Here is a 57,671-nt window from a genome sequence, read left to right on the forward strand (position 1 = left end):
TTTCTTCACCTCACATTTTAAATGTATACATTAAATTTTAACGGATGGACGCTTTGACTTTTATCACCTAATGTTTGCTTTCTGCCAATTCAAAGTTGCGCTCCGCACAAAATATAAATAATCTCCATTACAAATTCTAATTTATCGACTTGTTTCTAAGCCCCAATTATGGCACTATTTCGTGGTACAGTTATTTTTCCGGTACTTCATTAGCTCATGCTTTATCAAGTAGTTAAGCATTACTTCCCAACTTATTAAACTAGACTGCTCCGTTAGCTCTATAGGGAATTAAACAACTTTATTATTTCTTAAAGGACTTTATTGTAAATTAAACTACTTTATTATCACTCTACAAGAAGACCCTGCTATGACAACAAATGTTGTCCAAATCAGCGTTATAGTGACTATGAGTAAATTAATAGACCTCAAAACATTACTCATTGTACCCCGCTGTATATTTTTGGTCTGTAAGAATACAAGAATAATTGATGTAATGGTACAGGCATATGTTAAGCCTACTCTACTCCAATCCAAAACCATGCGATACTGAATGTACCTACTACTCTTGTTTCATTTCGCTCCCAATACGCCATATCTTGAAATTTTAGGCTGAATATAAATCCAATAATTTCCATAATAAATGGAGCAATATTCCAAGCATTTATTCTCACCATAATCGAATCCCCTTCCATTACACAGCAAATCCCTCTCGTTTGGAGAAAGGGGTTATCGGTTCTTACAATTTGTTTTTTTTAAGTAAGTAAAGCCCCGTTAAATTGGCTCCGAATCCAATGATAATTGCAACAATAAAGATTTTCGAGGAAACAACATGATTCGGAATCAACTTAGCAGTATTTGCCACGATTATTGCGAGGGTTCCTAATGATAATAAACCAATGAGATAGGTCCAACCTGTTTTCTTTACCATGCTACATGCACCTCCATTTTCCTAATTATACCATTCGGAAGAGGTAATTTGTTGGGGGTATTTGTTTGTATATCCTATACATGCTCGGTTAACATAACGTCTCATTATCGGTAGCAAGTTTTTCATAGCATCCTTGTTTTTACTAAATTTTTTGTCTCTATGTCTATCTTTCTCTTATACAAGATTTTATACATCATTGATATAGCGGGGATTCTAGGGATCTTCGCTATTCCTTTTTGCATAAAATCTTGTATGAAAAAGTAGTTAGACTAGTGTGTTTTACTCCGGTTCATTTCAAAATATAATTGAAAATGCATCTTTAAATTAAAAAAAGAAGGTGTTACCTTTATATATTAATACCTTCGAAATATTGTATAACAGATAATTTTATGCATTATTGATTAGCATTGCTTATTGTGCTAACGAATCAGGATAGTGTGGCGACCGACTAAATAGTTGCTTATCCTCAATTATTAGAAGGGAAGTTCTATCATTTCGCGAATTGATTAGACATAGACGAGTGCTATAATTTTCTATATCTACATAAAGAGGTGACTACGCATGAATCAAAGACCGTCAGAAGAAGAATACGCCGGGAACTCCGGCGAGTATATCCGTTTGGTGCCGGACGGTAACATCATCGACATTCTGCTTGCCCAGGAAAAGCAAATGATTGAGCTACTGGCATCGTTGACCGAAAGCCAGGCCGCATATCGGTATGCGGAAGGAAAATGGACGCTGAAAGAAGTCGTGGGCCACATTGCAGACGCGGAACGCGTCATGACCTACCGCCTGCTCCGGTTCGCAAGAGGGGACCAGACGTCTCTGACTGGTTTCGATCAGGAATTGTTCATGCCTCCTTTCGGAAGTTGGACAACCGAGCAATTGGCCGAAGACTACCGGGCCGTACGGCAATCAACGATCACATTGCTGCGCGGGCTACCGGCGGAGGCGTGGAACCGAAAGGGCACAGCCAACAACCTAAGCATTACGGTGCGCGCCCTCGCGTATGGCATCGCAGGACACGAACTTCATCACATGGGGGTCATCCGAAATCAGTACTTGAGTTAATCGTTTGCTGAGGCCTTTGGAATGGAACTAACACCTCTCATACAACTTTTAGATACCGTTCTTATTGGGGTTCCGCCCCACAACCATCAACTTAAGGATTTAGACTATTTTTGAAATTAAAAGCACGTTACTATTCTCTTATGTTAATGAGAAAGGGTGACGTGCTTTTTATGAATACGTACAAAAAACAAGAGTTATCTTTATTTGCCGAAGAGTTATATTGATTTTTCACATTTTGGGGTATTTGTTTTTCTTAGATTGATGGTGATGGGGGAATACTCTATAATGGTCAAATTAAAATTTAAAACAGTTATAGAGACTCCATTGCCGGGAAATATTATAACTATTAAGTTGTAAAAAGAACTGTAGTTTTTCATTGTTGAAAAAGTTATGGTCTTTTTTTATTGTAACAAAGATAGGATGCGAGGAAGTTTTTTTATATATCAAAAAAACTTGATGAAATAGTTGCATATAAAACTCAGCTGCGTATATACTATAAATATCAAAAAAACTTGATGAAGGGAGAGGAACCTACAGTGGCACAGGATTTTAAGTTATATGAGAAAAAGTTTAAAGCGTTGGCTGATCAAAAGCGTTTAGAGATTATGTATGAACTTTGCCAGCGAGGGCAGACGTGTGTATGTGATTTAACAGAGATTTTTGAAATGACGCAATCTAAGTTGTCATATCATTTAAAGATTTTATTAGATGCAGGTTTAATTATAAAAGAAACAAAAGGCACGTGGAGTTATTATGATTTAAATGATGCGGAAGTAAATAATTTATTATCAGAAGAATTGTGCTGTATTTTTAGAAAAACAGGTAAAGGTAGCTGTTGTTAAAATTTTAAACTATTAATCAAAAAAAATTGATTAATAACATATAAAGAGGAGGAATAAGCTATGAGATATGTTCACGTTGGTATAAATGTTACGGATTTAGAGAAGTCTATCGAATTCTACGAAAAGGTATTTGGTGTGTCACCAGTTAAGGTGAAAGTAGATTATGCAAAATTTTTATTAGAGACGCCCGGACTTAACTTCACGCTGAACGTAAGAGATGAAGTGAAGGGAAATCAGGTAAATCATTTCGGTTTCCAAGTGGATACTGCTGAAGAAATAACATTACATAAAGAAAGATTAGAAAAAGAAGGTTTCTTTGCGCGTGATGAGATGGATACGACTTGTTGCTATGCGGTCCAAGATAAGTTTTGGGTAACAGATCCTGATGGGAACGAGTGGGAATTCTTTTATACAAAAGCACAGAGTGATGTTCATAAAATTGAAGATCCATCTTGTTGCACGACTTCTAACGTAGTAGAAAAAAATTCTTGTTGTTAATAGGAGATGGAAAATAAAATGAACCGTTTATCTTTTCTAGATCGATATTTAACACTATGGATTTTTCTAGCGATGGCTGTTGGGATTGGTTTGGGGTTTGTGTTTCCTAGTGTAGTAGACGGACTAAATACATTACAAGTTGGAACAACGTCTATCCCGCTCGCTGTCGGTTTAATTGTCATGATGTATCCACCATTAGCGAAAGTTCGTTACGAGGAAATGGGCCGAGTATTTAAAGACGTAAAAGTGTTGGTTTTATCTTTAGTACAAAACTGGATTATTGGACCTGTACTTATGTTTGTTTTAGCAATTATTTTTCTTCCTGATAAGCCAGAATACATGGTTGGGCTCATTATGATTGGTTTAGCACGCTGCATTGCAATGGTGATTGTTTGGAACGATCTAGCAGATGGGGATAAAGAGTATGCAGCAGGTTTAGTGGCTTTTAACTCAGTATTCCAAATGTTATTCTTCTCCGTTTATGCATACGTGTTTGTAACAGTCATTCCAGAATGGTTAGGGATTGAAGGGGCTATTGTCGATATTACAATGGGAGAAGTAGCGAAATCAGTATTTATCTATTTGGGAATTCCTTTTATAGCAGGCATGTTGACACGTTTTGTACTCGTTAAGTTAAAAGGAAGACAGTGGTATGAAAAGGTGTTTATACCGAAGATTAGTCCACTTACATTACTTGCATTACTATTTACAATCATCGTTATGTTCTCTTTAAAAGGGGAAATGATTGTTAGCGTACCATTAGATGTAGTAAGAATAGCAATTCCGTTATTCATCTATTTTATTGTGATGTTTTTTGTTTCTTTCTTTATGGGAAGAAAAATTGGTGCAAACTATCCAGTGACAACAACGTTAGCATTTACAGCAGGTAGTAATAACTTTGAGTTAGCAATTGCTGTAGCAGTTGGTGTGTTTGGTATTCATTCAGGCGCAGCATTTGCAGCTGTTATCGGGCCATTAGTTGAAGTACCTGTCATGATTGCCCTTGTAAACGTCGCTTTTTGGTTTAAGCGTAAATATTTTAATAATCAACCAGTATAATTTAAAAACAAAGGCGGAAAACAACATGGAAAACAAAAAGACAATCTATTTCTTATGCACAGGAAATTCATGCCGAAGTCAAATGGCAGAAGCATGGGGCAAACAATATTTGGGAGATAAGTGGAATGTATATTCTGCAGGAATCGAAGCGCACGGAGTAAATCCAAATGCTATTAAAGCAATGAATGAAGTAAATATAGACATAACAAATCAAACATCGGATATAATTGATGCAAACATTTTAAATAGTGCTGATTTAGTCGTTACGCTTTGTAGTCATGCGGATTCTGTTTGTCCTTCGACACCTTCGCACGTTAACCGTATTCACTGGGGATTCGATGATCCAGCAGGAAAAGAGTGGTCTGAATTTCAACGTGTTCGCGATGAAATTGGAGAACGTATAAAGCGATTTTCTGAAACAGGGGAGTAAATAAAGGACAGGGCCAATCTTCTATTTTATAGAGGTTGGCTCTTTTTTATTATCTACTTCTTTGGTTGAAAACAACTATTAAAACGAATAGAGAATATTCTGTCATGGTGGTAAAGTTAGAATAGAGCAGTTTCAGGGGGGCATAAAATATGATTTCTGAATTAAACATGAATGATTTTTATAAATGTAACGGTTTAGTAAATGAAAAAGGTCAATTAGAAGTAAAGGCTGTAATTGCAGGGGTGAATCCTGGTCGTATATTTGTAGATAATATCTATTCTCCTAATTCAGGACTTATCTGGTTAGGGAATAACGATGGCTTCTTTTTTATAGGAAGTGCAGAAAATGAAAAGTTTAATAATGAAATGAATAGTTTTATTGATAATGTGATAGAACCTGAGGCCAGAAAGGCTGGACTAGATTGCTTTGAAGCAATTGGTAATCATTCAAAGTGGAATAAAGCAATCAAAAAAATATTTCAATATCGTAAATTAAAGAGTTGGAATCAAAGAGTGTATACGCTAAAGGAAGAGGATTATGAGGATAATCATGAACCTAAAATTGAACAAGGGTATACAGTGATAAAAATGAGTAAAGCTCTCTATGAAAATCAAGGGAATGTATTGAAGAATATTGAATTTTTACAATCAAAAATTTTAGAGTTTTGGTCCTCGCTTGATGAATTTTTTAACGAGGGAATAGGCTATTGTATAGTTTTTGACAACCTGATTGTAAGTGTATGTTTTTCAGGGTTCGTTTTTGAAAATATACATTGCATAGATATTGAAACGATAGAAGGTCACCAAGGTAGAAAATTAGCGCAAACGATAGCTCATAGTTTCGTAAAAGAGTGTTTGGAGAATAATATCATTCCATATTGGGACTGCATGGAATTAAATAAGCCTTCTGTGGCCGTTGTAGAAAATGTAGGTTTTACAAATGTGTTTAATTATGTAGGATATTATTTTCCTTTTGAGTAAATTAAGTGTATTTTACAAACCTATCATCAAAAGTTTTTACATGTAAGGAGAATAGGATGAAACAAATAATAAAAGACATATTAATAAACTACTTTAAAGAAATTCATTCACTAATAGTTGAAGAAAAATTACATAAGAACAGTTGGCATACAGATTTACACTATAAAATCATGGTGAATGGGAATCGGTATTCCGCAAGATTTATAAATAGCGATCGCACAATCAATCCAGCCTTTGGGACGTTATCAAATGAACAATTGAAAGAGCAAGTACGGTTTACGTATTATTTACGCGAACATGAAATTCCTTTTATGCAGATAAACAAGAATAGGGCAGGAGAGCCATTTACATTTGTCACTTGGAATGATGAACAGTATCGGTTTGTATTGTCTACTTGGATGGAAGGGGAACATGTTACTCATTGCACAGAAACGATGGCAGAAGTCTTTGGAAAGGAAGCAAGAAAGATACATGATATTTCTAGTACATTTCAAAGCTCGATTTTTCAAAAGAAATCTCATTTAGATGGATATGGTGAGTTTATAAAGTTGTTAGAAAATAAAGGTGGTACATGTAAGGAATTGCAGAGGTATATGAATCTAGCTAAGTATCATTTAGAATGCGCACATACGAATGGTTTGGAGTTTATTGTGCAAACAGATTTAAATCCTTTAAATGTCATATGGAACTCCAATCAATGTGTAAAAGGAATTATAGATTTAGAATCGATTGGATATGTAGATCGAATTGAAGGACTAGCCTTTTTAATAAAATGGTACTCTCGAACGAAAGGAATACAGTCGCATAAAGTATGTTCGAAAGTTGCTAGAGCATTTTTAAAAGGGTATCGAGCTAATAACATTTTAACTTCAAATGATTATAAAAGACTTTCTTCACTACTATGGTTATCCGGTAGTCTAAATTGGAACTTCGTTAAAAAGACGTTGAGTCTAATAGGTGACGAGAGTGCATTAGTAGAACATTTGAGAGTTTATAAAATAAGGGGAGAAAGACTGTTGTCATTGTTAATTTGTAGATAACATTTATTCTTCTAATTTGGGATTCAAAAAAGAAATCATGTGAGGTGTTTAAAAAATGAAAATACAAATTGTATTGTTTGACGGTTTTGGAGAGCTTGTCTCTTTTGCTCCTTTTGAAGTATTGAAAAGAGCGATAGAAGAAGGTGCTCCATTTACGGTTGAACTCGTATCAAGTGAACCAAAACAAGAAGTTACTACTTCATTTGGAGTTACGGTTAAACTACATGATTTTTTAAGGATGGATAATCGTCCAGATTTGTTAATTGTGCCTGGTGGTGGCTGGAATCATAAAGCTGAGCACGGGGCACGAAAGCAAGCTGAGCTTGGCACTTTAAATAAAATAATTAGAGAGATGCACAACGAAGGAACGATTGTTGCTGGAGTTTGTACTGGAGGTATGTTATTAGCTGCATCTGGTATATTGAATGATAAAAAGGCAACAATGCATCATTTGGCGCAGTGTGAAATTCGTACATATGGGGCAGAGCCTCTTCCATACAGAATTGTGGATCAAGGGAATGTTATTACTGCAAGAGGAGTTACTTCAGGACTTGATTTAGGACTTTGGATCACGGAAAGATTTGCAAGTCCCAAAATTGCAGCTGCTGTTGAATATAGAATGGAATATGAGCGGCGAGGTGTCGTTTGGAAGTGATTTGACTGTAATCATAGTTTTTTTACTGTAGAGTGTATTAGATATTGTAAAAGAGAAAGAGCTAACTCATACGAGCCGGCTCTTTCTTTTATGTATTCATTTTCTATGTTTAATAATTTGGCTGAATATAACCTAATTTTATTCCCTTCGTGACAGCTTCTAAAATGAGAGGAGTTCAACATAATGGACATAAACGTTGCTTATACATGTAAAGGAAGATGTCATAAAATGAATAAAGACTGCTAATTTTTGTGTACTTTTTTGATTATGTAGAAATAGGGGAGATGACATGAAAGACAATACGCCTAAGAAAATTTTATTTATTCAATCAGGCATTCCTTTTTATTATCCAATGATCGAAGAAGCAATTTTGAATAGTTTACAAAAGGTAAACAGTAATACAATTATGGTGAACCCAGAACGAGCGATAGAAACCGCATTAAAAATGAAACCGGATTTTATTTTGGTACTTGGTGGTTTAAACGAGGGAATTATTAGTGTCATGCCAGTACTAAAGAGTGCAGGTTTTACTACTGGACTTTGGCTGACAGATGATCCGTATTATACGGATGTAACACAACATCTTGTGCCGTACTATGATTACATATTTACGCAAGATTTAAATTGTATCAAGTTTTATAGAGGATTAGGATGTAAGAATGTATTTCATCTTCCGTTAGCAGCAAATCAAGATGTGTTTAAACCTTCTCAGGAAGAAGATACATATAAATATGATCTTAGTTTTATAGGTACAGCATTTGAAAATAGACTTACCTTTGTTGATTCTATTTCAGAGTATTTAGCAGAAAAAAATATAAAAATTGTGGGGTTCGGTTGGGAGAAGTTAAATAATTATGAAAGATTAAAGGATAAAATACAACTCTTGCCACTTGCGAAGTATGAGGATGCATTGCAATATTACGTAGCTACTAAAATTAATATAAATTTACACCGTTCACCAAATGATCAGGAATTGAATTGTAATGCAGCAAATATCCAAGCATATTCAGTAAATAATAGGACGTTTGAAATTAATGCTGTAGGCTCTTTTCAATTAACTGATATACGACCAGATGTAGCAAAGCATTACATACCAGGTGTTGAAATAGAAACTTTTTATAGTGCACCAGAGTTTATACAAAAAGCAGAGTATTATTTGGAACATGTACAAGAAAGAAAACAAATAGCAAGAAATGGACTGGATAGAACTTTGAAACATCACACATATGATAAACGTATATTACAACTATTAAACTATATTAATTTTATAGGCGTGAAGATGTAGTCTAATCATTAACTGAAATGATAAGTGTTTCGTGCTTTCAACTAGAGTTAACTCTCGTATTCTATAAAATCATTTACGAAAAAGGGATTTGGATAATTTTATTGAATCTATTTATACAGAAAAAATAATTTCGTATTCAAACTAATTTATATCTAATAATTAGAGGAGATTAAAAATGAATCACTTTTTTGTAGAATTTGGCGAATATAAAGCAAGTGTTTGTGAATGGGGAGATAAAAGTAATCCTCAAATCATTTGTTTTCATGGTTTAGGAAGTACAAAATTAAGTTTTATAGAAATAGCGGAACTTTTAAAAGAGAACTATCATATTGTATCGTTTGATCTACCTGGACATGGGAATACACCAAGTTTTGAGAAGGATGAAGATTACGGTGCATCTCATTTAACAAATTGGGTAGTAGCATTACTTGAGCAGATAGGAAAAGAAACATTTCATATATTAGCACATTCATGGGGAGCAAGCGTTGCGCTTCACTATGCAGCAGAATGTACAGAAAAAGTGAATAAAATGGTTTTGCTAGATGGTGGTTATCATCATGGTAAAATGAATGCAAATTATTTTGCGGAGCTATATAAAGGTGCGAAAGAAGGAGAGTGCCCACCGCGGTCATTAGAAGAAGAAATCACCCATTACGAAAAAGATTTTGATGAATATATTTTTGACAGTAAAGAAGCATTCATCCAATCAGAAAAAATGGTTTACAGTAGATGGTCACCATTAATAGAACGTGCGGTTTATGACTTAATGCGAGAAGAAGATAATAAAGTGAAATGGCATGCTAATGGCGATACCGCTAGAAGTATAATTAAGTTTCAATATACGGTGTATAAAACGTTGAAACTGCATAAAATTAAAAGCGATATTTTATTATTGTATTGTGATCTTCCAGATAATTATTTAGAAATAAGAGAATTACAGATTGCGGAATTTAAGAAGCATATTAATATTACGACTAAGCTTTATATAGATACAGGGCACCTAATGCATTGGGATAGACCAGAAGAGATTGCTGAGGATGTTTTAAATTGGTTCATATAAAGAAGGTCCGTTGTTCGAATTTAAGCAACGGATTTTCTTTTGAAAAACTTAATGTAGTTGTCATAGCCAGTTCCTTGTAAATAGAGATAATAAAGCTAGCTATAAGTTCAAACGGTTGTAAGCCTAATACCCAAAATTTCATGTATCTCAACTGTACCCCATATTAGAAAAAACGATATTTTGATGCAAAGTTATCGTGCGAGCAAGAACGATTTTTGGCTTTTTATTATCGGCAGGATTATTAATTAGTTATCTGTTTTAAATAAAAAATATTATTACGTGACTAAACCCCGATTTCTCAATTTTAATATGGAGAGATTGGGGTTTTATTTTTATAGCGTGTATTTTCCCTTTTAATCAAAAGCAAACTTTAAAAACAAATAAAAATATCAAGCATGTGAGCATCAAGAACGGAAGTGCATGGAATATACATTGTTAGCTTGATGGGGATGTGGCGCTACCCCTATGCCAATCAAGCTAACATTTTGAAATGCCTCAAAAACGAAAATTTCATCTTTTCATAGGTGTCCATGAGAGTTGAACTCATTTTTTCGTTTTGGGGTAATTTTGAATTCTTGAATTGATGGCAATATGGTGAGAACCTTTAATCGTAATCAGCATTATGATAATCGTTATTTAAGCTGGGCACTCTTCCATGGGGACGATATTCTATGTGAAAGGTATTATGTTATTACTTGTACTGAGGCTCTTCATGTTCAATTTGTTGAAGACGAGGATTTAAAGATTCAATAATTTCTTGAGTTTGTTGTGCTGCACCTGTATATAATTGTTTTGCTTGCTTGTTATCAGTATCAAGAACAAATCCTTCTAGGCATGCTTGAGCACTCTTTAATCCAGCGATAGTTTGTTTAAGTTTAGTACTTACTGTCATGTAGTATTCCTCCTTGTAAATGTACTTCAAAATATAGAGTGCCTATTTTGTTATCATCGTACGACTTCCAATTTTAGGGTTATGCGAATGAGAAATTTTATAGTTAATCATTCAAAGAAGGATTTTTTTAGCTAATAGATACATGGAATAGTTTTGTCCCAATAACAAAAACTAACAGAAATAAAACGATAATATATAAAGGAGATTAAATATGCTAAAAAAGATAGGAAGAATTTTCCGAGTATTCCTCTTTTTATTTATCGGTGGATGTTTAGTTCTGTTTGTTTGGGGTGAAATTGAAAGAACGATAGCCGAAAAAAATGGGATATTTAGCCAAAATTCTAGTCAATACCCTATGCGTCAAAGTGATATTACTTTGTATACAGATGGGAAACAGTTAAACAATCAACTATTCTCAGATATAGAGAAAGCAAAGCATTACGTGCATGTTAACTTTTTTTCTATTGCTGATGATAAAGTAAGCCATCAGTTTCTAGAGTTATTGCGGAAAAAAAGTCAAGAAGGTATAGAAGTATACTATGCTTTGGACAGGTTAGGTGGAATTTTACTAAAGAAAAAGGAAAGAGAATTATTAGTTAAAAAAGGAGTTCATTTTACATATTACAATAAACCTGCTTTCCCTTATCTTTTTTCTTCTTTGGATCATCGGAATCATCGTCGTATTTCAGTTATTGATGGAAAGGTTGGTTACATTGGTGGATTCAACATCGGAAAGAAGTATTTGGGAGAAAAAGAAAAACTTGGTTATTGGAGAGATTATCATCTTCAAATACGAGGAGAAGGAGTTCAAGATTTAGAACAACAATTTGTATTAGACTGGAAGAGAAACTCAGAGAAACCGATTCCGATACACAGTGCGGTAAAGGAAAAGGGAGCAACCTCGCAACGATTTACTACATATTATAGTGGAGAAAAACTTGGGCAAGATTATAAAATGCTGTTTCAACAAGCAAAAGAATCCATTATTATATTAACACCTTATTTTATACCAAAAGACAGAACTATTTGGAACGCATTAGTAGATGCAAGAAAGAGGGGAGTCCGTGTCAAAATTCTATTCTCACCTCATTCGGATGCACTATTAGTTAAAGAAGCAGCATATCCATATATCCGAAAAGCATTAAAACAGGGGATGGAAGTATATGGTTACAAAAATGGGGTGTTACACGGTAAAGTATTTTTGATTGATGAAAAAGTATTGATGGTTGGGACCGTGAATTTTGATTCACGCTCGTTTCATTTAAATGAAGAAATGAACTGTTATATTCATGACCCCATCTATATTTCGAGAATAAAACCAGTGATTAATGCAGACTTACAAAATTCAAAGCAAGTAACATCCTCTGACGTCAACCAATTATCTATAAAAGAAAAAATAAAAGAAAAGGTTGCAAAAATATTTGAGTATTATTTGTAAAGACAATGTATTTTTATACTTGGATAACAGGGGTTATATGCTTAGTGATTTTACGTATTCTCCATGGAATCAGCTGGGCAGTTGCTACAAGTTCGATAGAAAAGGCTGTGATTGATGTATCCCACGATCTCGTCGTGGAGAAGCAATGGCATGGCTTTAGGACCAGCATTAGATCTTTGGGTAATAAAATCATTTTCATTCCATTATCTATTTCTTCTATGTACAGGATTAGCACTTGTTGCATTCATACTTGTACTTGGTACAAAAATACCATCAATTCAACATGTATCAAAAAACGCTAAGCAAAAATACAATAAGCTGCCCATATGGACAGCTTATTTACATAATTTTCGTTACAGGTAGTTCATTATTTATAAGTTAAACTCATTTATTTTTTACTCTCTTTACTTGACTTTGTTATGGAAGAAAAAGTATAAATTACAAGGGCTAACCAAATAAAGGTAAAAGCTATAAAATGAGCTTTTGTTAACGTTTCATTATAAAGAAAAACACCGGCTATTAGTGACAGAGTTGGTGAAATATATTGGAGAATACCAAGCATAGATAATGAAACTTTTTTAGCACTCTTTGTAAATAATAAAAGTGGTAGAGCTGTTACTATGCCACTCCCTATTAATAATAAACTGGTTGAAACAGAATTGAAAAATTGTATTTGAGATTGAAACATCAAGTAAGTCAAATATACTAACGCAATAGGCGAAATTACCATCGTTTCAAGTGTTAATCCAATGACTGAATCTGTTTTAATCATTTTTTTGGCTAAACCATAAAATCCAAAGGTAAGCGCCAAACTAAGAGAAATCCAAGGAATCACACCATAATGGAACGTTAGTGTTAATACACCAATGCCTGCTAATATAAATGCAAGAATTTGAGAACCACTTAACTTTTCTTTTAATGCGATTACACCGATTAACATACTTGTTAAAGGATTAATGTATTGACCAAGACTTGCTTCTAATATTTTTCCATTAAGCACTGCCCACATAAAGATGCCCCAGTTTGAACTAATCAGTACAGAAGCAATAATAAGTGACCAAACTAATTTTGGATTTTTAACAATTTCTTTCATGAATTCAACATATGTAGACCATTTCTTCATGAAAAATAAAAGTACAAGCATAAAAATAAAGGACCAAAAGACTCGTTGTGCTAGAATTTCTCCTGAAGATACGTGTTGAATAAGCTTCCAGTAAATTGGAGTAATACCCCACATAATATAAGAAAGTACTGCAAACACAATGCCATCTTTTTCATTATTTAATTTCATTCTGAGCCTTTTTCCTAAATATTTAAGTGTTAAATTACCTAGTTTGTTTTAAATAACTATTAGTAGTAGGGTAGTAGGGAAAGTAGTGGTGTAATCCACTTTTTCTTTTTCTATAACTCTATTCATTTTTATACATTCCTATCCTGGCATGGTTTTTGGGTTACTGGATTAGCAGAAAAACTGTATAAAATCTAGTATACTCTTAGCCTGTTTTTTTCTGAAATGCTGGCGGTACCCTGGTTTTAAGTTAAAAAATCCCCGGAAATAAACCTTTTATAAATATGATTATTTTATTTCGAGGGGCTCCTTATAAATCTTAGCTATATATTTTACGAAATCAATGACGGGATAGTGTATGAGTGAACGGTGCTGTGTAAAACGGATCCCTTTTTTTTCCATTGATAGGAAGAACCGTGAAAAAAATTCTCTCCTTTTACCCTGTGACTAAATATAATTTCTATTTTTTCTCTACGTTGTTTTTCCTTCATATGCGCTTCCGTTGACTGCATGTTTATCGCCTCGTCCCTTTTTGTTGTATACTGTTTCACAAAATTTGGTCTAACTCATCATAGCCAATGTGCATTAAGCTTGTTGGGAATTGTCGTTTAAGGCTATCTCATCAACTGTATTTTTTTCAAGCGCTTAATCTAATATATTGGATTATAATCTTACGTCTAAATAAGTTGATAGTGTATATAAAACACTATCAATCTTTATTATAAAACGATTCTTTATAGGCATGCACCTTTTTACACTCACCAAAATTTACAACATGACGAGTATCTTTATCCATGAATGTTATTCTGTATTTACTGAGGTTAGTTTTTTATTTTGACTAACTAACATATTGTATGCCTCAATATCTATTTTATAAAAAAGAAAATAGATGTAACGGTCCCTCTTTTGATAAAAAAATTCTATGAAAATATAGCGCTCTTAAAGAGTTTTGTTACAAGTTTGTTATGTTTGATTTAAAAAAAGGAAAGTAATATTTATTTGTAGAAAATTTTTAAGGATAAAAATAAGATGAATATCCATGGTAAGAAAAGGGGGCACTTATATGCTAACAAATGATTTAGATTTCCGATTAGAACCACGTTTAAAAGAACTGTATGAACAACATAAAATAAGAGCGCAGAAGATAGACTGGGGTTATCATGAGTTTTTACCATGGGATAAGGGAATGGATTTTAAAAGAGTTCCTTGGGATGAAAGTCAAGTTACTCTCCCTTCTGGTGTAATTACGGCCATTGAAACAGCTTTATTAACAGAAGTGAATTTACCGTGGTTTACAACGTATTTATCTGCGACTTTTAAAGGTTCCCTTTCTGTTATTACAGACTTTATTCATACTTGGACCTCAGAAGAGGATCAACATTCGAATTTATTAGAGACATATTTACTACTCACTCGAAGTGTAAACCCTAAACGTATACATGAATTAAGAAAATCAGTCGTTGAGTGTGGATTTGAGCCTGATTTTCATACACCAATCGAAGCCATGACGTATACGACGCTACAAGAACTTGCAACAATGGTGTTTTACAGTAATGTAGCTAAGGTGGCAAGTAAGCATGATCCAGATCTTGCTACATTATTACGCCGTCTTGCAAAAGATGAAACACTTCATTATGCGTTTTATCGAGACGTTATTCGAACACATTTAGAATTGGAACCAAATTATTGCTACCATATTGCCAATGTGATTAGGAATTTTAAAATGCCAGGTGCCGTCATGCCTGATTTTGAAAATAGAATGGCTGTGATTGCAAAAGAAGCAAACTATGGACCACTACAATATTTTGATCAAGTACTTGATGTAGTGGTTGAGTATTGGGGGTTAAAAGACTTACGACCAATTGCCCCTCTAGCAGAAAAAGCAAGAATTGAGATTTTGGAGTATCATATAAGATTGAAAAAAATACGGGATCGATTTGGCCGTTTTCAAGGAAAAACTGATCTATGTTAATGAGTAGAGATTTCAGTATATACGCGTGGGAATTCCCTTTTCTTTTATTTGAAATCTAGAACGCTCTCTATTATTTTGCGGCTGTTTTACTTAATTTAACTTCCGAAGAAAAAAGTGATTGACACCAAAAAAAACTCATGATATTATTAAATATTTGATAAAAAATAACATATGTGTTAAGCTTGAGAAGGTTACCACATATGGAGGTGGGTTATATGTTTCAAATTGGCGATAACATTGTTTATCCAATGCACGGAGCAGGTATAATTGAAGCCATAGAAGAAAAAGAGTTCTCAGGGAAAAAGCAACTTTATTATGTCATAAAAATGTCCATTAGTAATATGCAAATCATGATTCCTAAGGGCAAAATATTGAGTTCGAATATACGCCCAGTTATTGATATACTTACATTAACGCGCATTATACACATTTTTCAGCATGGAGAATCAGGTGAATTAATGCCGTGGAAACAAAGGCATAAAGTAAACACAGATAAAATAAAAACGGGTGAAATACAAGAAGGTGCTGAAGTTATACGTGATTTAATCCGTATAAAGAAGGAAAAAGCACTGAATACAAGCGAAAAAAAATTGTTGGATGATGCATATAAATTTTTGGTCAGTGAGCTAGAATTAATTAAAGGAATCACTGAAAAACAAATAAAAAGTTTCTGTTGAGATTTATTATAAATACTGTATGACATCCCTTGGAAATATCCTGAATTTTCTGGGTATACGATGATTATTAAAAGGAAAGTATTTCAAAGATATTCAATTTCTTCAACTCACTTTTAGAGTAGATACCTCTTTTGTTATTACTTCAATCTAATCCATTTTTATTTTTAAATTTCTTTTACGAACGTTTGAAGTTTCATCAAATAACTCGATTAAATAGTCACTTGATTTTTACAATCCTGATTCACACTGGCACGGACAAGGAGCCGTAAGGATGAAAGAGAGGTAGGGCTTTCATTGTTTTAGGTAATATACTATCTAAGTCATTATTTCTAGAAGAAAAAACAATCAATCTCACCGCTATCTTTTAGAGTTCCTTACATCTACTGAGACAGTGAATAGTAATTGTTTATCTTCTTTACGTAAAATTGATAAACGAACTGGTAACACCATATGGTCAACTACAAAAAATTGGTTTCCAGACCAGGAAACCAATTTAAATTTTATTTACATACCAATAGTAAATTAAGCAGTAAGAAGGAGTACACACATGAAAAAAATGTTAACAAAAGAATTAAATAATGAATTAAAGAAGCGAGAAGGGATCATCTCTATTACAGTTGAGTCTTATGAAAAAATCGAAGTTGGTGGAATTCGTGTAGATGGACCAGCTATTATTCTAATTAATCAAGAATAGGTAAAAATAGTTGCATACAAGGAGAAAAGGATCGGCCTTTAAGAGAAAGGGGATCCTTTTTGCTTGTTGCAGCTAATATGGGATATACATAACTTTTATCTGATGTGTTGGGATTAGAAGGAAGGAGAGGGTCGGGATTATCATGGTGGAGAGCTTAGTATTGGTAGGATTTCTTTTTACGTTATATAAATTAGTTGATAAAAAACAAACTAATTATTTAAAACGATAGATTGTTTCCTTTTTAAGGGCTAGATTTATTTGAGAGTGAAATGGATTATTTAAAGGAGGAATTTAGATGGATGCAAGGAAAGAACGCATAAAATACGAGAAGATGTCAAAGAATTATGATCGTATTTATTTAGTTTCGTTTATCCTATTAATTGTACTTGTTTGTAGTAGTGTGATTATCATAGGAGCTACAGGGGGAAAATATGGAGTGTTTTTATTGTTAGCAATTTTACTTAACGCACGTATTACGAAAGAATCTCAAAAAAAGTATGAGTACTATTCTAATAAAGGGCGTATTTAAAATGATACATATCCTGAAAGGAACAACCTAGATGTACATTCAAAATATCCCTATATCATCACCTATTAACTAGTAAAAGTAACTTTATATAAATAATTTTTTAGCAATTTAGGAATAGGAACCGTATCTTATTAAAATGTTATTTCCGTTCATATAATGAATTATCCTTCTAGCATATTTATAAGATTTACATCATATATTAGGAGAAAGAATGCGAGTTAGAAAGGAGTCTTATAGAATGAGTTATTTGGAGGGAAATGACTTTAGTAAACAAAATATGGTAAGTGTGCCTAACCCCTATGTATATCAGACATTACAATCAGTAATTGGTAAACATGTGGTTATTGAAACTGTAAGAGGAAATATAAGAGGTAAATTAAAGGATGTGAAACCCGATCATTTGCTCATTGAAGATACGGCGCCATATATTGTACGCATTCAACAAATTGTATGGATTATGCCAAAACAATAATCAAATTACATGTGATTTGATTTATAACAGATTAGCGTCATAGAGCATCAAATAAAAACACAGGGTTTTATCTCTGTGTTTCTTCAAATTTTCGTTTTTGGATATATGCTTGAGCATGGATAATTTCTTTCTGAAGTTCTTTGAATTCTTTCGTAGATCCAGATTCAATCCTCATGTACGTAGTAACTAGACTAATCATCATATCCAACTTCTCTACTATATTTTGAATGACCTGTTCAGATTGCTCTTTTTTAGGGTGTTGTATTGCTATTAAAGCATTTTCTATATAATTGTTCTTTCGTTGCTGGATATCATAAATAAACTGTTTTGTGTTTGAGTTCATTTGTTATTCCTCCGTTTTGGATATACTTCTATTCTATCATATTTGAATGGAAAATATTAGATTACCTAAATTCACACCTGTCTCGGTGTTAAGGTATTCATAATGTGTTCTAAATCAACTTTGATGTACTGAGACTGTTTTTTTTACTGTTCCACTTCGAAAGTATTCAGGAAACTCATTTTTGATATACACCATATTATTTAGTTTAAGTCGCGATATATAATAAACGCCTCGTTGGTCCATTTGATCTAAATCTTCCAGTGAATAATAGCATAAATCCCGAATACATAAATCGCCAGGTCGTAATGTTGCTAAACATTCTGTTCCAAAGGTCTTATCATTGTTCTTACCTGATTCAACTTAAAAATTTAAAACCTGTCCACTATGTAAATCATATTCTAATTGAATCTTTATACCTGCTGTTTGTGCACAACCACCTGATCCAGGATACACACTAGCTAAATGTTTTGGTACTTGAAAAATCGTCGCATCTAAAATACGAATCCGTTGAAAATAGGTAATTGAAGAGCTTGGAATCACTGATGTTTCACAAATTTTATTTTTTAATAATATAGAGAAGATATGTTTTAAAAAGCAAACATCCTTATTATTGAAGCGTTTATTTAGTCCTTCTGGACTCATAAGAGTTCCTGTAACAGCATGAAGTTGACTACACAGTCGAACTAAGGAATCACTCGCTACACGTTGACTAATCCACACACAAATAATAGCTAAATCATGTCCTGAAAATTTACGCTTTCTTTGTACAAAAGCTAGTTCTCTAGCGAGTTTTTCTAAAAATGATGGGGTAAGATGTTGATGTAATTCTTCAGCAAATAATTGTAGCTCGCTTCGAATTGAAAGATTCATAAAAATCTCATCCTTTCTAATAATCAAGCTTGTTTAGAAAGAATAACGTTTTTTTATACCTGAGGATAGTGAAAACTTTGAGTTTTCCTTACAAATATCGTGAATTCATTTCGAATTCGCGCAGTTTTCTGTTAATTTAAAGAGATAAACTTGGATATATATGCTAATATCAGGGAGGGATTGTAAAGAAAACTAAAAAACTGGAGGTAATTATGAAAACTTTCATATATATGGTGAGACACGGGGATTCACCGAAATTCGGAAAAGAAGAGATAAGAGGATTAACTGAAAAAGGAAAATTAGATGTTCAACGAATAACAGATGTATTACAAGGTGAGGGAATCGACGTTGTTATCTCGAGTCCATACAATCGCTCAATTCTAACTGTTCAGCAGTTAGCGAAGCAAATAGGACAAGAAGTTATAGTATTTGAGGACTTAAAAGAGAGAATTTTTATTGCTGAAGAGGAACGAATGTCGGATAAAGAATTATTCCCTTTGATAGAAAAATCATTCATAGACCCCGACTTTGCTTTAACGGGAGGAGAGTCGAATGTCGACTGTCAGAAACGTGCTATAAAAGTTTTAAAAGAATTATTAAACACCTATCGAGGACAGAAAGTAGTATTAGGCACTCATGGAGCTGTAATGACTTTGATGATGGGGTATTATGACAGTAAGTATGATTTGAATTTTTTACTACAGACATCAAAACCAGATATATATAGAATGGAATTCAATGGGCAGGAATTGGTGGAAGTTAAAAGATTGTGGGAAATTTCATAGATTGACTTTATTCATCCATAGCTTACCTAAATGACGTGTATTATAAGAAAAAGGGTTACTGCGGTAACCCTTTTTCTTATGGCATTGATTTCAACAATATAAAAATTCGTTTTCTTAGCGTACAAAACTCACGTTTTGTTCTTGCTATCTCGAGGTGAAATGGGAGGGAATGTTTTTGGGCAGAATATTTTTAAAGTTATTTTTTAAATCAATCCTATTTGTTTTCTTATGCGGTATTGTTGTTTTTTCTATATTTCAGATTATTTTTGTCTGGAGTGTTTCGACAGGATTAGGGAGAGATGATATAGTCGGATTTTCTGATAATAAGTATGTAATTGGTCGTCCGCCTGTTAGCTATAATTTATATAAAAAAGATAGTGGGGAAACTATATTAGATAATGTTATTGGTTATAAAAAAGGGAAAACTAAAAGCTATATTCGGAATGAAATTGAATTTGTAGTGATAAATGAGACAAAGGGTAGCTATGAATTGTATAAAATAGAAAAGGCTTCAGAAAAAGATATAGAACGGCTGAAAGAAATGAAGAAATTAGAATAAAAGAGACTATCTGAAAGGTAAAAATGTACACTTGTTATTGTTAGATCTAAAAAATGGTTTAGACTGATAACTGGGTTTTATTTTATGAAAAGAATTATTATTAAAATAAAGCATTAGGGGTTCAGTCCCATACCCTCAAGCTAATATTTTGAAGTGTCCTCAAAACGAAAATTTTCTTCGTTTTGGGGAACTACCAATTTCTTAAGTTGGGCATGGGGTATCGCCAGCATTTGGGAAAAAATCAAGCTAAGCAAAAATAAAATAAGCCATCCGTTTGGACAGCTCATTTACATAATTCTCGTTAGCGGGAGTTATCAATAATTTATATATGATAAAACTCTTAATTTAGTAATTTGCGTAGTACAAGCCGTAACCAAATCTATTAATCTGACATACCATATGAAGGTAACTTTAAATCGATAAAAAAGTTGCAAAGGAGGTGAATATAAAGTGGCATCATTTGAAATTGGAGCAAGATCTCTTTTCAATTTTCGAAACCAACGTTTTTTCTTATTAGTTGAAGATGAAATTACAATTCCAGATAAAGGTGTAGAAATTGATCCAGTTAATATCTACGAAATTGACGAGCAAACTTTCAATCTTATTAGAGATGAAGGTGATACACCTGTAATTGTACCAAGTGATGAATTTCCAACTGTACCACCTGGATTTAAATTAGAACGAAAATGTATTTTTACAGTCGATAATGCATACTTTGTAATCTATGATTTAGAAGATGGAACTGATAACAACGTCCTATTAAGAATCAGTGCAGCTTTATTTAACTCATTGAAAAATTCCGGTGTTCGTGAATGTGTACCTCAAAATTTCATTTGAGAACATAATTTGATTAAACCTCAAATGGAATACCCTTTGAACTATTTAACCCTTAGTAGAAAACTACGAGGAATTAAATTGTTATGTAAAAAGTTTTTTTAATTATTAGCAGTTTTTGGCGGTTCGGCAGGTACAATTGCTAGTCCAAGTCGAGCAACCTAAGAAAAGCAAATACCCCAAAACGAGAAAATTAGCATATCCAGGTGAAAATGTACAATTTTTTTGTTTTGGGGGTATTATGAAATTCTTAAGTTGATGGGCATGCAACTGTACCCCATATTAGAAAAAACGATATTTTGATGCAAAGTTATCGTGCAAGCAAGAGCATTACAGTTCTATCACCAATTCATTTTTTGATATAATAGATGTGACGCAGGAAATAGATAGAAAGATACTGCTAGTAATTTATACTTAAAATGTAGGGAGCTTGAACAGAGTTATGGGGACAGAAAAAGAAATTAGTTCCGCTAAATTAATATGGAAGATGACGCGCCCGCATACGTTAACGGCGACGTTTTCTCCTGTAATTTTAGGAACAGTGGCATCACTTTATGTTGCCAAAATTGATTGGCTGTTATTTATTGCGATGATGGCTGCATGTTTAGCATTGCAAATAGCAACGAACTTATTTAATGAGTACTATGATTTTAAACGTGGATTAGACACTGCTGAATCCGTTGGAATTGGTGGCGGAATTGTCCGTCATGGATTGAAGCCAAAAAATGTTTTAACAGTTGCGCTTTTATTGTATGTAGTAGCAGCATTAATTGGCATTTATATTTGTATGAATAGTAGCTGGTGGTTAGTCGTAATCGGTTTAATTGGAATGGCGGTTGGCTATTTATATACAGGTGGTCCATTACCAATTGCGTATACTCCGTTTGGAGAATTAGTTTCTGGATTGTTAATGGGGACATGTTTTGTACTTATTGCTTTCTTTATTCAAACGAATACGATAACGATTGAAAGTGTATTGATTTCCATTCCAATTGGAATTTTAGTCGGTGCAATCAACATGTCAAATAACATCCGAGATATTGAAGAAGATATTAAAGGTGGAAGAAAGACATTAGTAATCCTCCTTGGGAGAGAGAAAGCTGTAGTAACACTAGCTGTAGCCTTTTTCGTTGCTTATTTATGGATCGCGGTAATTGTATTAATGGGTTATATAAGCCCTTGGGCATTAGTTATGTTCCTAGGTTTGAGAAAGCCAATCTCTGCTATTCAAAGCTTCCAAAAAGGGGCAAAGGATCCCGGGTATATGCGCATCGCAATGAAATCAACAGCGATGACAAATACAATTTTCGGCTTCTTATTATCAGCAGGATTATTAATTAGTTACTGGTTTTAAATAAAAAATATTGTTAAATAACTTAACCCCAATCTCTCCATATTAAAATTGAGAAATTGGGGTTTTTATTTTGCTTATGTTTAACGTTAAGAACATTTTCATTTGAAATGAAAATACCAATAAATTGCAACTTCATCATTTGTCATATCCAAACCTTTATAAACAAGAAAATCAAACCCACCAATTACAAATCCGCATTTTTCATAAAATTTACATGCTGTAACATTATTATTTTGCGTTTCAAGCATGATCCCGGGCATGTTGCTTTCTTTTGCCCATTGCTTTGCTTGATCAACTAATCTTTTACCAACTCCGAGTGTACGATATTTTTTATCCACCGTTATATCTTCTATGTAAGCATAGTGATTCCAATTTTTTTTCAATACTATGAATCCGATGATTTGGTTATGTAACAGTGCTATGTAAATTACTTGATTAGGCTTATTTATATACTCATTGTACGCCAGTTCTTCATTATCATTTTGTAAATAACTTTTTTCATAACTCGGAACGTCTTCTATTGTATATTCTATGCGTCTATTTACTTTTGAAAGAGAAAGAATTAACCGAGCATTCACTATAAAACTGTCATCAATCTCTGGGAAATTGTCTAAATCATTTGTTTTTAACTCTCTAATTAAAAGGCTCATCGTGATACCTCCAAATAATAGTATTTCTCCTGGTTCTTTATGTAAATCAAATTCATTCCAATTACAAAATTATAATAGCATTTCAATTGTAAGACTATCTCTGCATTTTATCTTTATATCGTCATGCTATTATCTTGATATAACTATGTTGTATGTAGTAGTGACGGAAATAGTGAAAGATTGCTAATTGGTTAATATATAAAATGAACTATTTCTTCCTAACAATAAAATAAATCGGGAGAAGATAAAAGATGCAAAGAACAATTTTAATCGTAGAAGATGAAGATATTTTACGTGAGATTATGAAGGATTATCTATTAAACGAAGGGTATAACGTCTTAGAGGCGATTGATGGGAAAGAAGCGTTATCTATATTTGAAGAGTATGAGGTGCATTTAATTATTTTAGATATTATGTTACCGGAATTAGATGGTTGGGCGGTATGTCGGCGAATTCGAAAGAAATCTAATGTACCTATTATTATGTTAACGGCTCGGGTAGATGAGGATGATACTTTACTCGGATTTGAACTAGGAGCAGATGATTATGTTACAAAGCCATATAGTCCTCCTATTTTATTAGCAAGAGCAAAACGATTAATGGAAAGCCGATATTCTTCCGCTGTTAAAGTATTAACTGCAGACACATTAACGAGTGGTGGTATCCATGTACATTTTCCTTCTCGTACAGTAACCATAGATGGGGAAGACATAAGTTTGACGCATACAGAATTTGAAATATTAACGTATTTTATGCAAAATCAAGGAATTGTAATTTCAAGAGAACAACTAATCAATAAAATTTGGGGTTATGAATTTGCCGGGGATGATCGCACTATTAATAGTCATATTCGTAATTTGCGTCATAAATTAGGACAAAAAGCAGCTTGTATTGTAACTGTTGTACGAGCTGGTTATAAATTTGAGGGACAAGTATGAAAAAAGGAATTGTATTAAAGTTATTTATTTTAACAACAGCATTATGCACACTTATTTTAGTAACTATTTTTATCGGACAAACTATATTTTTTAAACAATACTACGCAAATCGAAAAGTGAATGATATTAAAACAAATATTCAATCCTTTGAAAAAGCATATGTAAAAGCTGGAGATGATGCGAAAGCGATTCAAGAATTGGAACAAAATTTCTATCAAGAGAATGCGACATGGATTACAACGTTAGATCGTGTAGGAAATATAAAATATGCAAATGATTTTTCTGTAGAAATTCAATTAGACCCTAACGAAGATAAGAGATTCTCTGAACGTTCCATTCATATACCGTTGTATAGTTTTATCAATTTAGAAGATATACAAAGGATGAAATATAGTTTAGAACAAGGGAGTCATATTATTATCGACGGAGTACAGAAGGGGGATATAGTAGTCCCTGCGATGTTAACGATAAAAGAGAAGAATGTTGGGCTGGAGAACAAGCAACTGTCAGAAAGGTTGTATGGGCCAAAAGCCGCATCTTCAAAAGAAAGTTCACAATTATATTTAGCAGGAAGCATTCAGAATGTACAATTACCGGAGGGGACTGTAGGAACGAACTTTATATATGGAAATCGTGTGCTTATAGATAGAATAAAGCAATTTCAGGTGGATTTATTATTGGATCAAAAATTTAATGAGGTTACTTCTACAGAAATATTGGATTACGAAGAAAATGATATTAAATATAAACTTTTAATCAAGCCAACAATAGATGCAGAGGGTAAGACAAACTATATTTTTGCTATGACATCATTGCAACCAGTTGATGAAGCGGTGCAAATGATTAAGGATTATTATGTATATTTAATTATCTTTGTACTGATTTTAATTGTTTTGATATCGTTCTATTACTCAAAAAAAATCGCCAAACCACTATTACAAATAAATGATACTACAAAAAAAATTGCGGGTTTAGATTTCTCAGAGACGATACCTATTACGACAAAGGATGAAATAGGTGATTTATCACAAAATATTAATACTCTTTCTAAAGCTTTGCATTTGTATATTCATCAATTACAGCAAGATATAGAGAAAGAAAAGCAATTAGAAAATACACGTAAAGAATTTATCGCGGGTGTTTCACATGAGTTAAAAACACCTTTAAGTATTATGAAGAGCTGTATTTCAATTTTGGAGGATGGCGTTGCTAGTAATAAAAAGGATTATTACTTTAAAGCAATGTCAAAAGAAGTAGATAAAATGGATATGCTCATTATTGATATGCTGGAGTTAGCAAAATTCGAATCTGGTACGTATAAAATGGAGATGGATGTCTTCCATATTGATGAGATGATTGATTATATATGTGAGCAATTAACTTCGGATATAACAGCTAAGCAATTATATGTTCATAAACAATTTTCTAAAATTGAAGTTGTTGCAAACCCAAATCGCATAGAACAAGTTATAACGAACTTTATTACGAATGCGATTCGTTACACACCAGAACAGGAGAATATTATTATTTCTACAATAGAAGAGAATGAACGTGTAAAAGTATGTATAGAAAATAAAGGGGCTCATATCGTGCCAGAACATTTAGAAAAAATATGGGATCGTTTTTATCGAGGAGATACGTCTCGTCAACGTTCAAAAGGTGGAACAGGATTGGGCCTTGCTATTTCAAAGAATATATTGGAGCTGCATGACGCGGAGTATGGTGTTTCGAATACAGAAGATGGAGTATTATTTTATTTCTATTTAAATAAAAACGTGTAGAATTTCTGTTCTACACGTTTTTATCATTTTCAAACAAAATCGACATTATCTGCATTTTATCTTTATCAGTATTTATTACTATTTTCATTAGAAACGGAATGAAAAGCTGATAAGGAGATTGTTAAAATGAAAAAAAGAGCGATATTGCTTTTATTTATAATATTAATAATGGGCACAGGAGTTAGTTTCATACATGCTAAGGGGCATAAAAATATATCACAAGAGGATTTACGATTAAAAGGAAAAACTATTGTAATTGATCCGGGGCACGGTGGAGGAGATAGAGGGACGAAAGGAAAGAAATTTGGAACGATTGAAAAAGAACTCAATTTAAAAGTAGCACAAAATATAAAGAAAGAATTAGAAGAAAGAACGGATGCTAAAGTTATATTAACACGTGAAAAAGATACGAGTTTACTTCCAGAAACAAAGCAAAAGGAAGAGTTGCAAGCTCGTGTCAAAGTAGCGAAAGACCATGCGGCGGATCTTTATATTAGCGTCCATCATGATGCTTTTGAGGATACGAATGTACAGGGAATAACAACTCATTATGGATCTAATAAAAGGAAAGATAAAAAGTTAGCTAAGATCGTACAAGAAGCTATTTTTGATCAAAATATAGACAGCCGAGATCGAGGTGTTCATGGAAGTGATTTTCTTGTCTTACGAGAAAATCCTTCTCCGTCTATTTTAATTGAATTAGGATTTACATCTAATGCGAGTGATGAAAAAAGAATGAATTTAGAAGAATTCCAGGCGAAATCGCAACAAGGTATTGTGGATGGCATTATTAATTATTTTACGATGTAATAAAATAGGCAAATAGAAAAATACTATTCTTTCTAAATCTTAATTAGGAAGAGTAGTATTTTTTATTTTGGGTGTATATCCAGTTTTCAAATTAGAAACAAATGTTTTCTAAAGAGTGGATGCGATACGCTATTCTTTAACTGATTTCGACATTATCTGCATTTTATCTTTATCCATCTCTATTAATCTATTTATTGTAAACACCGGTTGAAACTAACGATTCAGTCGAATAAAGGCTCAGCCTTATAAATAATGAATATGAAAATTAATAGGGAAAGGATCGAAAAATAATGAAAGAATCGCAAAGTAAGAAAAAAACAAGTGTAGTAACGAAGGCAATCATATCTTTAGGAGTTGTTTTAGCGACGACCTTTTTCACATTCTTCATAATTGGAAATTGGAACTCTACCCCAGCGAAGGGAGTAGCTAATGAAAGTAGTAAACAAGTTAATACGCAACAAGAAGAAAAGAAAAAAGAAACACCACCAGCAAAACAGAAAAGACCTGATGGAAAACCGGTAGGAAAGGTTGTGTATTTAACATTCGATGACGGTCCTAGCGAATTAACTGGAAAATTTTTAGATGTACTAAAAGAGCAAAATGTTGCTTCGACATTTTTTATGCAAGGTAGCAATTTACAAAATACAGGTTTTCAGGAAAACGTAAAACGAGCAGTAAAAGAAGGACATTATATTGGTGCTCATAGTATGACACATAATAGTGATAAGCTATACAAAAAAGGACAATTTGTATCGGAGATGAAAGAAACGTTAGCTCTTATCCATAATATTACGGGTACAACGCCTAAACTAGTTCGTCCGCCATATGGATCTGCACCAGGATTAAAGGGTGAGGAAATTCGTAATCAAATTGTAGAACCAGCAATAAAAGTTTGGGATTGGACAATAGACTCAAATGATTGGAAATTAAAAGATAATCCAACTCAGATTATCGATAATGTAAAGAAACAGACAACAGAAGAAGTAGAAGTTGTTTTAATGCATGAAAAGGCGCAAACATTACAAGCTCTTCCTGAAATTATTAAATTTTATAAAGAGAAAGGGTATGAATTTGGGGTATATAATGATGAGGATCATTTTCGTCTAAACTTCCAAAAAGATCAACGTCTATAGTATAAACATAGTTATTTTAAAAGGTGTTTTTATTACTAAATCAATAATTAAGCCAAAAGTCGATTTCCTATACGATAAAGAAATCGGCTTTTTTTATAAAGTTGACTTTTTTATCAAAAGGGTTTATTCTACTTGTGCAAGTAACAACTTGCATTCGGGTTTGGATAAAGATTATGTGAAAGTTGGATGAAACGTGAATGAAATGACAAATACATCAGAACGTATTATTGAGGCTTTTTTAGAACTATTTCGCACTCATGGCTATAAGGGAACGACTACACGCTCGATTTCGGAATTAGCGGGCGTAAACGAAGTAACAATCTTTCGGAATTTCGGGAGCAAAAAGAATATTATGGAAAAAGCCGTCGAATCTTTATCGCATGATATGGAATTGAATAAATTAATGCCTGGAGAGATGACTTGGAATCTTGAAGATGACTTGCTATCTATTGCAGAAGGATATCTTGCATATATAGAAAAGTTAAAGGATTTAATTTTGATTAGTTTTCAGGAAGCTGAAATGTTCCCAGAGCTCAAAGAAAAAATTGCATTAATTCCTAAACAATTAAAAGATAATTTGGTTTCATATTTCATTGAGATGAGAGAAAAGGGAAAGCTTATTGAAACTGATATGGAAGCCCAGGCGATGAACTTTATTTGGATGAATTTCGGTTACTTTCTTTCTAACTCACGCTTCGGTGACAATTTATTTTCAAATTCAAAAGAGACTTTTCTAAAACATAGTGTCCAACTATTTTCTAGGGGGCTAACTCCCTAGGTCTTTTTTTACACCCGATGCAAGTAAGTACTTGCTATAATAAAACAACAAGGAGTACGACAATGAAAACTTTAAAAAATTTCTTTAAATTCCCCCCAACATTCATTGGAATTGCAACAGCATTTGCCTTTCTGTTAATTTTCTTTTGTGTGTGGATGACTGCATACGATGGTGTTACTGATCGGATAAACAAATTAAAAATTGGGTTAGTTAATGAAGATAATGAAATGGGAGCCAATATTGAAAAAAACTTGAAGGAAAATCTGCCCTTTAAAGTTAAAAGCTATAGCTCGGTAACGCACGCCCAAAAAGACATGGATAACAGGAACTTAGATATGGTTATTCAAATTCCTGCAAATTTCTCAAGCCTATTGAAAGAAAATAATACTACAGAGATTAACTATTTCATCAATCAAGCAAACTCATCTTTGGCAAAACAGATTATGGAAGGCGTGGCAAAGGATATTACGCAAACAGTTAATAAAAATGTATATGCGTATAAACAAAAGCTTATTTCATCTAACCTATCTAACGAACTCAGTAAAGTGATACCGTCAGAAGAATTGGCCCAAAAGTTATCAGAAAACATTACGAAAGCTGTAAGTTCATTAAACATTGATTCTGTGCAATCATCTGTCAAAAAAACAAACAATACAGATGGCTTTGCAGCAACCATGATTCCATTTTTAATTGTTCTTGCTTCATGGGTTGGAGCTATGCTTATGAGTTTAAATCTTAATATTGTTGCAACAATATTAAAAAACACTCACGGAAAATGGTCTATATTCTTATCAAGACAAGTTATTAATATTGTCGTATCTGTTATTTTAGCTATTATCACGTTATTATTAATGACCTTATTTAATGTTAAATTAAATACAAGTTTGTTTGAAACATGGATCTTCCAAACTCTTGTCTTTTTCTCTTTCTTAAGCGTAACACAAATGTTCATCGTTCTATTCGGTCCTGCTGGTATGGTATTTAATATCATATCACTGTCAATACAATTAGTTACTTTTGGAGTAATTGTCCCAAAAGCATTACTATCAAATTTTTATCAAACTGTAGGTTCTCTTTTCCCTGGAACTTATGTAGCCGATGGATATCAAACAATAATTTTTGGCGGGGGAAATCTATCACACGATATGAATATTCTTCTTTGCACTTCAATTATTACCATTCTTATAGCGATGGGGAGAATTATGCTGCAAAGAGATAGTAAAAGTGAATCAATCAAACAAACGGCCAACAGATAAAAAGCTTGTGGTACATGTATAGGCTTCTTTTTCTGGTAGCCCCCGTACCTATCAACTTAAAACATTTATAGCACCCCAGAACGAAAATCCCGTGTGTTTTTTCGTTTTGGGGTATTTGGTTTTTATAGTTTGATGGTGATGAGGGACCACCACATTGCTAAAAAAAGAATTAATCTAAGATTTTTTCTTTTTTAGCTAGATGTGTCCTTGAAATAAGTCTATACCGTTTATTAAAAACATTTACATACCTTCCCGCAAATATGTTAGAAAAATTTTTGTAGCATTTGAAAATGTTTGATGCTTCTTCCAAAGGATATTTAGTCCTGCCTCTAGTTTAGGAGAGAGGGGGCGGAAGCAAAGTGTACTTTCCTCAGACGTATTAATCAGCTTATCAATACATAATGCGTAGCCTATATTTTCTTTTACGAGTAAGGATGCGTTATAAAGTAAATTATATGTACTTATAACATTCAAGCTTTCAATTTCCTTTCCAAGCCACCCTGATAATTCATTACTTACAGCCGTTTGTCTTGATATGATAAGAGGTGTATTTAGTAAGTCTGTTGGATGGATATAAGCTTTTTCCGCTAAGGGACTGTCTTTTCGCATAAGTACGCCCCATACATCAGTAGCTGGCAACTTTAAGTAGTCATATTTTTGTTTATTTGCTGGCTCAATAACGATACCAAAATCTAATAAACCACTATCTAATTTTGTTGTAATGTCATCAGCGTTGCCGCTATATAAATGAAATTTAATGTTAGGGTGATGGGCAACAACTTTTTTTATAGTTTGTGCAATGAACTGCATTGCCTCTGTTTCTCCAGCTCCAATATGAATTTCTCCACTAATAATTTCAGATTGTTGGTTAAAATTAGCTTCTGTTTTTTCTACTAAATCCACAATTTCTTTTGCTCGATCTAATAAAAACATACCTTCGTCTGTTAAAGTGATTTTTCGATTTCCTCGTACAAACAAAGTAGTTCCAAGCTCTTCTTCCAGGTTGTTTAACTGTCTTGATAATGTAGGTTGAGATAAATGCAATGCATTTGCAGCAGCAGATATATTCTCTTGCGTTGCTACCGCAATGAAGTAGCGTAATACACGTATGTCCAAAAAACTCTTCTCCTTTGTATGCCTATTTGTTATAGGAATGTATTCAATATAGGTATTTGTTATCTCGATAATACCATTTTATAATCACATTACCAAAAGCATTGATGAGAAGTGAAAGAGGAGTTGAAGTGTTTTTTATGAAGAATTCAACAAGTGTATTAATTTTTATATTAGCAGTAGGGGTTTTCGGTATTCTTAATACTGAAATGGGATATATTGGCCTGCTTCCGGCATTATCAGATCATTTTGATGTAAGTGTTTCGAAGGCAAGTTTAATGGTTAGTTTGTTCGCGCTCGCCATTGCCATTGCGGCTCCAACTCTTCCTTTAGTTTTTTCGGGTGTAAATCGAAAAACGGTTATGTTGCTCGTACTAGCAATCTTTATTATCGGCAACGTTATTTCAATTTTTACAACGAATTTTACAGTTGCTTTAGTTGCACGAGTAATTCCGGCTTTCTTTCATCCAGTGTACGTATCGATGGCTTTATCAGTAGCAGCAACTTCAGTTAGTGCAAAAGAAGCTCCAAAAGCAGTTGCCAAAGTGTTTATTGGGGTTTCAGCTGGTATGGTTTTAGGTGTACCGATTGTCAACTTTTTAGCAAATGTATTTACACTTGAAATATCATTAACATTTTTTGCACTTGTTAATATTTTTGCGTTTATTATGACAATCGTATTTATTCCCTCTATGCCTGTTCAGGAAAAGCTTTCTTATGGTTCGCAGCTTAAGATTTTAACGAAAGGTATCACATGGCTATCCATACTTGCTGTAACTTTTTTAAATGGAGCGGTATTTGGAATTTATAGTTATCTAGCTGAATATTTAGATGTAGTTACGAAAATGTCGCCGTATATGATAAGTATCATGCTATTTGTTTATGGGTTAGCAAATATTATCGGGAATATTCTTGCAGGGGGATTACTGACAATAGCTCCTGTCCGTACGGTAATCATTTATCCCATTGCTCTAATGATATTATATCTTGCCTTTTTCTTTGTATCAGATCTTGCGATACCAACTGCAATTTTTATTGTAATTTGGGGTGTTCTTGGCGGGATTGGTGGTAATGTCAATCAATATTGGATGATGTCTTCAGCACCTAATTCACCAGATTTTGCTAATGGCTTATTTTTAACTTCTTGTAATTTAGGGACTACAATTGGTACTGGGGTCGCAGGGATAATTATTGCACAAATTGGAACGAAATATATTTTATTTGTAGGCATATTTGCATTAGTATTAGGGTTTATTTGTATTCTGCTTCGAAATATGTTGTATAAATCTACAAATGCCTAAGTGCTATTTTGCGTTACATTACTAAGGAAAAGCGCATTTGAGGTGTGTTAGGAAGAAAATGATTACGTTTTTATTTCTTTTCATTGTAATGCCGCTATTAATTGCTTGTGGTAGTGAAATATTTAATACGTAGCAATCTTATAACTATGAGAAAGTTCGTTTGTGATTACAAACAATTATTCTTATAATAATATAAATAATCTATTTTTTACAATCAGAAGGGATAGCTATGCAAGATAAATTAATCTTTGCATGTTTCATGCCTAAAAAAGTGGCGACTCAAAAACTTGAAAGAAAAGCAAGTAATCTAATATTGAGGTTACTTGTTTTTCTTTTTATCGAAACAATATAAAAGGGACTCTTAATTTTATAAGAGTCCCTTTTTGCAATCCCAATAAATTCTTCTCAATAATTGAAAATAAAATCAATCCAGATTATTATATTGTTATTGTAAATTTATTTTATTTAAGGAGGATACATAGATGAAAAACTCAAAAGGCTCTATTGAATCAGAGATAAGCAAAGCAATTACTCACTGGGAAAAGGACTACTTAGGACGCGGGTCTATATCCGTTAAGACAGATATATTACGGGATATGATTATCGTAAATTTACAAGGTATTTTAACGCCGGCTGAATATACTGTTTGCGAAACAAAAGACGGTATGCTAACGATAAAGAAAAATCGTTCGGAGCTAGTTGAATCTGGAATTGATGATCTGAAAGAGATTATACTAGAATTAACTGGGGAGAAAGTGAAAAGCTTTCATACGGATATAAGCTCTCGTACAGGCGAACGAGTAATGATTTTTAAATTGCTTCATAATCTTGAGGAGAAATTTTAAAAATACCTTATAGTTAGTGGAAGGATTAAGAAACCTACAAGTTTTGTACTTTATTAACAGGCTAATAATTAAAAACTTGAAGTTATTTAGGTATAATAAACCTTAATTCTAATAACTCTTAAAAAACGGATAAAGAAATTGACAAACTGCTTAATATGGTTTATCTTATAATTGTTTTAAAAAATTAATAGATGCTTATTTTAACTGTTTGCTATAATTAAGGCTTTAGCATTTTTTTAATATGTCATATTGACTAAATGAAAAAGTTTCTTAATGAAAAGATAGCGCATAACATAAATTGATATATTGATTGCATAATCTAGGAGATTAGAAATATATTTTTCTTTTTAACAGGAGTAATACCTACATTATCCTCTATAAAATGGGAGCTCTTCAAAAAACTTTATTGAAGTTAGTTGAAGTGAAACCGACAATCTCCATAATTCAATGATGATATAAATCATTGAATTATGGAAGTTGTCGGTTTTTTTTATGGAAAAAACGATGTACTAAAAAGAGTGAATAAAAATTGAAATTAAAAAAACTATCGTAATTAAAAGGAATTTTTATAGGTTATTTTCGTTTGGAAGGGAGTATTTTACATGTTAATTTCGCTAAGTTCATCAACACTGTTAACATTATTTTTTATCGCGCTTAGTGCTTCTTGGCTAAGTGGATTATTGTTTTTAAATGCAAGGATGCCTTTACGTTTTGTTCATATCCATATTGGTATCGCTGCTGTGCCTTCATTGGTTTCTTTGCTTGCACTTGTTAATAACAATGGAGATAGAGTTGTGGGGCCTTGGCGTCTAGATACTTTAGCTTGGTTAATGGCTTTCTTTGTTCTTACAATTGGTTTAATCATTCAGCGCTTTTCTGTACGTTACTTAATGGGGGATCGCTCATATCGAAAATACTTTGCACTTTTTACATTTACTACAGGTGTATCTTCTGTTGCATGGTTAAGTGATGATCTTCGCTTCATGATTATTTGTTGGGGCGCAACGCTTATAGGATTGGTTCTACTCATAGGGCTAAATAAAGGGTGGAAAGTAGTTAGCGAAGCAACAAAAATTTCTAGTTATTTATTTACAATAAGTTGGATCGCCTTGCTAGCAGCTATCATTTGGCTTTTTCAAGTCACTGGACAGTGGCAGTTAACATCAGTTTTAACGAATGAAAATGTAGCTCAATTTGGAATATTGGAGAAAACAGGAATTAACTTATTAATTATAGTAGCTGTGATGATTCCAGCAGCACAATGGCCTTTCCAAAGATGGTTAATTGAGTCAGCTGTTGCTCCAACTCCTGTTTCTGCTATTATGCATGCGGGTTTAGTAAATGCTGGCGGTATCATGTTAACTAGATTTTCACCTCTTTTTCATGATGATATTGCACAAATCATTTTACTAATTTTCTCTAGTATTTCCGTCTTAATAGGTACAGGAATTAGTTTAGTCCAAGTTGATTATAAGCGTCAGCTAGTAGGTTCAACTATTGCGCAAATGGGATTTATGCTTATTCAATGTGCATTAGGCGCCTATTTACCGGCTGTTATTCATTTAATTTTACATGGTTTGTTTAAAGCTACACTGTTTTTACAAGCTGGTTCTTCAGTAGAACGTTTTGGGGTAGTGAAGCAGTCTAATGAAAAGATGTCTAATTTATGGATTATAGTCGGGCGTGTTTTAGGATTATTTATAGCAATTACTTTCTGGTTTATGACTTCTGGAGAGGGGTATCAACTAGTTAGTGCGTTAATCTTAGGATGGTCACTATACTTTTCGTGGAAACAACTTGTTGTTTTTGGAGAGGGAAGAATGGGACGAATTGCTGGCTTAATTGTTTTGATTGGATTTTCTCTCATTTACTTTACCGTTCATAATTCTCTTTATAAATGGTTGCATACTGATATTTATCAAAGTGTTCAATCTTCAGCTCCAGCCGTTATCTTTGTTATATGTATTTTACTATTTAGTAGTGCTATTAGTACTTTCGTTACTCGTAATCAATCTTCTACTTTATTCGCTGTACTTTATCTTTGGTTAGTTCGAGTAGGTGAGGCGAGAAGGAAGTCAGTAGAAAGTCACCCAAGCTATCTTAAACATTATGTATCAAAGGGAGGTAATTCGTGATGAGCATACCGTCAATATTAAAGAAAGATACAAACATTGATATGCAAGAAAATACTATAAATGATTTAGTTGCATCTGCTAGCCGTGTTATTGCGCCACTTTGGCCTATCTCTACGTTTGCAGCTCATCACCCTTGGATGGGACTTGAAAAGCAATCATTTGAACAAGTCGCAAATTGGTTAAAAGAAGCTCGTAATGTGGATATTTATCCTAGTGCCTCCATGATTCATTCGGCAAAAGCGAAAGGTGAGATTGAGGAATCATTTTTACAAATGAGTTTGTCTCGTTGGCTGGATTCACAATCTTTTCATATGCCGCGAGAGAAAGCAGAGCGATTTTGCCAAGCAGCTTTAAAGTTAGAAAAATTACCTTCTAGTTTATTATCATCGCCAGAATTAAATAAATTGGCAGAAGAAATGATATATATAAATACAGCAAGTATGAAAGCCTCTGTTATGCAGCCAATAAGTTCGCTTATAGAAAATCGAAATAGTGAAAACCTATCTGATATTCTTAATTATCATATCATTAAATGGTGTAAATTATATCTTGATGACTCCGGATCAAGTTGGATGATGCCAAATCGAGAGAAAGGTTTTTATCGGGCATGGCAACACCTTATTAAATTTGATCCGGCGCTCAGTAAAAATGAGCGTAAAGTTTTAAAAGATTGGCCACAAGATGCCCAAGTAGCTTTAGCGAGAGCATTATCTGAACTAGGAATTTCTGAATCTAACATGCAAGCTTACCTTGAAGGGCACTTACTTTCTTTACCTGGGTGGGCAGGAATGATACGATGGCGCTCACAACAATCAATTCAGGAACAGGGGCTCTTAATAGAATATTTAGCAGTTCGAATTTCTATGGAGTTGGCTATTGCAAAACCTTATTTACCTTTAAAAAATCAAAAGGTTGAGAAAAAAGTTTCGATCGTCCCACTTATAGCTTCTTGGATCTATTGGGGGAATATTTCAATAGAGGAATGGCTACAAATGCCTGCAGCTGAACAAAGCGAATTATTAACATTTGCTTATCGTTTTGATGAAAATATTCGCAAGAAACTTTGGCTCGAAGCTTGGGAACAGACGCATACAGAGCAATTAAGGGAGAAGATTGCTTCTAAACAATGTGCAACTAATGATAAAAAGCGTGTATTAGCTCAATTAGCATTCTGTATTGATGTACGTTCAGAACCGTTTCGTCGCCACCTTGAAAAATTAGGTCCGTTTGAAACATTTGGAATAGCTGGTTTCTTTGGATTACCAATTGTAACTAGTGAACTAGGTAGTAATAACAACCATCCTTCTTTGCCAGTTATACTCAAACCGAAACATCAAATAAAAGAGCTCACAAATGAAAATGAACTTAAATCTTATGAGCAACGTAAGAGGATAGGTAGTTCGGTGCGTTATACATTTAAAACGATGAAACAGAACGTACTGACAAGTATGGCGCTACCTGAGTTAAGTGGTCCATTACTTGGTCTACAGATGGTGACAAGAAGCTTTGTCCCAAGAGGAGTTGGTGGTTTCATTCGTAACCTTCGTAAAACTATGTTACAAAAACCTGATACAACATTCTCGCTTAATCATGTTCATGACACAAAAGGTGAGATACCTATCGGTTTTACGAAAGAAGAAAAAGTGAACTATGTGCGTCAAGCTTTAAAAATGGTGGGACTGACAGAAAAATTTGCTCCTTTAGTTGTAATGTGTGGACACAGTAGTCAGAGTACGAACAATCCTTATGCTGCAGCACTTGAGTGTGGTGCTTGTGGCGGAGCAGCAGGGGGATTCAATGCAAGAGTTTTTGCTACTTTATGTAATCTTCCAGAAGTGAGAGAAGCGTTGTTTGCTGAAGGTATTGAAATTCCTGAGGATACCATTTTTGCAGCAGCTGAACATAAAACAACAGTGGACGAATTGGAATGGATTTACGTCCCAGAACTTTCGGAAACTGCGCAAGAAGCATTTGATTGTATCGAGTCGATTATGCCAAATGTGAGCCAGCATGCAAATAGAGAGCGTTTAACGCAATTACCAAATTTTAAAACGAAAATAAAAAATGCGAGTAAAGAGGCACATCGATTTGCAGAAGATTGGAGTGAAATACGTCCAGAATGGGGATTAGCTCGTAATGCATCTTTTATTATCGGGCAACGAAAATTAACTCAGGATTGTGACTTAGAAGGTAGGGCTTTCCTCCATAATTATGATTGGAAACAGGATGAAAGTGGCGATATATTAGCTAACATTATTGCAGGACCAGGAACAGTAGCTCAGTGGATAAATCTACAATATTACGCTTCAACTGTAGCTCCTCATTATTATGGTAGTGGAAACAAAACAACACAAACTGTAACGGCGGGTCTCGGTGTTATGCAGGGAAATGCAAGTGATTTGTTGCCAGGCTTACCTTGGCAATCCGTTATGCAGTCAGATAGTGAGACGTATCACTCACCACTTCGTTTACTAATTGTAATTCAAGCGCCTATTAAATATATAGAACGTTTGCTAAATAATGATTTCACATTTCGAGAAAAAGTTCAAAATGGATGGGTTAGACTTGCAAGTGTTGATCCAGAGGGACGCTGGATCAACTGGTAACAATCATGTAATGCATAATCAACTATTGTTACTAGCTTAAAAGTTTCATAAATACAATAATGAAGAAGGAGTGCTCCATATGAATTCAAAGAATAAAAAAGTTTTATTGTTAACAGACATTGAAAACGGAATAGAGCCTATTATCCAACAAGTAACTAACAGTCAACAAGAAAGCATGTTGACTATACACAGCTACGATTCTGTAATTGTACATCCTTATGGAGATATAATGAGATCTGTTATTATTGCTATTTATCAAGAAAACGTTGAAGAAATTTTTGTTGTCGGAATAGAGGATAAAGAAACTTCTTCAGTTAATCTACAAACTCAACATGATTTCATAAAAGATAATATAGAATTAGACTATCTCTTTAAAAATTGCATGCCTGAATTTTCAAGTGGTAGCCTGAATGCATGGCTAAGTGGACAAGAAAATGTTAGTGAAAATATTAAGAAGAGTATAGGTATGATTCGTCATCATCCGTTAGTACCTTCTGATATTAAAGTTCATGGTTTCATGATTGATAGAACAGGTGGAAAAGAAACGGTTGCAAAAGTTTCTGCTAATAAAGTAGTTGAATACATTAACTAATCTATTAGGGACAAATAAATTCTTAGGTATAAATTACTGTTATGTAATAAAATTTAATATGTTTTAAGAATCAGAAAGGATAGCCATGCAAAATAAAATTATCGTTATGTTTCAAAAAGATTTTCGCTTATATGATAACCCAGCTTTATTTGAAGCTGCCCAGTCCGGTGAGGTTGTTCCGGTATATGTACATGACGAAACTTTTTCAATGGGAAGTGCGTTAAAGTGGTGGTTACACCATGCAATAATAGATGTAAAGAAGCAACTTGAGACATTAGGCTCTACTTTAATAATTCGCAAAGGAAATACACAGGAAGAAATATTTTCTCTCATAGAACAGTTAGGTATAACGGCTGTATATTGGAATATTTGCTATGATCCGGACAGATTACAATCTAATCAAAAAATGAAAATGATGTTAGAAGGTAAAGGGATTATTTGTAAGGGATTTAATTCGCATTTATTATTAGAACCGTGGATTATTAAAAAGAAAGATAACACTGAATATAAGGTGTTTACGCCTTTTTACAATGCATTTCAAAAGCAGATAATACCTAAACCTATTAGTAAAGTGCAGAGTATAAAGGGAGGAAACTCTTTACCGGCAAGCTTATCTGTTTCAGAATTACACTTGTTGCCGACTATACCGTGGACATCTCATATGGAAGCAATATGGGATCCGACAGAAGAAGGGGCATATAAAACATTCAAGAAGTTTTTCTCTAGCAAATTAGTCTCTTATAGTGAAGGAAGAGATTTTCCAGATCAAAATGTCCATTCGATGTTGGCACCGTATCTTTCATTTGGTCAAATATCAGTAAAGCTAATGTTTCATTACTTAATAAATAAAAGTACCGAAAGTCAATGTAGTCTTTTTGAAAAACAAGTGAATAGCTTTATACGTCAATTAATTTGGCGAGAGTTTTCTTATTATTTACTATATCATTATCCATTTACAGTATATAAACCTCTTAATAAGAGCTTTGAATATTTTCCGTGGAATAAGGAAGAGGAGTTATTAACAGTATGGCAGAAAGGTGAAACTGGTTATCCGTTTATTGATGCGGGAATGCGGGAACTGTGGCAAACAGGTTTTATGCATAATCGAGCAAGAATGGCTGTAGCTTCTTTTCTTGTAAAGCATTTATTAATCCCATGGCAAGAAGGAGCAAAATGGTTTATGGATACACTATTAGATGCTGATATTGCAAATAATACAATGGGGTGGCAATGGGTTGCTGGAAGTGGAGCGGATGCATCACCATACTTTCGTATTTTTAACCCGATTACACAAGGAGAAAAGTTTGATAAAAATGGGGAGTATATAAGAAGATGGGTGCCAGAATTAAGAGATATACCGAATAAATATATACATAAGCCGTGGGAAGCACCTGAGCATATTTTACAAAAGGCCAATATACAGCTTGGTCATACATATCCTTTGCCAGTTGTTGATCATAAGGCAGCGCGGGAGAGAGCACTTTGTGCATATAAAAGTATGAAAGAGTTCGTATAAAATAGATTAAACAATATGTATTCAAAATTTAAATATTAGAATTTTATCCATTACAAGGACATACTAATCATATAAAGTTTCTATAATTTTCTAGTAAAAAGGAGAATGTTTATGAAAAAATCTAGTATTATAGTATTTTTACTAACATATGGTTTGTTTTATGTTTCTAGTATTTTATTTCCTATTGATCGTATGTGGTACGATGCGCTAGAAAAGCCGTCTTGGACGCCTTCTGGCATGACAATCGGAATGATTTGGGCTGTATTATATGGACTTATTGCATTATCCGTTGTAATTATTTACAACAAATATGGATGTAAGCCAAAAATATTTTGGTTTGTATTCCTTTTAAATTATATGTGCAATCAAGCGTTCAGCTACTTTCAATTCAGTCAAAAAAATTTGTTTTTAGCAACAATAGATTGTTTACTAGTCACTATTACTACGTTACTTCTCATAGCGGTTTCTTCCAATTTATCTAAAGTATCGACATGGTTGCTAATTCCATATTTTTTATGGGCTGCATTTGCTACATATTTATCTTGGACAATTTATAGTATAAATTAAAGACGTAAATAAAAACTTGAGCATAATAAAAATGCTCGAGTTTTTATGTTTATCCCGCATTAACGGGCAGTAAGACCTCCACCTCAAAATTCAGTGAAAGCAACGAAGTTAGGTGGGGGGGCGGGCTGCCCGTAAAAGCCCCGATTGGTGAGGGCTGATAATCAGTGGGGGGATGAATAAAACCCTCACTGATTAAAGTTTCACTTTATTAATGATAATCTAAAGTATAGAATATACACATCTTAGGGAGGTCATATATGTGAAGAAATGGATAAAAATTGTTCTGTACTCTGTATTAGGTATTTTAATTATCGGAAGTATTACTTTTTTGACTTGGTCTCAGTTTACTTATAAACCAACGAAAGAGGCTTTGTCTCTAGTAGATAATAAAAAAGATGAAGAGAATATAGTTTTTGGAGAGAAAGATGCTAAAATAGGAGTTATTTTTTATCAAGGAGCTAAAGTAGAAGCTGAAGCTTATAGTTATTTAGGAGAAGCTCTTGCAAAAGATGGGCATTTTGTAGTAATGCCTAAGTTACCATTAAATTTAGCGATACTTGGAATCAATGCAGTAGACAGTGTAATGGAACAGTATCCTGAAGTTCAAAAATGGTATGTTGCAGGGCATTCAATGGGCGGAGCTATGATTTCTAAATATGCTTTTCAGCATGAAGAAAAGGTAGACGGAATCATTTTCTTAGGTTCTTATCCCGCAGATGATTTCTCTACCAAATCGATTCCAATGTTATCTATTTATGGAGAAGTAGATGCTTTAGCAACTGTAGAAAAAATAGAGAACAATAAAAAGTTAATGTCAAAGAATACAACTATGCACATGATAAAAGGGGGGAATCATGCTAATTTCGGCATGTATGGCGAGCAAAAAGGTGATAATGCTAGCTTAATTACGTCAAAAGCACAACAAGATGAAACAGTGAAAGTAATGGAAGAATGGTTGTTAAAACAATGGTAGACGGGAGAGGTAATAAAGAGCCAACTCATACGAATGGGCTCTTTTATTTAACTTCTATCTCCAATTTCCCTCTTAGTTTCTCCGGAATATCCTTTTCAAAAATAGCCTCGTACGAGTAAACATACCTACCTTTCACATGAATTTTCAAGTAAGTTTTTCTTATAAAATCATTAGGAGTATTCGTTCCTACTGTATACTCTTCTTCATTGCCAGATTCATCAATGCCTTTTAACGAGTACATAGCTCTACCGTTCGTATGATAATCGGGAACACCATACCCTTTCGCAACGGCATATACATGTTTTTCTTCAGCAAGTGGATTAAATCGGTCCAAATCCCCGCGTAATATGAACGGTAGTAAGTATATAAGGAGGCCTATTCCTAATATGTAAAGTAAAAATTTCTTCATGATTGTTTCTCCTTTTGTTAATTTACTTATTTTTAAGTATAGGAAAAAATTCTTATGAATATAGAGGGAAATTCCTTAATATTTTCTTAATAAAGTTTAACCGTGTGAAAAAAGACTAATTTGAGCATTAAGCTTACGGAATGAATAACCAAATAACCTGTTTGCTTTATTTTTTGATGGTAGGTTATTTGGTTTTTTATTTTCTTTTGATTTAATTACCGAAAAAAGTATCTTGTTCTCCTTTTGTAACTTTTTCTAAATAGAATTTTTCTATAAAATAAAGGGCTTGCCTTCCAAACAAATCGTTATTTGTAACACTGCTATCAAAGGAAAGTGCTCGTGACATCTCGCTAATATTGAAAAACAGTAATAACCTATTGTATTAAATTTTTTGAAAATTTAGGTTTAACATCTTTAAAATAGGTGTATTACATATTACATAACAACTAAATAAAAAAATAAAAAATCTAAAGGAGGAAAAATACCATGCATAAGAATGAAAGAAAACCGGTGGTTCATGAATATGAAAATGAGCAGGAAGTAGTTATGAAAGTAAAAGAGCTAGAATTGCAAGGGATTCGCCAAGACGATATCTATGTCTTAGCACATGAAAAACATCTAACAAAAAAGATTGCGGATGATACAAACACAAATATGATTGGAGTAAAAGAACAAGGATTGGGAACAAGTATTATCAACTTTTTCTCCAAAAAAGGGGACGAACTTCGAAATCAAATGGAGGAAGTGGGGTTGTCGAAGGAGGAAGCTAACTTATATGAAGAAAAACTAGATCAAGGGAGAATTTTACTCCTAGTAACAGCTGAAACACCAACGGCGAGTGATAGGCAGACGCAAAACTATCATTCTCTCTAATAGATTGCAACATCTGATAAATAGGTAAGGTAATTATTTTAGGTTGTAGCATTGAAAAAAATAAAAGTAGAGAAGGATGAGGAAAATGAAACATACGATATTTAAATATGCTGTGATTGGGATTACGACCGGAGTCATGGTCTCCCTATTAAAAAAAGAAAACCGGAAAGCTATACAAACAACAGGAAAAAGCGTAAAAGACAAACTACAAGAAGGAAACATAAAGGAAACATTAGAGAAGGTAACTGAGACAAGTAAACAATTCTCTGTAACTGCAGCTAATGTTGCAAAACAAACATTGCCACAACTGCTTACAGCCACACCAGTTGTCATTTCTACCATTAAAGATTTAACAGAAAACGAAAATAACAAAAAGAAAAAAGATGAAAAGGATTACGAAATAAATCAAAGTAGTAAGGATATAGACGGAGAAAAAACGAAAAATGAAAAGAAATATATGAAAGAAGGGAAAGAAGAGAGTGCTTAGATTTAATTCTAAAAAGAGAAAGTGAGGAAAAAAGTATGAAATCTCTGTATGCAATTGATGTAGGAATTGGCTTTACCAAGCGGGCATATCGACAGGATATAGATTCTGAGATGACGATTAAGAGTGAAGCTTCCACACTAGCCCCTGTACCTAATCATGCTGAAAGTGAAGATTTAACAAAGGTAAGTTTTATAGACTTAGACTTTGCATACTACATGGGAAATGAAGCACATCAATCTGACGCATCATTTCTTCCTCCATTTGACGAAGAAATAGAAAATTATTATGAAAGCGAACGGTTTAAACAACAAATATTTGGTTGCATTGCAAAGGATTATAAAGAAAATGTCGTGTTACCTTTAGTTGTTACCGGGCTTCCCGTTACTTGTTTTGGTAGTCAGCATGAGCAATTACAACGTGCACTAAAAAAAGAAACTTCCGTGCAAATTGATGGGAAATTTATTAATATTACGGTGGAAAATGTTTTGATTCTTCAGCAACCGGTCGCTTTACATGCCTATTTCTTAAAAGAGGGAATCATTCAGGAACGAGATCGTATCTTAATTATTGATGGTGGATTTCGTACATTAGAAATGACAGATATGAAACAGAATCTCATTTTAAATCATTATGAGACAGAACTAGGATGTAGCAAGCCTTTGAAAAATATTAAGAATATCATGCAGAATCATGCGGGTGAAAGTAATCACTTGCATATTAACGACATGCCAAAAATATTAGAAAAAGGATATGGAGGTCGAGAAGAAAATCCTCAGACAAAACAGGTTGATACTTTGATGCAAAAAGAGTTGGATGTACACTTCCAAGACGTCATGCGTGTATTACAAGAACAATTTAAGTTAGAACAGTACGATACTATTATTTGGACAGGAGGAATAGTAGATCTCCACAAAAAACGAATTGAAAAAATGCAAGGTGAAAATTCTTCTTTCCGTATGGTAAACGCTTCGAAAGAGGCTGCACTTCATGGATACTATATTATTGGAAGTCAAGTATTTGAGGACATCACCAATCAATCTGCATATGAATCTAAATTATAATAACGACCGAAATGGAGTTCGTTGAATGGACGTGCCAAATTATGTTGCTTCTTTTCCACATATAATAAATTCTTTATAAGAAAAGATAAAAAGTGCTTGTATAGAGGAAATGTTTAAAATTGAGAATAAAAATAACTAATATATAGGGGGTCTTCCTTTTAAAAGAATAAGACCTCCTATGCCATTTATTTTGTAATTTAGATGATTTAAAAACTTTTCCTCCAAGACATGAATACCTACATACAAATTTCATATTACGGATATGATTCGATCGAACATAAAACTATTCAGAAAGGAAGAATAATATGGAATGCATAAAAATGCCGAAATGGAGTTGGTATCATGTGAAAACTAGTGAGCTTGAAAAACTTTCTTCTATAATCCCTCGTGATGTAACATCTCATTTCTCTCAATTTGTAAAGAAAATAAGTTCTCCCTGTGAAAATGGATTATATGTTTATACGTTATCACCAAGTCAAACTTGTGTATATGGTTCGTTTTTATATGATCAAGATAAAAAGGACGCCAAAATTCAAAACTTTCTTCATTATTTCGTAGCTCATGGAATACTGATAACGGTCCAAGAAAAAGAGGAAGAGGATTTTCAAAAATTAATACATAATTCCTCTTTTAGTGTAAAAAATTGTAATAGTTCCGCTGAAGGATTATGTGCTATCTTATCAATGTTTATATCTCACTACTTGCGAAAGGTTGACTATTTCGAAAACAATTTCAGAAATGTATTATGGGATTTTTATCATCATAATAACATAGCGGTTTTAGAAAGAATTTATCATATTCGTCATGAATTATTTATGAACACACATGTGTTTCGCTTAATACAAGAAGTGTTACAAGGCCTGAAAGAAGCTTGGTTAGAAAACCTAACAAACACCCTTTGTTATAAACAAACACACGTAAAATTAGAGCGTGGATTACAACTTGTTAAAGAGTACCAAGAAGAATTAGACACGATGATTCATTTACAAGAAGTTGTTTCTTCTCATCGTGGGAATGAAATTATGAAAGCTCTTACTGTATTAACTGCTGTAAGTACGCCTTTGACGGCCTTAGGAGCATTGTGGGGGATGAATTTTAAATATATGCCTGAACTAGAATGGAAATATAGCTATTTAATCGCTCTCTTATTTATTATTTTCACAACAGTGGGTATGTATTTATATATGCGAGTGAAGGGATGGACAGGTGATTTATTACGAGTAAAGAAAAAGAAATCTTTTTTTAAATCCAATTAATCCTTTTTATAAAAAATATGATAGATATTAACCTAGATATATGGTTAGGAATATTTATTAATTGAGGTAGTATCATATCCCCATCAAGTTAAAGTTTTGATGTTCACGCAATGATAAAAATGGTGAATATTTATATGAAAGATTAGAGCTCTTCTTCTTGTAGGAGGGCTCTAATCTTTGTTTAAAAACTATATCATACACATGGGCAGAATCATTATCTGAAATTTGTCCCGATTCAATTTAGAATACGCCAAAAGAGAACTTGCGTTAGAAAACAAGCTCTCTTTAAAAGAAATAACGTAATTGAGATACTTATATAGTAACAATTGTTTTCTTCTAATTCCATATGTCTTATGTTGAGAAATAAATTATAAGTGGCTTGATAAAGCTAAAATGAATGATTGACATAATATTTTGACGATAATATAATGAATCTCGAATTCAAGATAACTTGTAAAGGATTGGTAATTGTGAGGGTGATTAACGATGAGAGCCTATCTTTAAAGTTATTTGTTATATTATCAAGGGAATTACGGTCAATCACTAAATGTATTGAAAAGGATATAAAAATTTATGGACTTAATCCAACAGAATTTGCAGTGCTTAAGCTACTATACAGTAAAGGCGATCAGCCTATACAAAAACTTGAAGACAAAACATTACTTGCAAGTAGTAGTATCACGTATGTAGTGAATAGGTTGGAAAAGAAGAGGTGAAAACCATGTCCTAAAGACTGCCGTGTCATGTGTGCGTCAATTACTTCAGAAGGTATTGAATCGATGATATTATTTTTCCTCAGCATAAAGAGGAGATTCGGCAAATATTTGGTAGTTTGGACTATATTGAGAAAAAATGATAATGAAACAGTTGAAAAAGTTAGGATATTACGCACAGAAATTGTAAGTTTGTAGAGGCTATTTCTGTTTAGTAATATCCTAATTACATATAAATTAAATAAATAGGAGGAAAAATTAATAAGTGGTAGTAAATGTATTATAATACAAAATGAATAAAGCATATTATTTAAATCAGTACAGTAGGGAATAAAGTTGTTATATTAACGTGTACATATCGTCCTTTTCATTATAAATCTTTCATAAAGCGGAGAGTGGGTATCAAGAATGGAATTACGTCATTTAGAGTATTTTATTCAAGTTTGTAATAATAATAGTTTTACTAAAGCTGCGGAAGTTCTAGGTATTTCACAGCCGACTTTAAGCCAACAAATCCGTGTGTTAGAAGGTGAACTTGATACACCCTTGTTTCATCGAGTTGGAAGAGGTATCAAAATGACAGAAGCGGGTAAGTTGCTATTTGATAAAGGAAAATTTATCATGCAACAATTTGATGAGGTTTATAATGAAATTTTTGAATTAAAGGGGGTAAAAAGAGGGGTAATTACTATAGGAGGTTTATTAGAGGATCTCACTTATTTAACACCTTATATTATGAAGTTTCAACAACATTATCCTAACATCGTAGTAAAAATTATAGAATCTGAAGTTGCTGTAAATCAAATCGTTGATAAAAATATTGATATAGGCATCACGCGTAGTGCTCAAATTCCAGACACATTAACAAGCACCCTTTTGTATAGCGAAGAGCTTGTCCTTGCCATTCCAAAAAATCATCCTTTGAATGAAACATCATTTGTTTCTTTTCGAGAATTAGTAGGACTGAGTAGAATAATGGTTTCATGTAGTTGTCGTGAATCTATTAAAATATATTGTGAGAGTTTAGGGTTATCTTTATCTGAAGCAAATATAGAAACAAAATCTTCTATTTCTCTATTGAGCCTTGTATACAATGGACATGGGGTTGCCATAATACCTCTTTCACTGGTTAACTTCGTTAATAATGATACTTTGAGCATAGTTCGTATTATTGACCCAACACCAAGTCAAGATATTAATCTTATTCACTTTGATGATAAATTTTTAAGTTTTGCAGCACGTATCTTTATGCAGAAGTTAAATGAACCTAAAAAAGTATTAGTATAATAGAAATAATAATGATTATAGTGTGGGAATTAAAAATGATACATAATTCTTAGGATAAGACCTAAATTACAGTTAAAGGGCAAGTAGATTTATATGTGTGGTGTAGTCGCTTCAAAAGGGAATACCATGGAATTTTACTTAAGGGGAGAAGGCTGTTAAAAACAAGTCAAGTTAATCAATTAACTCTTCGGTCTTATCGCATAGTAATAGATTCCATTAGGGATATACTGCTATTTCTTTTTACATATTCTTATTGCATAAAGAAAACCACCGGGCATTATACCGGTGGTTTTGACTTAGAAAGCAAAGCAAGTACAACCAATACCCCATTTAGTTCCATCTTTTCCTATTATGGTATGAGTGTGTTGATGGAGAGGGTTACTGCAACTATGTAACTTGTGATCATGGGCATCGTGAGAAAGTATAGTGTGGGCTAGGTTAGCACCACCATAACCATAAACTCCCGTCGGTGACCAATTAGGTGATGCTGGCGGCAATTCAGGTGATAGCCTTTTAAATTCATCATTTCCATAAACAACCTGCCCACCCATAATAGTGAGTAATGATTCAAGGTTCTTGATTTCTTCTTCTGGCACAGTAAAGTAGTCAGCAGACAATACAGCAATATCAGCAAACTGACCTACTGCAAGGGTTCCCTTTTTACCTTCATCACCAGAGAACCACGCACTTCCTTTTGAATATAATTCCAGGGCTACTTTTCTATCAAGTTTATTTTTTTCGTCGTATATCGAAAGACCACCAATGGTTTTTCCGGCAACCATCCAGTAAAGAGCGACCCAAGGGTTATAGCTGGAAACCCTAGTTGCATCACTACCTGCGCCAACAGGTATACCTAGGTCTAACATACGATAAATCGGAGGAGTACGCTTTGCAGCTTCCTTTCCGTATAAATCAATAAAGTATTCACCTTGAAAAGCCATGCGGTCTTGGATAGCAATACCGCCATTTAAAGCCTTAACACGTTCCATACTACGATCTGAGATTGTTTCTGCATGGTCAAACCACCATCGTAGACCATTAAAAGGAATTTCTTTGTTGACTTCCTCAAATACATTTAAGAATCGTGTGATTGACTCGTCATAAGTTGCATGTAAACGGAATGGCCAACGGTTTTCTACCAATAGAGAAATTACTTTCTTTAAGTCAGCTTCCATCATCGTAGCTAGTTCGGGCTGTGGCATTTGAAATTTTTCAAAATCGGCTGCCGAGAATACTAACATTTCTCCGGCACCATTCATTTTATACTTATCATTTCCTTGACCTGGAGAAACAATTTTTGCCCATGAAGCAAAGTCTTCATATTCATGATTTGGATTTTGTGTAAATAGATTATAAGCAATACGCAAAGTTAATTGTTCCTTCTCAGCTAAATGTTCAACAACTTTGTAGTCATCAGGATAATTTTGGAAGCCGCCACCTGCGTCAATGGCACTTGTAATACCTAATCTATTTAATTCGCGCATAAAATGGCGAGTTGAATTAATCTGGTCGTCAAAATTAAGTATTGGAGCTTTACCCAAACTTGAATAAAGAATAGAAGCGTTAGGATTTGCAATTAAAAGGCCCGTTGGATTACCTCGTTTATCCCGTTCAATTAAACAACCTGGAGGGTCTGGGGTATCTTTTGTGTATCCCAGTGCACGCAGCCCTGCACGATTTACAAGTGCTCTATCGTAAAGATGTAGCACAAAGACAGGTGTGTCTTCAGAAACAGCATTAATCTCTTCCAAAGTTGGCATCCGTCTCTCTTTAAATTGAAATTCCGACCAACCTCCAACTACTCTTACCCACTGAGGAGCAGGTGTACGCCTTGCCTGTTCTTTGAGCATTTCGAGAGCAATGGCAATTGAAGGCACACCTTCCCATCGTAATTCCATATTATAATGAAGACCGCCACGAATAACGTGTATATGAGAGTCATTCAGACCTGGAATAGCTCTTTTTCTTTTAAGGTCTATTTTTTTTGTTTTTTCTGTGGCGCTATCAAGAAGCTCATCTCCACCTATTGCAGTTATTAAACCATCAGTTATGGCGATAGCAGATACCTCAGGTTGAGAGGGATCAAGGGTAGTAATTTTTCCGTTATATAAGATCATATCCGGTAAATTCATATTCACACCTCGTCTACTTCCTATTATTTTGTAACCATGGATGAAATAATTTACCGAAAATCGGCATAACTACCCATGATAGCAAGGACACTATACATACAGAAACAAAAAAAGCGGACATAATAGGATTCATATGTTTTATGATAGGTCCTATCAATTTAGGAACTAACATGCTAAGAGGCCATACACCCAGAAGGGTAACGATAGACATTTTCCATTTTTGCGGTGGGACTGGCGTTTTCGGAGTAACAAACCAATAAGCCAAACTGCTTTCAGTTTTATAACTTGGATTAGTAACTTGAAATTGTTCTGCCGTTTTTAACAAATCTCGGCGAATATCTGATTCTTGCCAAGCACGTAGATGCTCATACGTATCAAAGCGAAAAATAACAGTATACTCTCTGAATTCGTTATTTGGGACTATTAGATTTACACCTAAATGCCCTGGGAATTTAGTAGCGGCAGCTTCGATTTCATGTCTCCATGTTTCAAACTGTTTTTCTTTACCCTGTTGAATTTCCCATGTAACAATCGTTGTTACTGGATCGGCAGCATCCATCGCGTTCCCTGTATAAGTCTCTTCGACAGCTACTCCTTCTTGTTTCATATTTTCCTGCTTGGAAGCGCACCATGCACCATAGTATATGCGTATTCTACACCTTGACCATAAGCACCAGTGTGTTCCTTTACAATCTCCATTACAGCATCATAAGTATCTTTGTGTGCCCAGTCACGTTGGTATTCAAGTAAAACTTGAATTGCTGTCACTGGAATTGCACCAGCTTGTTCCACACGACGCATAGCAGCGTTATGTGCTGTCAAACTAGTACCACCTGAAGCATCATCAACTGCATACACCTCATAGCCAGCTTTCATTGCTTCAAGCACAGGGAATGCAAGGCAAACTTCAGTCCAAAGTGCTGCAAATATTAATTTCTTTCTACCTGTTGCTTTAACTGCCTCAACAAATTTTGGATCTTCCCAAGAGTTCATTGAACTGCGTTCTATAATTTCATGGCTTGGGAATATGTCAAGAATTTGTGGCCAAAAATAACCAGAAAAGCTACGTGTCTCAACTGTAGTAAGAATAGTAGGTACGTTAAAAGTTTTTGCTGATTTAGCAAGCAACATAACGTTATTAATCAATGTTTGTCTATCAATACTTGCAACTCCAAAAGTCATTTGAGGCTGAAAATCAATTAAAATTAAGGTACTGTTCTCTGGATTTAACAATTCTAAATTACTCATAATAAAACGCTCCTTTTTCAAATTGTTGAAAATAATGTATTTTCTGTTAATTAAAACTGTAATCGTAAAAAAAAATTTGCTATACCTTTTAATTAAAAAGAGAGTGCTGATTTAATCAGCACTAAATGTATACTATCTATTTTTTTGAAAGTGATTTAAAGTCATTTCTTTGAAATACATTTATGCATTTTGTTTACTAAGATCTCGCTGCGCGCCCATATAGCTTCCAATTATATTTTGATAGCCTGGAAGATTACTAGCAAGCAAATTGCCAAAACCTTCGACATCGTTGCGCCAATCGCGTTGTAATTCGCAAGCTACGCTAAACCAGTTCATAAGTTGCACGCCACTATGTGCCATGCGAGTATTTGCAGCATCTGCAACTTGTTTACTGAAAGTTCCCGAAGCATCAGTAACAGCAAATACTTCATATCCAGCTTTTATAGCGGAAAGTGCCGGGAAAGTAACACAAACGTCCGTAACTACGCCCGCGATGATAAGTTGCTTTTTTCCAGTTTCTTCGATTGCTTTTACAAAATCATCATTATCCCATGCGTTAATTTGTCCAGGTCGAGCTATTTTTTGTGCGTGAGGAAAGAGATCAACCAATTCTTGCATTAAAGGTCCGTTAGGTCCGTTTTCAAAGCTTGTTGTTAAAATAACTGGTAAATCAAAAAATTTAGCAGTGTGAGCAAGAGCTAAAACATTGTTCTTAAATTCATCAACACCATAGTCACGTACTAGTCCGGACATAAGACCAGTTTGATGATCTACTAAAAGCACGACAGCATCATCTTTGTTAATACGAGAATAGAGATCAGTCATTATGTATTCCTCCTAAAAATTAAGTAATCGAAGAAAAGTTAAATAGTCGAATACTATCATAAGTTTCTTCGTTTGTTACGATTCGTTTATAACTAAGCTGACCAATAATATTAGTTATAGCAGCATTCACAGAACATGAAGTGCTATACAAATTTATAGTATTTGAAAACTGATTCGTTAATCAATTCTAAATTATCTATAATTGGTATAGGTCGTAACTATAGTTGTTTTCACTATAAAATAGATTGATTTTACCTATACATTCTATAGATAGAACGATATTGATAGTCATCTATTTTTGTTATTAGAATTGAATAGGAGGAATGTTCAGCAAATACTTCGTGATGAAAAAGGTAGGAGATGGAGAATTGTCCATAAACAGAAAATGAATTCATCGGAACAGTAGAGTTTCATGCATAGAGTTCACAACATAAACATGCATAAATAGGCTATGAGATTCATCCGGATTATTGAAGAAAAGAATATATTAGAATATTTTTGGAGGTAGAAGAATGGCAAAAATTACTGTAGGAACCGAAAATCAAGCACCAATTGAGATATATTATGAGGATCATGGCACAGGAAAACCAGTTGTACTCATTCATGGTTGGCCGTTAAGCGGTCGATCTTGGGAATACCAAGTTCCCGCTCTTGTTGAGGCTGGATACAGAGTTATAACATATGATCGTCGAGGTTTTGGACAATCATCTCAGCCGTGGGAAGGGTATGAATATGATACCTTTACTTCTGATTTACATCAACTATTAGAACAGTTAGAGCTTCAAAATGTCACACTTGTTGGTTTTTCTATGGGTGGAGGCGAGGTAGCCCGGTATATTGGAAAATATGGAACTAATAGAGTAGAGAAGGCTGTATTTGCAGGAGCTGTACCACCATTCCTTTACAAGTCAGCAGATCATCCTGAGGGTGTATTAGATGATGTAGCAATTCAAGAATTTGAAAATGGAGTAAAAAGTGATCGCCTAGCATTCCTTGATGAGTTTACGAAAGGATTTTTTGCTGCTGGAGATCGAACTGACTTAGTTAGTGAACCATTTCGACTTTACAATAGGGATATCGCTGCGGGTGCATCGCCTAAAGGAACACTAGATTGTATCGCTGCTTTCAGCAAAACAGACTTCAGAGGCGATTTAGCTAAGGTTAATATACCTACCCTTATTATTCATGGTGATTCAGATGCAACTGTACCATTTGAATATAGTGGGAAATTAACACATGAAGCAATTCCTAATTCTAAAGTAACGTTAATAAAGGGTGGTCCACATGGGCTAAATGCAACGCATGCCAAAGAATTTAATGAAGCACTCCTGTTATTTTTAAAGGACTGATTACAACTATATAATTGTTAATTGATAAATTATAAACAAGTAAAAATAAAGTTTTATAAAAGATGCTCTTGGATAAATCCAGGAGCATCTTTTTAAATGCGGGAGTAGTGCACCACTGTAATCATCCATTACGAAATTTCTACTTATTTTTAAATTTTGATATTGAGACGTTAGCATGAAAAATACTCATTAATTTCGAATTGAATAATCTTCTTAACAGCTAAAATTTATTGATTAGAGTTTTTTTTTAGGTCTCTTAGATGTATTGATATATTACTATCAAGATAATATTTTGAATAATCCTCAAAACAAAGAAACGTTTTGTCAGAAAACAATAAAATCTTATTAATTTTTATAATTAGTAGAATTTTTGTAGAAATAATTCTCTTAATATATTAAAATAACATCGTATTATGTCAGATTTTAATTAGGGGAGAGAAATTTTATGTTGAAAAAAATCATTCCAGTTGCTTTAGCATTAAGTACAGTTACTTTTACTAGTGTATTTGCTGCGCCTTCAATCCAAGCAAGTACAGAACAAAACCGCTACATAGATGTACAAATGCTCGGTATTAACGATTTTCATGGGCAACTAGACACTGTAAAAAAAATTAACAATAAAGATGCAGGGGGAATTGAGTACTTAGGGGCTTATTTACGTGATCGTGAAAAACAAAATCCAAATACATTAAAGGTACATGCTGGAGATGTTGTTGGAGCAAGTACTCCTGTTTCAGCATTATTACAAGACGAACCTACAATTGAATTTCTAAATGATTTGAAATTCGATGTTGGAACGATAGGAAATCATGAATTTGATGAAGGTGTTGAGGAAATGCATCGCCTTATTTATGGTGGATACCATGAGAAAACAGGGGATTTTAAAGGAGCAAAATTCCCATATGTTGCTGCGAATTTCTATAATAAATCCACCGGTCGTTTATTTTTACCACCATTCACTATAAAAAAGGTACAAGGAGTTCCTGTTGGCTTTATCGGAGTCGTAACAACGGATGTTCCTAACCTTGTTATGCCTACTATGCTAAAGAATGTAGAAATTACAGATGAAGTTGAAGCTATTAACAAATCCGTAAAGCAATTAAAAAAACTAGGCGTTAAATCTATCGTTGTTCTTGCACATAACGGAGGTACAACAGATGGGAACGGCGTAACAAATGGTGATATCGTCCGATTAGCAAATGAGACTGATCCGGAAGTCGATGTTATTTTTGGTGGGCATAGCCACACTTATGTAAATGGAACTGTTAATAATAAACTTGTCGTACAAGCAAATTCTTATGGTATGGCTTTTGCTGATGTTGATGTAAAGATTGATCGTAAGACACAAGATATTGTTGAGAAAAAAGCGGAAATTGTTACAACTTACCATGAAGGCATGGAGCCTGATAAAAAAATAAAGAAGAAGATGGAGAAATATCAAGCAAAAATCGCACCTCTTGTTAATGAAGTTGTAGGTAAGTCTATTGCTCCACTAGATCGCAAACTCAATACGGCTGGTGAATCTACTCTTGGAAATTTGGTTGCTGATGCCCAGCGTGCAACAATGCAATCCCAAATTGCACTTATGAATCCTGGTGGTATTCGTAATGACTTAGATGCTGGTGATATTACATGGGGAGAGATATATGGTATTCAACCATTCGGAAATCAATTAATAAAAGTAAATTTAACAGGTCAAGACATTCGTGATATTTTAAATCAACAATGGCAAAAAGATATAACAAGAATGCTTCAAATTTCAGGGATCCAATACACTTGGGATGCGAATAAGCCTAATGGAGAAAAAGTAAAAAGTATTCGCTTAACAAATGGAGAAGAAATCATTCCTTCTAAAACTTACAGCGTCGTTGCGAACGCATTTCTAGCTTCAGGTGGAGATGGATTTGTATCCTTTAAAAACGGTAAAGATGCTGAAACAGGACCAACCGATTTTGAAGCACTAGTAGATTATATAAAAAAATCAAAAGAACCAATTCAGTCTATTATTGATGGAAGAATTCAAAAAATAAATTAGTTTTTTATTAATCTCAAAAACAACTAGATTACCTGTGCGCTATACTTTTTAGTGTACAGGTAATCTATTTTTTTGATTTGAAATAGTCTAACTGTGGCCAATGGGTATACCGTCTAGATGCAGAGTGCCGAAAAAAATTGAAATAAACAAAAGTCGATATCCTGGACGTACAGGGAGTCTTTTTTGAAAAAACGGGACATAGCGAACATCAAACAGGCTTAACGATGGATGTTAAAAGTATAAATAATGAACTAGAGTTATCATTTGCTAAGACGAAGGAAGGGAAATGGCTGAAAGAAAATGTGCATCGTGCAGGATTTATTATTCGCTATCCAAAGGAAAAAGAGAATGTAATTGGTTATGCGTATGAACCTTGGCACATTCGCTATGTAGGGGATGATGCTGAAAAAATATACAAGGAAAAACTAACTTTAGGGGAATATATGAGATAAGAAGGCTAAAGTGAATTGGAAATCTGTATTTTTTGTTTGGAGAATAGTATTTTATAAAATAGTAGGGTACTTTATTTTAATAGATTGAAAAACTGCCTATCTAAAAATTTGATAGGCAGTTTTTTCTTTTGAGCACTAAGTGAAATGAGTTTATTATGTTCGTACATATGAAAAGTGTAATGTACAAATATATCCCAAACACAAATTATTGCCCCTCATTATTAGTGATAGGATAACTACTTAAGGACAAAAAAGAATTGGCTAACTTTTGTGCAAAATGTAATGGAGGCTCTACAGATTGGATATGAATATACATAATTAAGGGATTCATGTACAGCCAGTGATTATGTAAAGCACTTACAATAATTCCTTGTTGTACAATTGATTTCATAAATGCAGGAGTCTCTTCTTGTAGAATAGCGATTTCGCCTAAATTTAATGCATTACCATTTTGATCCAACGATTCAAAACTTACTCCGACGGGTACTACATAGGTACTCGGTTTTCCTTGAACAAGTACCCTAAAATCGCGGTGAAAAGACACCGAACAACCACCTTGACTTATTTTACTTTTCCCTTTAAGTATTGTAGCAAATTGTTCACAAATGAAATTAAAATTTTGCATAAATTCAATCCCTTTCTCGTACAAAATTATGTAATTAGAGATTTGATTGATGAAATACAGATAAACAATCTTTCTTCAACATTCAAAAAACAGGCTATAATTTTAATTTATTCAATGATTATTTTAAAAGAAATGCACGTTATATTATTTAAATATTTAGAATTTAATCGAAAATGATTAGTATATTCGAGTTATTAAATTTATGATTCATGATAGTCCGTTCGAGATATTGTTATAAAAAATCTATAAAGTATGCAATTATACGCTTTTAGTCTATGTAGGTTAGATAAATATGTGTCTAAATTTGAATGATAAAACTAGAAAAACAACGGTGAGAAAATAACCAATAATATTTTATTTTCTATAAAAAAGTACTGCTAAATAGTATTTTTTTCGAAATAAGTCTTTCTTATATAAGTATATTGCTACTATGAACATATCTATTTAAAAACAAGACTTTTTTGAATACAAAAGAATGGGTTCTAAAATACCTTGCTTATTCACGAAGAATTCAGTTGTTTCTCCTTGTATCTATTTATATTTTTAAGTATAGAAAAAACCTCTTATGAATATAGAAGGGAATTCCTTATGTTTTTCTTAAACAAATTATTAAATTACGGTTATTTTAACCAAAATTTTCATAGAAATACCTTTTAAAAGAACATTAGTTCGTATGTAATAAGAACAAATGTTCTTTATTAGGGGTGATAATCTTGTATGATTATTCTCTTTTACCGAATCGTATTATTCTTTGTGTAGACCTTCGTAGCTTCTATGCAAGTGTGTCATGTATTAAAAAAGGACTGGATCCACGTTATACAAAATTGGCTGTCGTAGGAGATGTAAATCGGAGTGGATCAATCGTATTAGCAGTAACACCGCCATTAAAAGCGTTAGGGATTAAGAAAATGGCAAGGTTGTACGAAATACCGAAGCGGCCAGATATTATTATTGTAAATCCGATTATGCATACGTATATGAAATGTTCAACTTTCATAACTAGTTTAGCTTTGCAATATGTTGCGCCGGAAGATTTTCATCAATATAGTATCGATGAGTTTTTCATGGATATGACTGCAAGTATTCATTTGTTTGCGAGTAATCCGCTCGAATTCGCATTAAAGCTCAAGCGAGAAATATATGAACGTACACGGATTGAAAGTACGATTGGTATAGGGCCTAATTTATTATTGAGTAAAGTAGCGATGGATATTGAAGCGAAAAAGAGTAAAGATGGAATAGCACACTGGACGTATGACGATATACCCGAGAAGTTATGGAGTATTAGACCACTCAGTAAATTTTGGGGTATATCGTACAAAACTGAAATGAAATTGAATCGAAAAGGTATACATACAATTGGAGAATTA

Annotated in this window: 56 protein-coding genes and 5 pseudogenes (1 of these 61 only partly in view); 45 read left to right on the plus strand and 16 right to left on the minus strand. The window is 33.6% G+C overall.

What is annotated here, in order from left to right; all coding sequences use genetic code 11:
• Positions 1-515 precede the first annotated feature (515 nt).
• Complete coding sequence (locus JDS81_RS06760; protein WP_179864491.1) at positions 516-674, minus strand: hypothetical protein; 159 nt, start codon at positions 672-674, stop codon at positions 516-518.
• Positions 675-736: 62 nt separating this feature from the next.
• Entirely contained in the window at positions 737-928 is a 192-nt protein-coding gene (locus tag JDS81_RS06765; RefSeq protein WP_097952161.1) for a hypothetical protein, read from the minus strand.
• Between the two features lie 561 nt (positions 929-1,489).
• Between JDS81_RS06765 and JDS81_RS06770 the strand changes: the two genes are divergently transcribed.
• The 10 genes from JDS81_RS06770 to JDS81_RS06815 all read left to right on the plus strand — a co-directional run bounded on the left by JDS81_RS06770 (position 1,490) and on the right by JDS81_RS06815 (position 9,848).
• Positions 1,490-1,999: a DinB family protein gene (locus JDS81_RS06770; RefSeq protein WP_097952159.1), complete on the plus strand. Its 510-nt coding sequence runs from the start codon at positions 1,490-1,492 to the stop codon at positions 1,997-1,999.
• A 515-nt stretch (positions 2,000-2,514) separates the two neighbouring features.
• A complete protein-coding gene (gene arsR, locus JDS81_RS06775; RefSeq protein WP_176521132.1) occupies positions 2,515-2,841 on the plus strand; it encodes an arsenical resistance operon transcriptional regulator ArsR in 327 nt (108 codons plus the stop codon).
• A 60-nt stretch (positions 2,842-2,901) separates the two neighbouring features.
• Complete coding sequence (locus tag JDS81_RS06780; protein ID WP_097952154.1) at positions 2,902-3,339, plus strand: ArsI/CadI family heavy metal resistance metalloenzyme; 438 nt, start codon at positions 2,902-2,904, stop codon at positions 3,337-3,339.
• Between the two features lie 18 nt (positions 3,340-3,357).
• Entirely contained in the window at positions 3,358-4,398 is a 1,041-nt protein-coding gene (gene arsB / locus JDS81_RS06785) for an ACR3 family arsenite efflux transporter (protein WP_097952152.1), read from the plus strand.
• A gap of 25 nt (positions 4,399-4,423) precedes the next feature.
• Entirely contained in the window at positions 4,424-4,828 is a 405-nt protein-coding gene (gene arsC / locus JDS81_RS06790) for an arsenate reductase (thioredoxin) (protein WP_097952150.1), read from the plus strand.
• A 149-nt stretch (positions 4,829-4,977) separates the two neighbouring features.
• Positions 4,978-5,808, plus strand: coding sequence for a GNAT family N-acetyltransferase (locus JDS81_RS06795; RefSeq protein WP_097952147.1), 831 nt, complete (start codon positions 4,978-4,980; stop codon positions 5,806-5,808).
• A 56-nt stretch (positions 5,809-5,864) separates the two neighbouring features.
• Positions 5,865-6,848: a phosphotransferase enzyme family protein gene (locus JDS81_RS06800; protein ID WP_142311493.1), complete on the plus strand. Its 984-nt coding sequence runs from the start codon at positions 5,865-5,867 to the stop codon at positions 6,846-6,848.
• Positions 6,849-6,903: 55 nt separating this feature from the next.
• Positions 6,904-7,503 (plus strand): DJ-1/PfpI family protein, encoded by a 600-nt coding sequence (locus JDS81_RS06805; RefSeq protein WP_097952145.1) that lies wholly within the window; start codon positions 6,904-6,906, stop codon positions 7,501-7,503.
• A gap of 289 nt (positions 7,504-7,792) precedes the next feature.
• Entirely contained in the window at positions 7,793-8,788 is a 996-nt protein-coding gene (locus tag JDS81_RS06810) for a CgeB family protein (protein ID WP_016087252.1), read from the plus strand.
• Between the two features lie 175 nt (positions 8,789-8,963).
• Positions 8,964-9,848: an alpha/beta fold hydrolase gene (locus JDS81_RS06815; protein ID WP_097952143.1), complete on the plus strand. Its 885-nt coding sequence runs from the start codon at positions 8,964-8,966 to the stop codon at positions 9,846-9,848.
• A 691-nt stretch (positions 9,849-10,539) separates the two neighbouring features.
• On the opposite strand, the gene JDS81_RS06820 is transcribed toward JDS81_RS06815, so the two are convergent.
• Positions 10,540-10,740, minus strand: coding sequence for a DUF1657 domain-containing protein (locus JDS81_RS06820; RefSeq protein WP_000218935.1), 201 nt, complete (start codon positions 10,738-10,740; stop codon positions 10,540-10,542).
• A gap of 211 nt (positions 10,741-10,951) precedes the next feature.
• On the opposite strand from JDS81_RS06820, the gene JDS81_RS06825 reads away from it, so the two are divergent.
• The gene (locus tag JDS81_RS06825) at positions 10,952-12,178 is read left to right on the plus strand and encodes a phospholipase D-like domain-containing protein (RefSeq protein WP_097952142.1); all 1,227 of its coding nucleotides are present in this window, start codon (positions 10,952-10,954) and stop codon (positions 12,176-12,178) included.
• Positions 12,166-12,505: pseudogene (locus tag JDS81_RS30915) on the plus strand (MFS transporter); the annotation flags it as partial. The gene JDS81_RS06825 and the pseudogene JDS81_RS30915, both read left to right, overlap by 13 nt.
• 61 nt (positions 12,506-12,566) lie before the next feature.
• On the opposite strand, the gene rarD reads toward JDS81_RS30915, so the two are convergent.
• Entirely contained in the window at positions 12,567-13,469 is a 903-nt protein-coding gene (gene rarD, locus JDS81_RS06835) for an EamA family transporter RarD (protein ID WP_000773904.1), read from the minus strand.
• Positions 13,470-13,754: 285 nt separating this feature from the next.
• Positions 13,755-13,978, minus strand: a pseudogene (locus JDS81_RS06840) (hypothetical protein).
• A gap of 551 nt (positions 13,979-14,529) precedes the next feature.
• Here JDS81_RS06840 and JDS81_RS06845 point away from each other — a divergent pair.
• The 5 genes from JDS81_RS06845 (at position 14,530) to JDS81_RS06865 (ending at position 17,810) form a co-directional block, all read left to right on the plus strand.
• Positions 14,530-15,438: an acyl-ACP desaturase gene (locus JDS81_RS06845; RefSeq protein ID WP_098165103.1), complete on the plus strand. Its 909-nt coding sequence runs from the start codon at positions 14,530-14,532 to the stop codon at positions 15,436-15,438.
• Between the two features lie 215 nt (positions 15,439-15,653).
• Positions 15,654-16,115 (plus strand): CarD family transcriptional regulator, encoded by a 462-nt coding sequence (locus JDS81_RS06850; RefSeq protein ID WP_097843188.1) that lies wholly within the window; start codon positions 15,654-15,656, stop codon positions 16,113-16,115.
• Positions 16,116-16,662: 547 nt separating this feature from the next.
• Positions 16,663-16,809, plus strand: coding sequence for a BC1881 family protein (locus JDS81_RS06855; RefSeq protein WP_097954383.1), 147 nt, complete (start codon positions 16,663-16,665; stop codon positions 16,807-16,809).
• Between the two features lie 295 nt (positions 16,810-17,104).
• On the plus strand, positions 17,105-17,338 hold the full coding sequence (locus JDS81_RS06860) for a hypothetical protein (RefSeq protein WP_000340034.1): 234 nt from the start codon (positions 17,105-17,107) through the stop codon (positions 17,336-17,338).
• 238 nt (positions 17,339-17,576) lie between these two features.
• A complete protein-coding gene (locus JDS81_RS06865) occupies positions 17,577-17,810 on the plus strand; it encodes a YuzF family protein (protein ID WP_000120817.1) in 234 nt (77 codons plus the stop codon).
• Positions 17,811-17,877: 67 nt separating this feature from the next.
• Here the strand turns inward: JDS81_RS06865 and JDS81_RS06870 are convergent, their stop codons facing one another.
• Positions 17,878-18,153, minus strand: a complete 276-nt coding sequence (locus JDS81_RS06870; RefSeq protein WP_097954382.1) for a hypothetical protein — start codon at positions 18,151-18,153, stop codon at positions 17,878-17,880.
• A gap of 77 nt (positions 18,154-18,230) precedes the next feature.
• Positions 18,231-19,023 (minus strand): annotated as a pseudogene (locus JDS81_RS06875) (IS4 family transposase); the annotation flags it as partial.
• 212 nt (positions 19,024-19,235) lie between these two features.
• Here JDS81_RS06875 and JDS81_RS06880 point away from each other — a divergent pair.
• The 4 genes from JDS81_RS06880 to menA all read left to right on the plus strand — a co-directional run bounded on the left by JDS81_RS06880 (position 19,236) and on the right by menA (position 22,555).
• Positions 19,236-19,808 carry a histidine phosphatase family protein gene (locus JDS81_RS06880; RefSeq protein WP_097954381.1) on the plus strand — a complete coding sequence of 191 codons (573 nt, stop codon included), beginning with the start codon at positions 19,236-19,238 and terminating at the stop codon, positions 19,806-19,808.
• 175 nt (positions 19,809-19,983) lie between these two features.
• Positions 19,984-20,367: a hypothetical protein gene (locus JDS81_RS06885; RefSeq protein ID WP_000532580.1), complete on the plus strand. Its 384-nt coding sequence runs from the start codon at positions 19,984-19,986 to the stop codon at positions 20,365-20,367.
• 450 nt (positions 20,368-20,817) lie between these two features.
• Positions 20,818-21,204 carry a hypothetical protein gene (locus tag JDS81_RS06890; protein WP_000135755.1) on the plus strand — a complete coding sequence of 129 codons (387 nt, stop codon included), beginning with the start codon at positions 20,818-20,820 and terminating at the stop codon, positions 21,202-21,204.
• Between the two features lie 439 nt (positions 21,205-21,643).
• Entirely contained in the window at positions 21,644-22,555 is a 912-nt protein-coding gene (gene menA, locus JDS81_RS06895; protein ID WP_097954380.1) for a 1,4-dihydroxy-2-naphthoate polyprenyltransferase, read from the plus strand.
• 98 nt (positions 22,556-22,653) lie between these two features.
• On the opposite strand, the gene satA is transcribed toward menA, so the two are convergent.
• Positions 22,654-23,205, minus strand: a complete 552-nt coding sequence (gene satA / locus JDS81_RS06900) for a streptothricin N-acetyltransferase SatA (protein ID WP_097954379.1) — start codon at positions 23,203-23,205, stop codon at positions 22,654-22,656.
• Between the two features lie 251 nt (positions 23,206-23,456).
• Here satA and JDS81_RS06905 point away from each other — a divergent pair, with 251 nt between their 5' ends.
• The 6 genes from JDS81_RS06905 to JDS81_RS06930 all read left to right on the plus strand — a co-directional run bounded on the left by JDS81_RS06905 (position 23,457) and on the right by JDS81_RS06930 (position 29,901).
• Positions 23,457-24,143 carry a response regulator transcription factor gene (locus JDS81_RS06905; protein ID WP_097954378.1) on the plus strand — a complete coding sequence of 229 codons (687 nt, stop codon included), beginning with the start codon at positions 23,457-23,459 and terminating at the stop codon, positions 24,141-24,143.
• Positions 24,140-25,924, plus strand: coding sequence for a sensor histidine kinase (locus tag JDS81_RS06910; protein ID WP_097954377.1), 1,785 nt, complete (start codon positions 24,140-24,142; stop codon positions 25,922-25,924). Before JDS81_RS06905 ends, JDS81_RS06910 begins: the two co-directional genes overlap by 4 nt.
• A gap of 126 nt (positions 25,925-26,050) precedes the next feature.
• Positions 26,051-26,734: an N-acetylmuramoyl-L-alanine amidase family protein gene (locus JDS81_RS06915; protein ID WP_097954376.1), complete on the plus strand. Its 684-nt coding sequence runs from the start codon at positions 26,051-26,053 to the stop codon at positions 26,732-26,734.
• A 290-nt stretch (positions 26,735-27,024) separates the two neighbouring features.
• Positions 27,025-27,867: a polysaccharide deacetylase family protein gene (locus tag JDS81_RS06920; RefSeq protein WP_097954375.1), complete on the plus strand. Its 843-nt coding sequence runs from the start codon at positions 27,025-27,027 to the stop codon at positions 27,865-27,867.
• 193 nt (positions 27,868-28,060) lie between these two features.
• Positions 28,061-28,645, plus strand: a complete 585-nt coding sequence (locus JDS81_RS06925) for a TetR/AcrR family transcriptional regulator (RefSeq protein ID WP_001004643.1) — start codon at positions 28,061-28,063, stop codon at positions 28,643-28,645.
• A 62-nt stretch (positions 28,646-28,707) separates the two neighbouring features.
• Positions 28,708-29,901 (plus strand): YhgE/Pip domain-containing protein, encoded by a 1,194-nt coding sequence (locus JDS81_RS06930; protein ID WP_097954374.1) that lies wholly within the window; start codon positions 28,708-28,710, stop codon positions 29,899-29,901.
• Positions 29,902-30,141: 240 nt separating this feature from the next.
• Here the strand turns inward: JDS81_RS06930 and JDS81_RS06935 are convergent, their stop codons facing one another.
• Entirely contained in the window at positions 30,142-31,017 is an 876-nt protein-coding gene (locus JDS81_RS06935) for a LysR family transcriptional regulator (protein ID WP_000354973.1), read from the minus strand.
• A gap of 104 nt (positions 31,018-31,121) precedes the next feature.
• Between JDS81_RS06935 and JDS81_RS06940 the strand changes: the two genes are divergently transcribed.
• The 8 genes from JDS81_RS06940 (at position 31,122) to JDS81_RS06975 (ending at position 41,549) form a co-directional block, all read left to right on the plus strand.
• A complete protein-coding gene (locus JDS81_RS06940) occupies positions 31,122-32,315 on the plus strand; it encodes an MFS transporter (protein WP_199688500.1) in 1,194 nt (397 codons plus the stop codon).
• 482 nt (positions 32,316-32,797) lie between these two features.
• Positions 32,798-33,160 carry a Na-translocating system protein MpsC family protein gene (locus JDS81_RS06945; protein WP_000798159.1) on the plus strand — a complete coding sequence of 121 codons (363 nt, stop codon included), beginning with the start codon at positions 32,798-32,800 and terminating at the stop codon, positions 33,158-33,160.
• A 602-nt stretch (positions 33,161-33,762) separates the two neighbouring features.
• On the plus strand, positions 33,763-35,295 hold the full coding sequence (locus JDS81_RS06950) for an NADH dehydrogenase subunit 5 (protein WP_097954372.1): 1,533 nt from the start codon (positions 33,763-33,765) through the stop codon (positions 35,293-35,295).
• On the plus strand, positions 35,295-37,901 hold the full coding sequence (locus JDS81_RS06955; RefSeq protein ID WP_097954371.1) for a DUF2309 domain-containing protein: 2,607 nt from the start codon (positions 35,295-35,297) through the stop codon (positions 37,899-37,901). Before JDS81_RS06950 ends, JDS81_RS06955 begins: the two co-directional genes overlap by 1 nt.
• Before the next feature lie 79 nt (positions 37,902-37,980).
• Complete coding sequence (locus JDS81_RS06960; RefSeq protein WP_001086254.1) at positions 37,981-38,493, plus strand: carbonic anhydrase; 513 nt, start codon at positions 37,981-37,983, stop codon at positions 38,491-38,493.
• Between the two features lie 85 nt (positions 38,494-38,578).
• Positions 38,579-40,009, plus strand: a complete 1,431-nt coding sequence (locus JDS81_RS06965; RefSeq protein ID WP_097954370.1) for a cryptochrome/photolyase family protein — start codon at positions 38,579-38,581, stop codon at positions 40,007-40,009.
• Between the two features lie 111 nt (positions 40,010-40,120).
• On the plus strand, positions 40,121-40,576 hold the full coding sequence (locus JDS81_RS06970; RefSeq protein ID WP_097954369.1) for a TspO/MBR family protein: 456 nt from the start codon (positions 40,121-40,123) through the stop codon (positions 40,574-40,576).
• Between the two features lie 259 nt (positions 40,577-40,835).
• Entirely contained in the window at positions 40,836-41,549 is a 714-nt protein-coding gene (locus JDS81_RS06975; protein WP_097954368.1) for an alpha/beta hydrolase, read from the plus strand.
• A gap of 43 nt (positions 41,550-41,592) precedes the next feature.
• Here the strand turns inward: JDS81_RS06975 and JDS81_RS06980 are convergent, their stop codons facing one another.
• Both JDS81_RS06980 and JDS81_RS30300 read right to left on the minus strand, forming a co-directional pair.
• Positions 41,593-41,958, minus strand: coding sequence for a YxeA family protein (locus JDS81_RS06980; protein ID WP_097954367.1), 366 nt, complete (start codon positions 41,956-41,958; stop codon positions 41,593-41,595).
• A 211-nt stretch (positions 41,959-42,169) separates the two neighbouring features.
• Positions 42,170-42,325 (minus strand): acyl dehydratase, encoded by a 156-nt coding sequence (locus JDS81_RS30300; RefSeq protein ID WP_242481337.1) that lies wholly within the window; start codon positions 42,323-42,325, stop codon positions 42,170-42,172.
• Between the two features lie 119 nt (positions 42,326-42,444).
• Between JDS81_RS30300 and JDS81_RS06985 the strand changes: the two genes are divergently transcribed.
• The 6 genes and pseudogenes from JDS81_RS06985 to JDS81_RS07010 all read left to right on the plus strand — a co-directional run bounded on the left by JDS81_RS06985 (position 42,445) and on the right by JDS81_RS07010 (position 47,635).
• The gene (locus JDS81_RS06985; RefSeq protein ID WP_000549432.1) at positions 42,445-42,831 is read left to right on the plus strand and encodes a YflT domain-containing protein; all 387 of its coding nucleotides are present in this window, start codon (positions 42,445-42,447) and stop codon (positions 42,829-42,831) included.
• Between the two features lie 85 nt (positions 42,832-42,916).
• Positions 42,917-43,318 (plus strand): peptidase U61, encoded by a 402-nt coding sequence (locus tag JDS81_RS06990; protein WP_097954365.1) that lies wholly within the window; start codon positions 42,917-42,919, stop codon positions 43,316-43,318.
• A gap of 35 nt (positions 43,319-43,353) precedes the next feature.
• Complete coding sequence (locus JDS81_RS06995; protein WP_097954364.1) at positions 43,354-44,379, plus strand: ParM/StbA family protein; 1,026 nt, start codon at positions 43,354-43,356, stop codon at positions 44,377-44,379.
• Positions 44,380-44,684: 305 nt separating this feature from the next.
• Positions 44,685-45,635, plus strand: coding sequence for a magnesium transporter CorA family protein (locus tag JDS81_RS07000; RefSeq protein ID WP_097954363.1), 951 nt, complete (start codon positions 44,685-44,687; stop codon positions 45,633-45,635).
• Between the two features lie 470 nt (positions 45,636-46,105).
• Positions 46,106-46,538: pseudogene (locus JDS81_RS30920) on the plus strand (MarR family winged helix-turn-helix transcriptional regulator).
• Between the two features lie 218 nt (positions 46,539-46,756).
• Positions 46,757-47,635 (plus strand): LysR family transcriptional regulator, encoded by an 879-nt coding sequence (locus JDS81_RS07010; RefSeq protein WP_097954361.1) that lies wholly within the window; start codon positions 46,757-46,759, stop codon positions 47,633-47,635.
• 296 nt (positions 47,636-47,931) lie between these two features.
• Here the strand turns inward: JDS81_RS07010 and JDS81_RS07015 are convergent, their stop codons facing one another.
• From JDS81_RS07015 to ycaC, 4 genes are all read right to left on the minus strand, one after another.
• Complete coding sequence (locus JDS81_RS07015) at positions 47,932-49,767, minus strand: amidohydrolase (protein ID WP_070173438.1); 1,836 nt, start codon at positions 49,765-49,767, stop codon at positions 47,932-47,934.
• Between the two features lie 13 nt (positions 49,768-49,780).
• The gene (locus JDS81_RS07020) at positions 49,781-50,374 is read right to left on the minus strand and encodes an antibiotic biosynthesis monooxygenase (RefSeq protein ID WP_097954360.1); all 594 of its coding nucleotides are present in this window, start codon (positions 50,372-50,374) and stop codon (positions 49,781-49,783) included.
• Positions 50,371-51,015 carry a hydrolase gene (locus tag JDS81_RS07025; RefSeq protein WP_097954359.1) on the minus strand — a complete coding sequence of 215 codons (645 nt, stop codon included), beginning with the start codon at positions 51,013-51,015 and terminating at the stop codon, positions 50,371-50,373. The genes JDS81_RS07020 and JDS81_RS07025 overlap by 4 nt, the downstream gene beginning before the upstream one ends.
• Positions 51,016-51,195: 180 nt before the next feature.
• A complete protein-coding gene (ycaC, locus tag JDS81_RS07030; protein WP_000131223.1) occupies positions 51,196-51,840 on the minus strand; it encodes an isochorismate family cysteine hydrolase YcaC in 645 nt (214 codons plus the stop codon).
• A 512-nt stretch (positions 51,841-52,352) separates the two neighbouring features.
• Here ycaC and JDS81_RS07035 point away from each other — a divergent pair.
• The 3 genes and pseudogenes from JDS81_RS07035 to JDS81_RS07045 all read left to right on the plus strand — a co-directional run.
• Complete coding sequence (locus JDS81_RS07035) at positions 52,353-53,189, plus strand: alpha/beta fold hydrolase (RefSeq protein ID WP_070173435.1); 837 nt, start codon at positions 52,353-52,355, stop codon at positions 53,187-53,189.
• A 445-nt stretch (positions 53,190-53,634) separates the two neighbouring features.
• Positions 53,635-55,224, plus strand: coding sequence for a bifunctional metallophosphatase/5'-nucleotidase (locus JDS81_RS07040; RefSeq protein ID WP_097954358.1), 1,590 nt, complete (start codon positions 53,635-53,637; stop codon positions 55,222-55,224).
• A 179-nt stretch (positions 55,225-55,403) separates the two neighbouring features.
• A pseudogene (locus JDS81_RS07045) lies at positions 55,404-55,676 on the plus strand (M15 family metallopeptidase); the annotation flags it as partial.
• 205 nt (positions 55,677-55,881) lie between these two features.
• On the opposite strand, the gene JDS81_RS07050 reads toward JDS81_RS07045, so the two are convergent.
• A complete protein-coding gene (locus JDS81_RS07050; protein ID WP_001178953.1) occupies positions 55,882-56,301 on the minus strand; it encodes a DUF1259 domain-containing protein in 420 nt (139 codons plus the stop codon).
• Between the two features lie 713 nt (positions 56,302-57,014).
• Here JDS81_RS07050 and JDS81_RS07055 point away from each other — a divergent pair.
• Positions 57,015-57,671, plus strand: partial view of a Y-family DNA polymerase gene (locus tag JDS81_RS07055; protein WP_097954356.1) — the 5' portion only. 609 nt of this gene lie beyond the right edge of the window; 657 of the gene's 1,266 nt are visible here — the first part of the coding sequence; the start codon lies at positions 57,015-57,017; the stop codon falls past the right edge of the window.

Origin of the sequence: Bacillus cereus group sp. N31 (assembly GCF_016483245.1) — a bacterium.
GTDB lineage: Bacteria > Bacillota > Bacilli > Bacillales > Bacillaceae_G > Bacillus_A > Bacillus_A toyonensis.

Coding starts and splice junctions, on each gene's coding strand:
- JDS81_RS06855 (WP_097954383.1), top strand. CDS start 16,663: ATGAAAAAAATGTTAACAAAAGAATTAAATAATGAATTAAAGAAGCGA.
- JDS81_RS06865 (WP_000120817.1), top strand. CDS start 17,577: ATGAGTTATTTGGAGGGAAATGACTTTAGTAAACAAAATATGGTAAGT.
- JDS81_RS06860 (WP_000340034.1), top strand. CDS start 17,105: ATGGATGCAAGGAAAGAACGCATAAAATACGAGAAGATGTCAAAGAAT.
- arsB (WP_097952152.1), top strand. CDS start 3,358: ATGAACCGTTTATCTTTTCTAGATCGATATTTAACACTATGGATTTTT.
- JDS81_RS07015 (WP_070173438.1), bottom strand. CDS start 49,767: ATGAATTTACCGGATATGATCTTATATAACGGAAAAATTACTACCCTT.
- JDS81_RS07035 (WP_070173435.1), top strand. CDS start 52,353: ATGGCAAAAATTACTGTAGGAACCGAAAATCAAGCACCAATTGAGATA.
- JDS81_RS07010 (WP_097954361.1), top strand. CDS start 46,757: ATGGAATTACGTCATTTAGAGTATTTTATTCAAGTTTGTAATAATAAT.
- JDS81_RS06805 (WP_097952145.1), top strand. CDS start 6,904: ATGAAAATACAAATTGTATTGTTTGACGGTTTTGGAGAGCTTGTCTCT.
- JDS81_RS06970 (WP_097954369.1), top strand. CDS start 40,121: ATGAAAAAATCTAGTATTATAGTATTTTTACTAACATATGGTTTGTTT.
- arsC (WP_097952150.1), top strand. CDS start 4,424: ATGGAAAACAAAAAGACAATCTATTTCTTATGCACAGGAAATTCATGC.
- JDS81_RS06880 (WP_097954381.1), top strand. CDS start 19,236: ATGAAAACTTTCATATATATGGTGAGACACGGGGATTCACCGAAATTC.
- JDS81_RS06910 (WP_097954377.1), top strand. CDS start 24,140: ATGAAAAAAGGAATTGTATTAAAGTTATTTATTTTAACAACAGCATTA.
- menA (WP_097954380.1), top strand. CDS start 21,644: ATGGGGACAGAAAAAGAAATTAGTTCCGCTAAATTAATATGGAAGATG.
- ycaC (WP_000131223.1), bottom strand. CDS start 51,840: ATGACTGATCTCTATTCTCGTATTAACAAAGATGATGCTGTCGTGCTT.
- JDS81_RS06795 (WP_097952147.1), top strand. CDS start 4,978: ATGATTTCTGAATTAAACATGAATGATTTTTATAAATGTAACGGTTTA.
- JDS81_RS06995 (WP_097954364.1), top strand. CDS start 43,354: ATGAAATCTCTGTATGCAATTGATGTAGGAATTGGCTTTACCAAGCGG.
- JDS81_RS06950 (WP_097954372.1), top strand. CDS start 33,763: ATGTTAATTTCGCTAAGTTCATCAACACTGTTAACATTATTTTTTATC.
- JDS81_RS06955 (WP_097954371.1), top strand. CDS start 35,295: ATGAGCATACCGTCAATATTAAAGAAAGATACAAACATTGATATGCAA.
- JDS81_RS06845 (WP_098165103.1), top strand. CDS start 14,530: ATGCTAACAAATGATTTAGATTTCCGATTAGAACCACGTTTAAAAGAA.
- rarD (WP_000773904.1), bottom strand. CDS start 13,469: ATGAAATTAAATAATGAAAAAGATGGCATTGTGTTTGCAGTACTTTCT.
- JDS81_RS07050 (WP_001178953.1), bottom strand. CDS start 56,301: ATGCAAAATTTTAATTTCATTTGTGAACAATTTGCTACAATACTTAAA.
- JDS81_RS06915 (WP_097954376.1), top strand. CDS start 26,051: ATGAAAAAAAGAGCGATATTGCTTTTATTTATAATATTAATAATGGGC.
- JDS81_RS06965 (WP_097954370.1), top strand. CDS start 38,579: ATGCAAAATAAAATTATCGTTATGTTTCAAAAAGATTTTCGCTTATAT.
- JDS81_RS06820 (WP_000218935.1), bottom strand. CDS start 10,740: ATGACAGTAAGTACTAAACTTAAACAAACTATCGCTGGATTAAAGAGT.
- JDS81_RS06800 (WP_142311493.1), top strand. CDS start 5,865: ATGAAACAAATAATAAAAGACATATTAATAAACTACTTTAAAGAAATT.
- JDS81_RS06940 (WP_199688500.1), top strand. CDS start 31,122: ATGAGAAGTGAAAGAGGAGTTGAAGTGTTTTTTATGAAGAATTCAACA.
- JDS81_RS06765 (WP_097952161.1), bottom strand. CDS start 928: ATGGTAAAGAAAACAGGTTGGACCTATCTCATTGGTTTATTATCATTA.
- JDS81_RS07000 (WP_097954363.1), top strand. CDS start 44,685: ATGGAATGCATAAAAATGCCGAAATGGAGTTGGTATCATGTGAAAACT.
- JDS81_RS06850 (WP_097843188.1), top strand. CDS start 15,654: ATGTTTCAAATTGGCGATAACATTGTTTATCCAATGCACGGAGCAGGT.
- JDS81_RS06960 (WP_001086254.1), top strand. CDS start 37,981: ATGAATTCAAAGAATAAAAAAGTTTTATTGTTAACAGACATTGAAAAC.
- JDS81_RS06815 (WP_097952143.1), top strand. CDS start 8,964: ATGAATCACTTTTTTGTAGAATTTGGCGAATATAAAGCAAGTGTTTGT.
- JDS81_RS06810 (WP_016087252.1), top strand. CDS start 7,793: ATGAAAGACAATACGCCTAAGAAAATTTTATTTATTCAATCAGGCATT.
- JDS81_RS06990 (WP_097954365.1), top strand. CDS start 42,917: ATGAAACATACGATATTTAAATATGCTGTGATTGGGATTACGACCGGA.
- JDS81_RS06905 (WP_097954378.1), top strand. CDS start 23,457: ATGCAAAGAACAATTTTAATCGTAGAAGATGAAGATATTTTACGTGAG.
- JDS81_RS07025 (WP_097954359.1), bottom strand. CDS start 51,015: ATGAGTAATTTAGAATTGTTAAATCCAGAGAACAGTACCTTAATTTTA.
- JDS81_RS06825 (WP_097952142.1), top strand. CDS start 10,952: ATGCTAAAAAAGATAGGAAGAATTTTCCGAGTATTCCTCTTTTTATTT.
- JDS81_RS06920 (WP_097954375.1), top strand. CDS start 27,025: ATGAAAGAATCGCAAAGTAAGAAAAAAACAAGTGTAGTAACGAAGGCA.
- JDS81_RS06980 (WP_097954367.1), bottom strand. CDS start 41,958: ATGAAGAAATTTTTACTTTACATATTAGGAATAGGCCTCCTTATATAC.
- satA (WP_097954379.1), bottom strand. CDS start 23,205: ATGAGCCTTTTAATTAGAGAGTTAAAAACAAATGATTTAGACAATTTC.
- JDS81_RS06770 (WP_097952159.1), top strand. CDS start 1,490: ATGAATCAAAGACCGTCAGAAGAAGAATACGCCGGGAACTCCGGCGAG.
- JDS81_RS06760 (WP_179864491.1), bottom strand. CDS start 674: ATGGTGAGAATAAATGCTTGGAATATTGCTCCATTTATTATGGAAATT.
- JDS81_RS06870 (WP_097954382.1), bottom strand. CDS start 18,153: ATGAACTCAAACACAAAACAGTTTATTTATGATATCCAGCAACGAAAG.
- JDS81_RS06985 (WP_000549432.1), top strand. CDS start 42,445: ATGCATAAGAATGAAAGAAAACCGGTGGTTCATGAATATGAAAATGAG.
- JDS81_RS06945 (WP_000798159.1), top strand. CDS start 32,798: ATGAAAAACTCAAAAGGCTCTATTGAATCAGAGATAAGCAAAGCAATT.
- JDS81_RS06780 (WP_097952154.1), top strand. CDS start 2,902: ATGAGATATGTTCACGTTGGTATAAATGTTACGGATTTAGAGAAGTCT.
- JDS81_RS07020 (WP_097954360.1), bottom strand. CDS start 50,374: ATGAAACAAGAAGGAGTAGCTGTCGAAGAGACTTATACAGGGAACGCG.
- JDS81_RS07040 (WP_097954358.1), top strand. CDS start 53,635: ATGTTGAAAAAAATCATTCCAGTTGCTTTAGCATTAAGTACAGTTACT.
- arsR (WP_176521132.1), top strand. CDS start 2,515: ATGAAGGGAGAGGAACCTACAGTGGCACAGGATTTTAAGTTATATGAG.
- JDS81_RS06930 (WP_097954374.1), top strand. CDS start 28,708: ATGAAAACTTTAAAAAATTTCTTTAAATTCCCCCCAACATTCATTGGA.